Annotated in this window: 69 protein-coding genes, 1 pseudogene and 2 other annotated features; of the genes and pseudogenes, 1 reads left to right on the top strand and 69 read right to left on the bottom strand. The window is 41.1% G+C overall.

Annotated features, from left to right (window positions below; translation table 11 throughout):
- Positions 1-178 precede the first annotated feature (178 nt).
- Together ACSR9O_RS25130 and ACSR9O_RS25125 are read right to left on the bottom strand one after the other, a co-directional pair.
- Complete coding sequence (locus tag ACSR9O_RS25130; RefSeq protein ID WP_101225881.1) at positions 179-709, bottom strand: ECF transporter S component; 531 nt, start codon at positions 707-709, stop codon at positions 179-181.
- Positions 710-916: 207 nt separating this feature from the next.
- Positions 917-1,465 (bottom strand): TetR/AcrR family transcriptional regulator, encoded by a 549-nt coding sequence (locus tag ACSR9O_RS25125; RefSeq protein WP_101225880.1) that lies wholly within the window; start codon positions 1,463-1,465, stop codon positions 917-919.
- Positions 1,466-1,620: 155 nt separating this feature from the next.
- Between ACSR9O_RS25125 and ACSR9O_RS25120 the strand changes: the two genes are divergently transcribed.
- Entirely contained in the window at positions 1,621-3,090 is a 1,470-nt protein-coding gene (locus ACSR9O_RS25120) for a DHA2 family efflux MFS transporter permease subunit (RefSeq protein WP_260359322.1), read from the top strand.
- Positions 3,091-3,232: 142 nt separating this feature from the next.
- Here ACSR9O_RS25120 and rpsI read toward each other — a convergent pair whose 3' ends face one another.
- From rpsI to ACSR9O_RS24785, 67 genes and pseudogenes are all read right to left on the bottom strand, one after another.
- Complete coding sequence (rpsI, locus tag ACSR9O_RS25115; RefSeq protein ID WP_034304957.1) at positions 3,233-3,625, bottom strand: 30S ribosomal protein S9; 393 nt, start codon at positions 3,623-3,625, stop codon at positions 3,233-3,235.
- 20 nt (positions 3,626-3,645) lie between these two features.
- Positions 3,646-4,083, bottom strand: coding sequence for a 50S ribosomal protein L13 (gene rplM, locus ACSR9O_RS25110; protein WP_034304960.1), 438 nt, complete (start codon positions 4,081-4,083; stop codon positions 3,646-3,648).
- Positions 4,084-4,350: 267 nt separating this feature from the next.
- The gene (gene truA, locus ACSR9O_RS25105) at positions 4,351-5,091 is read right to left on the bottom strand and encodes a tRNA pseudouridine(38-40) synthase TruA (protein ID WP_230178747.1); all 741 of its coding nucleotides are present in this window, start codon (positions 5,089-5,091) and stop codon (positions 4,351-4,353) included.
- A 14-nt stretch (positions 5,092-5,105) separates the two neighbouring features.
- Positions 5,106-5,903 carry an energy-coupling factor transporter transmembrane component T family protein gene (locus tag ACSR9O_RS25100; RefSeq protein ID WP_101225877.1) on the bottom strand — a complete coding sequence of 266 codons (798 nt, stop codon included), beginning with the start codon at positions 5,901-5,903 and terminating at the stop codon, positions 5,106-5,108.
- A complete protein-coding gene (locus ACSR9O_RS25095; protein WP_053537046.1) occupies positions 5,903-6,769 on the bottom strand; it encodes an energy-coupling factor ABC transporter ATP-binding protein in 867 nt (288 codons plus the stop codon). The genes ACSR9O_RS25100 and ACSR9O_RS25095 overlap by 1 nt, the downstream gene beginning before the upstream one ends.
- Positions 6,745-7,584: an energy-coupling factor ABC transporter ATP-binding protein gene (locus ACSR9O_RS25090; protein WP_101225875.1), complete on the bottom strand. Its 840-nt coding sequence runs from the start codon at positions 7,582-7,584 to the stop codon at positions 6,745-6,747. Before ACSR9O_RS25090 ends, ACSR9O_RS25095 begins: the two co-directional genes overlap by 25 nt.
- Before the next feature lie 366 nt (positions 7,585-7,950).
- Positions 7,951-8,313, bottom strand: coding sequence for a 50S ribosomal protein L17 (gene rplQ / locus ACSR9O_RS25085; RefSeq protein WP_034304973.1), 363 nt, complete (start codon positions 8,311-8,313; stop codon positions 7,951-7,953).
- 83 nt (positions 8,314-8,396) lie between these two features.
- Entirely contained in the window at positions 8,397-9,341 is a 945-nt protein-coding gene (locus ACSR9O_RS25080) for a DNA-directed RNA polymerase subunit alpha (protein WP_034304976.1), read from the bottom strand.
- Between the two features lie 177 nt (positions 9,342-9,518).
- The gene (gene rpsK, locus ACSR9O_RS25075; RefSeq protein ID WP_028390438.1) at positions 9,519-9,908 is read right to left on the bottom strand and encodes a 30S ribosomal protein S11; all 390 of its coding nucleotides are present in this window, start codon (positions 9,906-9,908) and stop codon (positions 9,519-9,521) included.
- Positions 9,909-9,930: 22 nt separating this feature from the next.
- The gene (gene rpsM, locus ACSR9O_RS25070) at positions 9,931-10,296 is read right to left on the bottom strand and encodes a 30S ribosomal protein S13 (RefSeq protein ID WP_034304978.1); all 366 of its coding nucleotides are present in this window, start codon (positions 10,294-10,296) and stop codon (positions 9,931-9,933) included.
- A 22-nt stretch (positions 10,297-10,318) separates the two neighbouring features.
- A complete protein-coding gene (gene rpmJ / locus ACSR9O_RS25065; protein WP_003156543.1) occupies positions 10,319-10,432 on the bottom strand; it encodes a 50S ribosomal protein L36 in 114 nt (37 codons plus the stop codon).
- 40 nt (positions 10,433-10,472) lie between these two features.
- The gene (infA, locus tag ACSR9O_RS25060; protein WP_028390440.1) at positions 10,473-10,691 is read right to left on the bottom strand and encodes a translation initiation factor IF-1; all 219 of its coding nucleotides are present in this window, start codon (positions 10,689-10,691) and stop codon (positions 10,473-10,475) included.
- Positions 10,692-10,733: 42 nt separating this feature from the next.
- A pseudogene (locus ACSR9O_RS25055) lies at positions 10,734-11,086 on the bottom strand (M24 family metallopeptidase); the annotation flags it as partial.
- A 170-nt stretch (positions 11,087-11,256) separates the two neighbouring features.
- Entirely contained in the window at positions 11,257-11,910 is a 654-nt protein-coding gene (locus ACSR9O_RS25050) for an adenylate kinase (RefSeq protein ID WP_101225874.1), read from the bottom strand.
- Between the two features lie 58 nt (positions 11,911-11,968).
- Positions 11,969-13,264, bottom strand: a complete 1,296-nt coding sequence (gene secY / locus ACSR9O_RS25045; RefSeq protein ID WP_034304981.1) for a preprotein translocase subunit SecY — start codon at positions 13,262-13,264, stop codon at positions 11,969-11,971.
- Positions 13,264-13,704, bottom strand: a complete 441-nt coding sequence (gene rplO / locus ACSR9O_RS25040) for a 50S ribosomal protein L15 (RefSeq protein ID WP_034304982.1) — start codon at positions 13,702-13,704, stop codon at positions 13,264-13,266. Before rplO ends, secY begins: the two co-directional genes overlap by 1 nt.
- A 32-nt stretch (positions 13,705-13,736) precedes the next feature.
- Positions 13,737-13,919, bottom strand: a complete 183-nt coding sequence (gene rpmD, locus ACSR9O_RS25035; RefSeq protein WP_034304984.1) for a 50S ribosomal protein L30 — start codon at positions 13,917-13,919, stop codon at positions 13,737-13,739.
- A gap of 16 nt (positions 13,920-13,935) precedes the next feature.
- A complete protein-coding gene (rpsE, locus tag ACSR9O_RS25030; RefSeq protein ID WP_034304987.1) occupies positions 13,936-14,436 on the bottom strand; it encodes a 30S ribosomal protein S5 in 501 nt (166 codons plus the stop codon).
- Positions 14,437-14,458: 22 nt separating this feature from the next.
- On the bottom strand, positions 14,459-14,821 hold the full coding sequence (rplR, locus tag ACSR9O_RS25025; RefSeq protein WP_101225873.1) for a 50S ribosomal protein L18: 363 nt from the start codon (positions 14,819-14,821) through the stop codon (positions 14,459-14,461).
- 32 nt (positions 14,822-14,853) lie between these two features.
- Complete coding sequence (gene rplF / locus ACSR9O_RS25020; protein WP_137016892.1) at positions 14,854-15,390, bottom strand: 50S ribosomal protein L6; 537 nt, start codon at positions 15,388-15,390, stop codon at positions 14,854-14,856.
- A 30-nt stretch (positions 15,391-15,420) separates the two neighbouring features.
- Entirely contained in the window at positions 15,421-15,819 is a 399-nt protein-coding gene (rpsH, locus tag ACSR9O_RS25015; RefSeq protein WP_034304995.1) for a 30S ribosomal protein S8, read from the bottom strand.
- A gap of 30 nt (positions 15,820-15,849) precedes the next feature.
- Positions 15,850-16,035, bottom strand: a complete 186-nt coding sequence (locus tag ACSR9O_RS25010; protein WP_034304998.1) for a type Z 30S ribosomal protein S14 — start codon at positions 16,033-16,035, stop codon at positions 15,850-15,852.
- A gap of 25 nt (positions 16,036-16,060) precedes the next feature.
- Positions 16,061-16,600, bottom strand: coding sequence for a 50S ribosomal protein L5 (rplE, locus tag ACSR9O_RS25005; RefSeq protein WP_034305000.1), 540 nt, complete (start codon positions 16,598-16,600; stop codon positions 16,061-16,063).
- A gap of 29 nt (positions 16,601-16,629) precedes the next feature.
- On the bottom strand, positions 16,630-16,941 hold the full coding sequence (gene rplX / locus ACSR9O_RS25000) for a 50S ribosomal protein L24 (RefSeq protein WP_034305002.1): 312 nt from the start codon (positions 16,939-16,941) through the stop codon (positions 16,630-16,632).
- 43 nt (positions 16,942-16,984) lie between these two features.
- Entirely contained in the window at positions 16,985-17,353 is a 369-nt protein-coding gene (gene rplN, locus ACSR9O_RS24995; protein WP_034305005.1) for a 50S ribosomal protein L14, read from the bottom strand.
- Between the two features lie 41 nt (positions 17,354-17,394).
- Entirely contained in the window at positions 17,395-17,658 is a 264-nt protein-coding gene (rpsQ, locus tag ACSR9O_RS24990) for a 30S ribosomal protein S17 (protein WP_034305007.1), read from the bottom strand.
- Between the two features lie 18 nt (positions 17,659-17,676).
- The gene (rpmC, locus tag ACSR9O_RS24985) at positions 17,677-17,880 is read right to left on the bottom strand and encodes a 50S ribosomal protein L29 (protein WP_034305010.1); all 204 of its coding nucleotides are present in this window, start codon (positions 17,878-17,880) and stop codon (positions 17,677-17,679) included.
- Positions 17,870-18,304: a 50S ribosomal protein L16 gene (rplP, locus tag ACSR9O_RS24980; protein WP_034305012.1), complete on the bottom strand. Its 435-nt coding sequence runs from the start codon at positions 18,302-18,304 to the stop codon at positions 17,870-17,872. The genes rpmC and rplP overlap by 11 nt, the downstream gene beginning before the upstream one ends.
- A 1-nt stretch (position 18,305) precedes the next feature.
- Positions 18,306-18,962, bottom strand: coding sequence for a 30S ribosomal protein S3 (rpsC, locus tag ACSR9O_RS24975; RefSeq protein WP_034305014.1), 657 nt, complete (start codon positions 18,960-18,962; stop codon positions 18,306-18,308).
- A gap of 3 nt (positions 18,963-18,965) precedes the next feature.
- The gene (gene rplV, locus ACSR9O_RS24970) at positions 18,966-19,307 is read right to left on the bottom strand and encodes a 50S ribosomal protein L22 (RefSeq protein WP_034305017.1); all 342 of its coding nucleotides are present in this window, start codon (positions 19,305-19,307) and stop codon (positions 18,966-18,968) included.
- Between the two features lie 17 nt (positions 19,308-19,324).
- Positions 19,325-19,603, bottom strand: coding sequence for a 30S ribosomal protein S19 (gene rpsS, locus ACSR9O_RS24965; RefSeq protein WP_034305018.1), 279 nt, complete (start codon positions 19,601-19,603; stop codon positions 19,325-19,327).
- A gap of 60 nt (positions 19,604-19,663) precedes the next feature.
- On the bottom strand, positions 19,664-20,494 hold the full coding sequence (rplB, locus tag ACSR9O_RS24960; protein ID WP_034305021.1) for a 50S ribosomal protein L2: 831 nt from the start codon (positions 20,492-20,494) through the stop codon (positions 19,664-19,666).
- Between the two features lie 26 nt (positions 20,495-20,520).
- On the bottom strand, positions 20,521-20,805 hold the full coding sequence (gene rplW / locus ACSR9O_RS24955) for a 50S ribosomal protein L23 (RefSeq protein WP_057915217.1): 285 nt from the start codon (positions 20,803-20,805) through the stop codon (positions 20,521-20,523).
- On the bottom strand, positions 20,805-21,428 hold the full coding sequence (gene rplD, locus ACSR9O_RS24950) for a 50S ribosomal protein L4 (RefSeq protein WP_034305025.1): 624 nt from the start codon (positions 21,426-21,428) through the stop codon (positions 20,805-20,807). The genes rplW and rplD overlap by 1 nt, the downstream gene beginning before the upstream one ends.
- A gap of 25 nt (positions 21,429-21,453) precedes the next feature.
- Entirely contained in the window at positions 21,454-22,083 is a 630-nt protein-coding gene (gene rplC, locus ACSR9O_RS24945; protein ID WP_034305028.1) for a 50S ribosomal protein L3, read from the bottom strand.
- A gap of 40 nt (positions 22,084-22,123) precedes the next feature.
- On the bottom strand, positions 22,124-22,432 hold the full coding sequence (gene rpsJ / locus ACSR9O_RS24940) for a 30S ribosomal protein S10 (protein ID WP_019244375.1): 309 nt from the start codon (positions 22,430-22,432) through the stop codon (positions 22,124-22,126).
- A 417-nt stretch (positions 22,433-22,849) separates the two neighbouring features.
- The gene (gene tuf / locus ACSR9O_RS24935; RefSeq protein ID WP_054398381.1) at positions 22,850-24,037 is read right to left on the bottom strand and encodes an elongation factor Tu; all 1,188 of its coding nucleotides are present in this window, start codon (positions 24,035-24,037) and stop codon (positions 22,850-22,852) included.
- A 121-nt stretch (positions 24,038-24,158) separates the two neighbouring features.
- Entirely contained in the window at positions 24,159-26,237 is a 2,079-nt protein-coding gene (fusA, locus tag ACSR9O_RS24930) for an elongation factor G (RefSeq protein ID WP_034305032.1), read from the bottom strand.
- 44 nt (positions 26,238-26,281) lie between these two features.
- Positions 26,282-26,752, bottom strand: a complete 471-nt coding sequence (rpsG, locus tag ACSR9O_RS24925; RefSeq protein ID WP_034305035.1) for a 30S ribosomal protein S7 — start codon at positions 26,750-26,752, stop codon at positions 26,282-26,284.
- Between the two features lie 41 nt (positions 26,753-26,793).
- A complete protein-coding gene (rpsL, locus tag ACSR9O_RS24920; protein WP_034305038.1) occupies positions 26,794-27,216 on the bottom strand; it encodes a 30S ribosomal protein S12 in 423 nt (140 codons plus the stop codon).
- Positions 27,217-27,320: 104 nt separating this feature from the next.
- Complete coding sequence (locus ACSR9O_RS24915) at positions 27,321-27,569, bottom strand: 50S ribosomal protein L7ae-like protein (RefSeq protein WP_034305040.1); 249 nt, start codon at positions 27,567-27,569, stop codon at positions 27,321-27,323.
- 295 nt (positions 27,570-27,864) lie between these two features.
- A complete protein-coding gene (gene rpoC / locus ACSR9O_RS24910; RefSeq protein WP_491725286.1) occupies positions 27,865-31,461 on the bottom strand; it encodes a DNA-directed RNA polymerase subunit beta' in 3,597 nt (1,198 codons plus the stop codon).
- A gap of 180 nt (positions 31,462-31,641) precedes the next feature.
- Positions 31,642-35,211: a DNA-directed RNA polymerase subunit beta gene (gene rpoB, locus ACSR9O_RS24905; protein ID WP_475723825.1), complete on the bottom strand. Its 3,570-nt coding sequence runs from the start codon at positions 35,209-35,211 to the stop codon at positions 31,642-31,644.
- Between the two features lie 238 nt (positions 35,212-35,449).
- Positions 35,450-36,055: a class I SAM-dependent methyltransferase gene (locus tag ACSR9O_RS24900; protein WP_491725509.1), complete on the bottom strand. Its 606-nt coding sequence runs from the start codon at positions 36,053-36,055 to the stop codon at positions 35,450-35,452.
- 197 nt (positions 36,056-36,252) lie between these two features.
- Complete coding sequence (rplL, locus tag ACSR9O_RS24895; RefSeq protein ID WP_053349071.1) at positions 36,253-36,612, bottom strand: 50S ribosomal protein L7/L12; 360 nt, start codon at positions 36,610-36,612, stop codon at positions 36,253-36,255.
- 63 nt (positions 36,613-36,675) lie between these two features.
- Entirely contained in the window at positions 36,676-37,176 is a 501-nt protein-coding gene (gene rplJ / locus ACSR9O_RS24890; protein WP_063235792.1) for a 50S ribosomal protein L10, read from the bottom strand.
- 39 nt (positions 37,177-37,215) lie between these two features.
- Positions 37,216-37,366, bottom strand: a sequence feature (ribosomal protein L10 leader region).
- Positions 37,367-37,412: 46 nt separating this feature from the next.
- Positions 37,413-38,108 carry a 50S ribosomal protein L1 gene (rplA, locus tag ACSR9O_RS24885; protein WP_057276474.1) on the bottom strand — a complete coding sequence of 232 codons (696 nt, stop codon included), beginning with the start codon at positions 38,106-38,108 and terminating at the stop codon, positions 37,413-37,415.
- 104 nt (positions 38,109-38,212) lie between these two features.
- Positions 38,213-38,638 (bottom strand): 50S ribosomal protein L11, encoded by a 426-nt coding sequence (rplK, locus tag ACSR9O_RS24880; protein ID WP_034305057.1) that lies wholly within the window; start codon positions 38,636-38,638, stop codon positions 38,213-38,215.
- 174 nt (positions 38,639-38,812) lie between these two features.
- Complete coding sequence (gene nusG / locus ACSR9O_RS24875) at positions 38,813-39,346, bottom strand: transcription termination/antitermination protein NusG (RefSeq protein ID WP_048677866.1); 534 nt, start codon at positions 39,344-39,346, stop codon at positions 38,813-38,815.
- 247 nt (positions 39,347-39,593) lie between these two features.
- The gene (secE, locus tag ACSR9O_RS24870; RefSeq protein WP_034305062.1) at positions 39,594-39,776 is read right to left on the bottom strand and encodes a preprotein translocase subunit SecE; all 183 of its coding nucleotides are present in this window, start codon (positions 39,774-39,776) and stop codon (positions 39,594-39,596) included.
- Between the two features lie 50 nt (positions 39,777-39,826).
- Entirely contained in the window at positions 39,827-39,976 is a 150-nt protein-coding gene (gene rpmG / locus ACSR9O_RS24865; RefSeq protein ID WP_101225867.1) for a 50S ribosomal protein L33, read from the bottom strand.
- A gap of 201 nt (positions 39,977-40,177) precedes the next feature.
- Positions 40,178-40,810, bottom strand: a complete 633-nt coding sequence (gene sigH / locus ACSR9O_RS24860; protein ID WP_094246690.1) for an RNA polymerase sporulation sigma factor SigH — start codon at positions 40,808-40,810, stop codon at positions 40,178-40,180.
- 85 nt (positions 40,811-40,895) lie between these two features.
- On the bottom strand, positions 40,896-41,405 hold the full coding sequence (locus tag ACSR9O_RS24855; protein ID WP_034305067.1) for an NYN domain-containing protein: 510 nt from the start codon (positions 41,403-41,405) through the stop codon (positions 40,896-40,898).
- 4 nt (positions 41,406-41,409) lie between these two features.
- Positions 41,410-42,153, bottom strand: a complete 744-nt coding sequence (gene rlmB / locus ACSR9O_RS24850) for a 23S rRNA (guanosine(2251)-2'-O)-methyltransferase RlmB (protein WP_491725285.1) — start codon at positions 42,151-42,153, stop codon at positions 41,410-41,412.
- Entirely contained in the window at positions 42,150-42,572 is a 423-nt protein-coding gene (locus ACSR9O_RS24845) for a Mini-ribonuclease 3 (RefSeq protein ID WP_034305071.1), read from the bottom strand. Before ACSR9O_RS24845 ends, rlmB begins: the two co-directional genes overlap by 4 nt.
- Before the next feature lie 2 nt (positions 42,573-42,574).
- Entirely contained in the window at positions 42,575-43,972 is a 1,398-nt protein-coding gene (cysS, locus tag ACSR9O_RS24840) for a cysteine--tRNA ligase (protein ID WP_491725284.1), read from the bottom strand.
- Position 43,973: 1 nt separating this feature from the next.
- Positions 43,974-44,624 (bottom strand): serine O-acetyltransferase, encoded by a 651-nt coding sequence (gene cysE, locus ACSR9O_RS24835; RefSeq protein WP_491725283.1) that lies wholly within the window; start codon positions 44,622-44,624, stop codon positions 43,974-43,976.
- Between the two features lie 85 nt (positions 44,625-44,709).
- Positions 44,710-44,958, bottom strand: a binding site (T-box leader).
- Between the two features lie 42 nt (positions 44,959-45,000).
- Positions 45,001-46,458: a glutamate--tRNA ligase gene (gene gltX / locus ACSR9O_RS24830; RefSeq protein ID WP_230178744.1), complete on the bottom strand. Its 1,458-nt coding sequence runs from the start codon at positions 46,456-46,458 to the stop codon at positions 45,001-45,003.
- A 90-nt stretch (positions 46,459-46,548) separates the two neighbouring features.
- Positions 46,549-47,028 (bottom strand): 2-C-methyl-D-erythritol 2,4-cyclodiphosphate synthase, encoded by a 480-nt coding sequence (gene ispF, locus ACSR9O_RS24825; protein WP_101225862.1) that lies wholly within the window; start codon positions 47,026-47,028, stop codon positions 46,549-46,551.
- A gap of 14 nt (positions 47,029-47,042) precedes the next feature.
- Positions 47,043-47,732, bottom strand: coding sequence for a 2-C-methyl-D-erythritol 4-phosphate cytidylyltransferase (gene ispD / locus ACSR9O_RS24820; RefSeq protein WP_101225861.1), 690 nt, complete (start codon positions 47,730-47,732; stop codon positions 47,043-47,045).
- 21 nt (positions 47,733-47,753) lie between these two features.
- The gene (locus ACSR9O_RS24815) at positions 47,754-48,851 is read right to left on the bottom strand and encodes a PIN/TRAM domain-containing protein (RefSeq protein WP_101225860.1); all 1,098 of its coding nucleotides are present in this window, start codon (positions 48,849-48,851) and stop codon (positions 47,754-47,756) included.
- A 227-nt stretch (positions 48,852-49,078) separates the two neighbouring features.
- Positions 49,079-50,152 (bottom strand): DNA integrity scanning diadenylate cyclase DisA, encoded by a 1,074-nt coding sequence (gene disA / locus ACSR9O_RS24810; protein WP_063595517.1) that lies wholly within the window; start codon positions 50,150-50,152, stop codon positions 49,079-49,081.
- Positions 50,153-50,154: 2 nt separating this feature from the next.
- Complete coding sequence (radA, locus tag ACSR9O_RS24805) at positions 50,155-51,543, bottom strand: DNA repair protein RadA (protein WP_101225859.1); 1,389 nt, start codon at positions 51,541-51,543, stop codon at positions 50,155-50,157.
- 198 nt (positions 51,544-51,741) lie between these two features.
- Positions 51,742-54,183: an ATP-dependent protease ATP-binding subunit ClpC gene (gene clpC / locus ACSR9O_RS24800; RefSeq protein ID WP_101225858.1), complete on the bottom strand. Its 2,442-nt coding sequence runs from the start codon at positions 54,181-54,183 to the stop codon at positions 51,742-51,744.
- Positions 54,184-54,312: 129 nt separating this feature from the next.
- Positions 54,313-55,389: a protein-arginine kinase McsB gene (gene mcsB / locus ACSR9O_RS24795; protein ID WP_101225857.1), complete on the bottom strand. Its 1,077-nt coding sequence runs from the start codon at positions 55,387-55,389 to the stop codon at positions 54,313-54,315.
- Positions 55,386-55,937: a protein-arginine kinase activator protein McsA gene (gene mcsA / locus ACSR9O_RS24790; protein ID WP_101225856.1), complete on the bottom strand. Its 552-nt coding sequence runs from the start codon at positions 55,935-55,937 to the stop codon at positions 55,386-55,388. The genes mcsB and mcsA overlap by 4 nt, the downstream gene beginning before the upstream one ends.
- Before the next feature lie 21 nt (positions 55,938-55,958).
- Positions 55,959-56,420, bottom strand: coding sequence for a CtsR family transcriptional regulator (locus tag ACSR9O_RS24785; protein WP_101225855.1), 462 nt, complete (start codon positions 56,418-56,420; stop codon positions 55,959-55,961).
- Between the last annotated feature and the right edge of the window lie 345 nt (positions 56,421-56,765).

Below are 56,765 nucleotides of genomic sequence, written 5' to 3'. Positions count from 1 at the left end.
TCGACTTGGGTCGCTCACTGCGTGTGTCTCTTTGAACCTTGATCAATACTATTTGAGATCTATTAAGATAAAAGGACATCCATGGTAAACGGATGTCCTTTGATATAACTTTTAAACTGTCCTAAATTCAATCGGTGGCGCCTACACAATGTTTTGAAATGGTTTCCCATGTTTTACTTTATATCTGTCCAGCTCTTTTCTTTAATCTACCAGCAAGCGGCACTACAATTATACCGGCTATTACGACCTGCATCACGTTTCCGGGGATGGAGCCAAATGGCTGTATCCAGTTACCATAAAGAATAACTTCGACAAAATAGTAGCCGACGATTTTTATAACCAATGCAACGGCAACGGCCATAGTGTATACCCATTCTCTTTTGCCTGGTACCTTTTCGGATATAAGGCCGGCTAGAAAGCCCATTGTACCTACGATGACGAATGTAAACGGTGCCCACGCTGCCCAACCAGAGAAAAGGTCGAAGAAGGCCATACCGAAGGCGCCTGCTATCGCTCCTGTTTTTTTGCCATATACCAAGGCTGCTATAAAAAGGGGAACGTTACCAAGATGGATCAGGCCGCCGTTACCCATTATTGGAAGCTTGATGTTGATGAACATTGTCGCTACAAGAGTTAATGCAATGAATAGCGCATTGATGACCAAGGCTTTTGTTTTAGTTGTTTCAATTGGTGAGTATGTTGAATTCATATGAAGTCCTCTTTCTTTTTTAAGTATTATCATACTCCTAAACAGGAACTTAATAAATATGGATTTTACAAAAAATTCTGTATTACATAAATAAACTCAAGTGTAAACAAATGGAACACACCCGTCACCAACGCCGCCGCGGCCCTTTACTTGGATCTGATGCTGAAAATGAACAAATCTTTTTCCGGACAAAGAACACCCCCAACATCATTGCACCTTGTACATTAAATATATTTGATTGGCAATATAATCTGAACTAAAATGAAGCCCCTTTCTTAACCACCATATTATAATGCCTACCAATGAGGCTGTTTTAATGTCAATGTCAACATATTCAGCAGGTAGATCCTTTTTGGTATTCTTCCTTCTAATTTCTACTAATTGCTTTAACAATGAAAACAACTGGTCCTCAAACTGATTCGTTTTAAATAAAATAAGTAAATAATCCCGATGAATATATAAATAATCAAGCAATTGTGTTAGCTGTTGTTTTTCTGATAAATCTTTTGCATGTATTAAAGCAAAAATTTTATCGGAAAGCTCATTTAAAATCTCATCGGTGATTTGCGTTAGTAAATCTTGAATATCCTGATAATGCAGGTAAAATGTTGTCCGATTTAATCCTGCTTTGTCTGCGATTTTCTGAACCGTTAAATTTGAAATTATGGGGTCCTCGCGTAAGAGAGCAATGACAGCGTCCTTAAACATTTCCCTTGACCGAATTGTACGAGGATCTTCTTTTTTTGGTATAGACATTTTTAACTCCTTTATAGTTTTTTCCCTGACTTTCTCAACAGCATATATTTCTATGTCGATTAGTGAACATTTTCAAGAAAACTGTTCATGGTAAGCAACATATTTTTTTGTTACCATCGATTTTATCGACACGGTGTTGAGAATGCAAGTCAAAAATGAAGGGGTTGTCGACAGAAGTGGACATAACGGAAGGAAATAAAAAAGTTTTATTAATTGTATTGATCGCTGGGTGTTTTTTATCAACATTAAATCAGACACTATTAAATGTTGCATTGAGTGGTTTAATGGATGTATTTCATGTAACGGCCGCAACTGTACAATGGCTATCAACAGGATTTATGCTAGTGAATGGTGTGTTAGTGCCGATTACTGCCTTTTTAATGAAACGGTTTACAACAAGGCAGCTATTTATTAGCTCGATGTTCTTTTTGCTCATCGGATCTTTACTTTGTGCATGTGCAGGGAATTTTGGTGTGCTGTTAACGGGAAGAATGATTCAGGCAATTGGTGCCGGGATTATTATGCCTCTAATGATGACAGTTATTTTATATTTATATCCTAGCGAAAAGCGTGGAAGCATTATGGGGACAATTGGCTTTGCGATGATTTTCGCTCCAGCCATAGCCCCTACATTATCTGGTTTTATCATTGAATATGTTTCATGGAGATGGCTATTTATTGGGTTAATGCCATTTATATTAATCGTCATAGTTCTAGCGTTCAAATATTTAATGAATGTTGCCGAGACAACAAAAGCAAAATTGGATATCATAAGTGTCACTTTATCGACGATTGGTTTTGGCTGTGTATTATTTGGATTTAGTAGCGCAGGAAGCAAGGGATGGGATGATCCCGTTGTCATTACTGCAATACTCGTCGGAATGATCGTGTCGACTCTATTCTGTTTACGACAAATGAAATCCAGCGATCCATTATTAAATTTATCTGTATTCAATTATAAAATTTTCACTCTCACATCTTTCATCAATGTACTAATTACGATGATCATGTATGCTGATTTAATTCTTTTACCCATTTACTTGCAAAACGGAAGAGGTTTTACAGCATTTGAAGCAGGTTTACTGTTATTACCTGGAGCTGTGATTAATGCCTTCTTATCCCCTGTCACAGGTAAAATGTATGATAAATATGGTGCTAAACCGCTCTTTATTACAGGTTTGGTATTTATCATTGTTTCGATGTGGGGAGTCATAGATATAAACGAATCCACAACCTATAGCTATTTAATGGTTCGTACCATTATATTACGAATTGGCTTGAGCTTTATTACCATGCCATTAAATACAGCAGGGTTGAATGCTTTACCAAGAGAATTGGGTTCCCATGGTTCAGCTGTAAATAATACCATTCGCCAATTGTCAGGTGCTATTGGAACGGCAGTTGTCATCACAGTGTATACAATGCAGGCAACTTCGCATGCCTCTGAGCTATCAATGAAAAATGAAAATATTTCAGCTATTCAACTAAAGGCATTAGCTTCCATCTTTGGCTCAAGTGATGCCTATGTTTTCATGTTAATCTTATCTTTTGTGGCATTAATTTTTGCATGCTTCATGCCGGGAAAGGCCGTAATCAAAAAAAGCCAAGGTGAATCTCATAACTAAAATTATTAAATGGAGTATTTAAAATAAAGCATATCCGGGAGATCCCAGATATGCTTTTTAATATTTCCAGTGACACACTTTTCCGGGCATAAAAAAAGACTCCCAACCGAAATGGTTGAGAGTCTTTGAAACGGTAATAGAATTAACGTTTTGAGAACTGAGGTGCACGACGTGCGCCTTTAAGACCGTATTTTTTACGCTCTTTCATACGTGGGTCACGAGTTAGTAAACCAGCAGTTTTAAGAGATGGACGGTATTCTGGATCAACTTGAAGCAATGCACGAGCGATACCGTGACGGATTGCTCCAGCTTGACCAGTGTATCCACCACCGCTAACGTTTACTAGAACGTCGTAATTTCCAGTAGTTTCTGTTGCAACTAGTGGTTGGTTTACAACTTCACGTAATGCTGCGAAAGGAATATATTCATTGATGTCACGACCGTTAATAACGATGCGACCTTCGCCTGGTACTAAACGTACACGAGCTACTGAGCTCTTACGGCGACCAGTACCATAATATTGAACTTGTGCCAAGATAGTAACCTCCTTAGTAATTATCCGCGTAATTCGTATACTTCTGGTTGTTGAGCAGCGTGTGGGTGCTCAGCTCCAGCGTATACGTGTAATTTTTTGTAGATTTGACGACCAAGAGAATTCTTTGGAAGCATACCTTTGATAGCAAGTTCAAGCATTCTCTCAGGGTAGTTTGTACGCATTTCAAGAGCAGTTCTAGTTTTAAGACCGCCTGGATGCATAGTGTGACGGTAATAAATTTTGTCAGTCAATTTTTTACCAGTCAAGTGGATTTTTTCAACATTGATTAGAATTACATGATCACCAGTGTCAATGTTCGGTGTAAAAGTTGGTTTATGTTTACCACGTAAGATGGATGCTACTTCAGTAGAAAGGCGACCCAAAGTTTTGCCTTCAGCGTCAATCACATACCATTTACGTTCTACTTCATTAGCTTTCGCCATAAATGTCGTACGCATGGTTAACCTCCTAAAAAACTTTTTAATTTTTTATATTTATTTTCAATCACAATAAACTTCCGGGGCTTATCGTGGGATTAAAATACATACCATATTATATTAACTTCTCCCAGATTCATTGTCAAGGGAATGTTACACTAGGATAAGTTGTCTATAAAACACTCTCTGCAACTCCATAAAAAGGTCAGTGTAGCGTCAAACCGCTCCATTACTGAGTTCATCTCGTTTCCCAGTTGTAAAAAAACTGGTATCACTTCGAAAATAATTTTATTTGTAAAAAACTTTCCATAAATATAAGCCTTGGGCTGGTGCTGTTTTCCCTGCAAAACTGCGGTCCTTTTTGGCCAAAATCCCGCTCATATCATGGGGTGACATCTTGCCGCTGCCGACATCCAGGAGCGTCCCAACCAAGATACGCACCATGTTATACAAAAAACCTTCGCCAACGAAGCGGAAAACCATGTAACCATCGCTCTCTTCAAAATCCATCACTTGTATCGTTCGAACTTTATCGACCACTTCCGTTTTAGCCGAACAAAAACTTGTAAAGTCATGTGTCCCGATCAAGTAGGAGATTGCTTCCCTCATCGCCTCCCCATCTAATGGGTAGGGATAATGATAAGCGTAATTTCGCTGGAACGGATCCCGCAGTTTAGAGCGGGCTATGATATAACGGTACTCTTTCCCAGTTGTATGGAACCTTGCATGAAAATCGTCAGGCACGATGTCGACTTCCAGAACGATGATATCCGTCGGAAGAAGGGCGCTGAACGCCTTTACCCAATTTTCCGTAGGGAATGTAAGGGGCGATTCAAAGTGAAGTACCTGCCCCTTTGCATGGACCCCTGAATCTGTCCTGCCAGAAGCAGTCACTTTTATGATTGTGCCTTTATGCATTTGGGCCAAGACTGCCTCGAATTCACTTTGTATGGTGCGCTTCTCAGGCTGCACCTGATAACCAGCAAAATCCGTGCCGTCATAAGCGATCACACATTTATATTTTGGCATAGTTCTCTTCCTTATTATGAACGTAATAAAAATAACATGACCGTAAGAACACCGATTGAGACCATCAAAAGACTATCACTCATCTTCCAGTTCAATTGGCGATATTTCGTGCGGCCTTCCCCGCCACGGTATCCTCTTGATTCCATGGCAGTTGCCAATTCCTCAGCCCGTTTGAACGAACTAACAAATAAAGGAACAAGCAGCGGTACAATCGATTTAACCCTGTCCTTTATCGGGCCAGATGAAAAGTCAACGCCCCTTGCAGTTTGAGCCTTCATGATTTTTTCCGTTTCCTCCATTAGCGTTGGAATGAAACGAAGGGCAATGGACATCATCAATGCCAGTTCATGTACAGGCATCTTCCACTTTTTCAAGGGCCCCAACAGCTCTTCCATCCCATCTGTAATGGATATCGGGGATGTCGTCAAAGTTAAAAGTGACGTAACAAGGATTAATAAAGTAAATCTTACTGATATGAAAAAACCTTGAATCAGACCGCCTTCATAGATTTCAAACCAACCGTATTCAAAAAGCAAATCCCCTTCTTTCGTAAAAAATATATGGAGAAGGAATGTAAATACGATCAAGAAAAAGATTGGTTTTAACCCATTGTAAAGATAACGAAGCGGTATTTTGGAAAGAATGATCAATAGGATGGTGAATACAGCAAGCAAACCGTAAGAAACGACATTATTCGCCAAAAAGACGACACAAACAAACAGGAACACGAGGAGCAATTTAGCCCTTGGATCCATCTTGTGAATCAGTGAATTTGCAGGGACATAACGCCCGATAATCATTTTATCCAGCATCAGCGGTTCCCCCGTTTCATGGCTTTATCTATTTCTATCGCCAAATCACCGATATTAAGACATGGGTGATCAAATCGAACACCAAGTTCCTTCTGGAGCTTTAGTTGAAAACGGACCGTATCAGGAACATCCAGACCAAGCTCCATTAATTGTTCCGGCTCCGAGAAAATTTCCTGGGGGGTTCCTTTTTTGAACACCGTACCCTTATGCATGATAATGATGTCATCCGCGTACTTGGCTGCATCCTCCATGCTATGAGTCACCAGAATCGTTGAAATGCCTCTTGCTTTATGCAGATCATAAAACATATCCATGATTTCTTTACGTCCTCGCGGATCCAGACCCGCTGTAGGCTCGTCAAGCACCAATACTTCCGGCTCCATGGCAAGGACCCCAGCGATGGCCACCCGTCGCATTTGTCCGCCGGATAAGTCGAATGGAGATTTCTCAAGAACTTCCTCATTCAAACCGACTTGCGCGATGGCTTTCCTGGCCAGTTTCTTCGCATCAATTTCAGAAACGCCAAAGTTCATAGGACCGAAACATATATCCTTTTCAACCGTTTCATCAAATAACTGATGTTCCGGAAACTGAAAAACAATTCCGACCTTTTGTCTTATTGGCCGCAAAGCCTTTTCTTTTCGTCCGGCTTCAATCGTCCGATCCCCAATGAAAACCCGACCCTTCGTCGGTTTTAAAAGAGCATTTAAATGCTGCAGTAGCGTGGATTTCCCGGACCCAGTATGCCCGATGATTGCGGTATAGGTTCCCGGCTCCATTGAAATATTGACATCATGCAGGGCTAGATGTTCAAAAGGAGTATTCACCTGATAGCGGTATTCTACATCATCGAGTGTAATTCGCATAAATCCTTCACCAACTCTTCCTCTGTCAAATGCCCATCAACTACACGAACACCATTTTTTTGTAACTCCTTGGTTAGTTTCACTGAAAAGGGAATATCCAGACCAAGAGCAATCAATTCTTCCTCTAATTCAAAAATATCCTGAGGCGATCCTTCACGATATAGCCGACCTTGGTTCATGACTATCATTCGATCAGCTTTCGCAGCTTCCTCAAGATCATGGGTTATTGATATGACAGTAATATCGTTTTCCTGCTTTAATTCCCTAACTGTTTCAAGCACTTCTTCACGGCCTCTTGGGTCAAGCATGGAGGTTGCTTCATCTAAGATGATTATGTCTGGCTGCAGGGCTATTACACCTGCTATTGCCACTCTTTGCTTTTGACCGCCGGATAGATGGTGCGGCTCTTGATTAAGAAAGGCATTCATTTTAACCTTATTTAACGCACCATGAACACGCTCCACCATAACCTGCTGAGAAACACCGGCGTTTTCTAAACCAAAAGCCACATCATCCTGAACTGTAGTGCCTACAAATTGATTATCTGGGTTTTGAAAAACCATGCCAATTTTCTGGCGTACATCCCAAACTGATTCTTCTGTCAAAAGTTGATCATTAATCGTAATGGTACCTGAGTTAGCGAACTGAAGACCATTCAGTAGCTTCGCTAATGTCGACTTGCCAGAGCCATTATGTCCGACAATCGCAAGCCACTCCCCCTGATGAATATCAAAAGAAACATCATCCAAGGCGTTTCGAGACTGACCCTCATATTTAAAAACAATATTATTTAAAGAAACCAGCTTCTTCACCATGTGGCCCTCCTCATTCTCGACTGCACTCGTCTAAACTAAACTCTGCTCACTCAATATAAATATAGTAATTTTCCTTCTGAAAATATAAAAAAACGCTGCACCCCTTCCACCGAAAGAATTTTCGGTAAATTAAGAGCAGCTAATAGCGGGCCTGTTACGAAAAACAGGTTATCTTATAATCGCTTATCAAAAGCGGGAAGGGATGCTTGAGCTAGACGTGAAGGCTCCCTGCATGATACAGGTTCCGCCAGCCATCGTAACACTCAATGCGAATTTCTAAAGTACAGAATTTCTATTTTAAAAAAAGAAAAAGGGCATAGAACAAGTGAGTATATTCATTTGTCCCGCCCTTTTTCATCGTTGTTATTAAACTAATTCAATAACCACGACTGGTGCACCGTCACCGCGGCGTGGACCAACTTTCATGATACGAGTGTATCCACCTTGACGTTCTTCATAACGTGGAGCCACGTCACTGAATAGTTTTTGAAGGGCATCTGTGCCATTCTCAGCGTCAGCGATTTCGTTACGGATGAAAGATGCAGCTTGACGGCGTGCATGCAAGTCACCACGTTTACCAAGAGTGATCATTTTATCTACTACAGAACGTAATTCCTTTGCACGTGCTTCAGTAGTTTCAATGCGCTCATGGATAATAAGATCCGTAGCTAAATCACGAAGTAATGCTTTACGTTGTGCGCTAGTGCGTCCTAACTTTCTGTAACCCATTAGAGATTCCCTCCTTTGTTGAAGTTCTATATTGTGTGTCTATAACAAGGCTCACAACATAATGGATTGATTCCGCCATGTTATCAGTCGTCTTTACGAAGACCTAAGCCTAATTCTTCTAGTTTCGCTTTCACTTCTTCAAGTGATTTACGTCCTAGATTACGTACTTTCATCATATCTTCTTCCGTTTTATGAGCTAGCTCTTGAACGGTATTGATTCCAGCACGTTTCAAGCAGTTGTAAGAACGAACAGAAAGGTCTAATTCTTCGATCGTCATCTCAAGAACTTTTTCTTTTTGATCTTCTTCTTTTTCAACCATGATTTCAGCATTTTGAGCTTCATCGGTTAAACCAACAAAGATATTTAAATGCTCTGTTAAAATCTTAGCTCCAAGTGCTACCGCTTCTTGCGGACCAGTACTGCCATCAGTCCAAACATCGAACGTTAACTTGTCAAAGTTAGACAACTGTCCAACACGTGTATTTTCAACTTGGAAAGATACGCGTGAAACTGGAGTGTAAAGAGCATCGATTGGAATTACACCAATTGGCTGGTCTTCTCTCTTGTTTTGAACAGCAGGAGTGTAGCCGCGGCCGCGACGTGCAGATAAACGCATACGCATATGACCGTTTTTACCAATTGTAGCAATATATAAATCCGGATTAAGAATTTCTACATCACTATCATGAGTGATATCAGCAGCCGTGATGACTCCGTCACCTTGAACGTCAATTTCCAGCGTCTTCTCTTCATCAGAGTAAATCTTAAGAGCTAGTTTTTTCACATTAAGAATGATAGATGTTACATCTTCCACGACGCCTTCAATTGTTGAGAACTCATGTAGCACTCCATCAATTTGTATAGCTGTGACAGCAGCACCTGGGAGTGAGGATAAAAGGATACGACGTAAGGAGTTACCCAATGTAGTACCATACCCACGCTCTAGTGGCTCTACGACGAATTTACCGTATTTGGTATCGTCGTTGATTTCAACCGTTTCGATTTTTGGTTTTTCTATTTCGATCATCAATAAACCCTCCTTCAAAACGTCAAAACCCCGGCAAGTAAACGAATTCACTTAAACCGAAATTCCCCATGTATACGTTCCCGCTGTGCGCAACAACTGAAAATTAATCCTCTGTAAGAACGCAAACTCAGTATTATATCCCATTATTGACAGGAATACAAAATCTATACAGAAAAATTAAACACGGCGACGTTTTGGTGGACGGCATCCGTTATGTGGAACTGGAGTTACATCTTTAATTGCAGTTACTTCTAGGCCAGCAGCTTGAAGTGCACGAATAGCAGCCTCACGTCCAGCACCAGGTCCTTTAACTGTAACTTCAAGAGTTTTCATACCATGTTCAATTGATGTTTTAGCAGCTGTTTCAGCAGCCATTTGTGCAGCGAACGGAGTGGATTTACGAGATCCACGGAATCCTAGAGCTCCAGCACTTGACCAAGAAATAGCATTACCATGAGAGTCAGTGATCGTAACGATAGTGTTATTGAATGTTGAACGAATATGTGCAATACCAGTTTCTATATTCTTTTTCACACGACGTTTACGTGTATTAGTTTTACGTGCCATGAAAAGTAACCTCCTTTACTAATTATTTTTTCTTGTTAGCTACAGTACGACGAGGTCCTTTACGCGTACGAGCATTGTTTTTTGTATTTTGACCGCGGACAGGAAGACCACGACGGTGACGTAAACCACGGTAAGAACCGATTTCCATTAAACGTTTGATGTTTAGGGAGATTTCACGACGAAGGTCGCCTTCTACTTTAAGCTTGTCAATGATATCACGAATTTTGTTCAATTCGTCTTCCGTTAAGTCACGAACGCGAGTTTCTTCAGAAACGCCTGCTTCTGCAAGAATCTTGATCGCTGTTTGTTTTCCAATACCATATATATATGTTAATGAGATAACAATACGTTTGTCACGGGGAATATCTACTCCAGCAATACGTGCCATGCTTGAGTGCACCTCCTTCTATTTAGCCTTGTTTTTGTTTATGTTTAGGGTTTTCGCAAATAACCATAACTTTACCTTTTCTGCGGATAACTTTACACTTTTCGCAGATTGGTTTGACTGATGGTCTGACTTTCATTGCTATCTAACCTCCTTATACAGATCGGAGCGAAACCGGATTATTTGAACCGGTATGTGATTCTGCCGCGAGTTAGATCATACGGGGAAAGCTCAACCGTAACTTTATCTCCAGGCAAAATGCGAATAAAGTGCATACGAATTTTACCGGATACATGAGCTAAAACAGTATGACCATTTTCTAATTCTACCTTAAACATTGCATTTGGCAAAGTCTCTTGTACTGTGCCTTCTACTTCAATTACATCATCTTTCGCCATTAAAGTGATTCTCCCTTCTCTATGCGTGAACCTATTAAAGGTACACATCTTTCCGTCAACATTACTACAGTCCAATCATCCTCATAAGTCTTACAATTCTGCATCAAGTATTCACCATTTTGTAGAACCAGGCTTTAACTGAGGACCTTTATCAGTTGGACCGAAATGAGGATTTTATGGGTCCTCATGTAAGTCTTGACCGATTCCGTGACCGACATACTCTCGAAATAGAGAAGCAATTAGTCTCGACATAGGTTTGAATAGCATGGGAGATGTTTGAAAGGCGCACGCCTGACATAGCTTCTTTCAACCCTCTATATCACGACTCTTTAGGAATCCCAATAGAGTCACTGCATTTCTTCATCAATTTTGCCGACCGGATATGTCCATGAAGATCACTTAAAAAGTAATCGCCCAATTCAGGGAATACCAAGTACAAGAACCTGATTAATAAATGTGCGAATGCTCTCGCGAAATCCATTATACCCTTTGTATTATAGGAATGCACCAAGTTTAACTAGTAAGTTAGAAAAATGGTATGAATTTCATAAATCAATACGAATGATTAATTTTGTAAAGCACCAAGCAACACATCGATATCTTCAAATACCTTATTAATATCTTGCTGTCCGTTAATGTTCACCAAGTATCCTTTATCTCCGTAGAAATCAAGAAGTGGCTTGGTTTGTTTCAAATTCACATCTAAGCGATTTTGAACCGTTTCTGCATTATCGTCGGCACGTTGATATAATTCTCCGCCGCAACGGTCGCATACATCATCTTTAGCAGGAGGATTGAATACAAGATGGTATGTCGAACCACAAGATTTGCAAATACGACGTCCTGTCAATCTTTCCATTAAGATGCTTTTATCAACATCGATATTAATGACAAAATTCATTTTGCGATCTAAATCAGTAAGAATGCCCTCAAGTGCTTCTGCCTGTGCCACAGTACGTGGAAATCCATCAAGCAAAAATCCTTTGAGACAGTCTTCCTTGCTTAACCGTTCGCGTACGATGCCAATGGTAACTTCATCAGGTACCAATTCGCCTTTGTCCATGAATGATTTCGCCTTTAGACCTAATTCTGTTCCATCTTTGATAGCTGTTCGGAACATATCTCCAGTAGAGATATGAGGGATATTATATTTTTCTACGATTTGTTCAGCTTGAGTGCCCTTACCAGCACCCGGCAGACCCATTAACACTAGATTCAATTTTCTTCCCCCTCAAACTCTATAATGGGTAAAGGGAACAAGCCGTTCCCAAAACTCATTACTTTATAAAGCCTTTATAGTGTCTCTTCACAAGTTGTGATTCCAGCTGCTTCATCGTATCAAGGGCAACCCCCACTACGATCAGCAAACTGGTTCCACCAATCTGTGCAGATTGAGGAAGATCAGCAAGCTTAATGAAAAATACCGGTAAAACGGCAATGATGGCTAAAAATATAGAGCCTACAAACGTCAGACGGTATAAAACACGTGTTAAATATTCTTGTGTACTCTTACCTGGACGAATCCCCGGCACATAGCCACCTTGCTTTTTCAAATTCTCAGCCATTTGTTCAGGGTTAACCTGAATGAATGCATAAAAATACGCAAAAGCAATGATAAGAGCAACATATATGATCATACCAATTGGCTTGGTGTAATCAAGATTTGTTGATATCCAACTAGTCACGCTGTTCTTTCCAAAGAAAGAAGCGATTGTAGTGGGAGTAATGATAAATGCCATTGCAAAGATTACCGGAATAACCCCCGCAGCATTTACTTTCAATGGTAAATGAGTAGACTGGCCACCCATTTGTGTACGACCTACCGCAGCACGTTTCGCATACTGAATAGGAATTTTACGTAATGCCTGCTGAATGAAGATAACAGCAACCACGATTGCTAATACTGCTAAAACAATGAGGATAATCGTTATGATTCGTAAGAATAATTGATCACCGGCATTTTCAAATTGTTGGGCGTAAATCTGATTTGCCGTAGTTGGCAAACTAGCTACGATACCAGCAAAGATAATGATGGAGATCCCATTACCCACACCCTTAGCAGTGATCAGCTCCCCTAACCACAGAAGAAAAGCTGTTCCTGCCGTTAAGACAGTCGCAATAAGCAAGTATGTTGCAATTCCAGGATTTTCAATCAACTGTCCACCTGACATATTATTGAACCCATAAGACATACCAACTGCTTGGATAAATCCTAGGATAATAGTGAAGTAACGAGTGAATTGTGCTAATTTACGGCGCCCTGCTTCCCCTTGTTTAGACCATTCAGTGAACTTAGGAACAACATCCATCTGTAACAGCTGAACGATGATGGATGCCGTGATGTAAGGCATGATACCCATCGCTAAAATCGAAAAGTTTTGCAGTGCTCCGCCGCCAAAGGTATTTAAAAGACCGATGACGCTCAGCTGGTCCTGTTCAGCGAGAAAATCGGCATTCACATGCGGTACAGGTATAAATGTACCGATGCGATAGACGATTAACATTAGAAGGGTAAAAATAATCTTATTCCTTATTTCACCAACGCGCATAAAATTGGAGATCGTGCGAAACATTAGATCACCTCTGTATTACCGCCAGCAGCTTCGATAGCTTCTTTAGCAGTAGACGAGAATTTGTGAGCTTTAACAGTAAGCTTTTTCTCAATGCTTCCTTTGGCAAGAATTTTGATTCCTGCTTTTTCTTTACTTACAACCCCAGTCTCAAGTAAAAGAGCTGGTGTTACTTCAGTACCGTCTTCGAAAAGATTTAACGTATCAAGATTCACGATAGCATAGTCTTTACGGTTGATGTTGGTAAATCCACGTTTAGGTAAACGTCTGAATAGAGGAGTTTGACCCCCTTCAAATCCAAGACGCACACCGCCGCCGGAGCGAGCGTTTTGTCCTTTGTGTCCTTTACCTGCTGTTTTACCGTTACCAGATCCAATACCGCGACCTTTACGTTTACGTTCTTTACGAGAACCTTCTGCAGCTTTTAACTCATGAAGTTTCATGTTGGCACCTCCTTGTTAAGTTAAAAATTATTTTATTGTTCTTTTACAGTAACAAGATGAGCAACTTTGGTAATCATACCGCGAATCGCAGGGTTATCTTCTTGAACAACCGTTTGATGCATTTTGCGTAAACCCAAAGTGTTAACTGTAACACGTTGATCTTCAGGACGACCAATCAAGCTGCGAGTGAGGGTGATTTCTAATTTATTAGCCATAATTCGATTTCCCTCCTTATCCTAACAGTTCTTGTACTGATTTTCCACGTAACTTAGCTACGTCTTCAGCACGTTTCAATTGCTTCAATCCTTCAATTGTTGCGCGAACCATATTAATAGGTGTATTAGTACCTAGTGATTTAGACAAGATATCGCTAACTCCGCCTAATTCAAGTACCGCACGAACAGGACCACCAGCAATTACTCCTGTACCTTCAGAAGCTGGTTTCAATAGAATGTGACCTGCGCCATAGCGACCGTTCACAAGGTGAGGAATAGTAGTACCAACCATCGGTACAGTAATTAGATTTTTCTTAGCATCCTCAATAGCTTTACGGATAGCATCCGGAACTTCTTGAGCTTTACCAGTACCAAATCCAACATGACCATTTTTATCACCAACTACAACTAGTGCAGTGAAACGGAAACGACGTCCGCCTTTAACAACTTTAGCTACACGATTAACTGTAACTACGCGTTCTTCAAGTTCTAATTTATTAGGATCAATGCTACGCATCTGTTATGTCCCTCCTTATCCATTAAAATTCTAAGCCGTTTTCACGAGCAGCGTCAGCCAATGCTTTTACACGACCATGGAAGAGGTAACCACCGCGGTCAAATACCACAGCTTTGAAACCTTTTTCAACAGCACGTTTCGCAATAAGTTCGCCAACTTTTTGAGCTGCTTCAGCATTGCTACCTGCTTCGATATTGATCTCTTTATCAAGAGTTGAAGCACTTGCCAATGTTACGCCTTTTGCATCGTCAATTAATTGTGCGTAAATGTGTTTGTTTGAACGAAACACATTTAAACGAGGACGAGCTTCTGTTCCAGAAAGCTTAGCACGTACACGCGCATGTCTTTTCTGACGAGTAGCATTTTTATCAAGCTTCGTAATCATTTACGTCACTCCTTTCGTTTACTTATGCGGCATTACTTACCAGTTTTACCTTCTTTACGACGAACGAATTCGCCTTCGTAACGGATACCTTTACCTTTATACGGTTCAGGCGGGCGAACATCACGGATATTAGCTGCTAGAGCTCCTACACGTTCTTTGCTTGCACCTTTTACGATTACTTTTGTATTAGAAGGAACTTCGACTTCAACGCCAGCTTCTGGCTCTATTTCTACAGGGTGGGAATATCCTACGTTAAGGACAAGCTTGTTACCTTGCTTTTGTGCACGGTACCCAACCCCAATAAGTTCAAGTGATTTTACGAAACCTGTTGATACACCTTCAACCATGTTAGAGATAAGTGCGCGAGTAGTACCGTGTAAAGAACGGTGAGTCTTCTCGTCAGACGGACGTGTAACAGTTAACACGTTCTCTTCAACAACGATTGAAAGGTCAGGACTGAATGATCTAGTTAATTCACCTTTAGGACCTTTAACAGTTACTTCACTTCCAGTAACAGTAACTGTTACGCCTGCAGGGATTTCAATAGGTTTTTTACCTATACGAGACATAATGTGCACCTCCATTCTTGTGAAAATGTATTACCAAACGTATGCTAAAACTTCTCCGCCAACTTGTTTAGAGCGAGCTTCCTTGTCTGTTAAAACTCCGTGAGAAGTAGAAACAATTGCGATACCTAAACCGTTAAGAACGCGTGGTACCTCTCCAGTTTTTGCATATACACGCAAACCAGGTTTGCTGATACGTTTTAGACCAGTGATAACACGTTCGTTGTTTGCACCGTATTTTAAGAAGATACGGATGATACCTTGTTTGTTGTCTTCGATTAATTCAAAGTCACGTACGAAGCCTTCACTTTTTAAGATCTCAGCAATTTCCTTTTTGATCTTTGAAGCAGGAACTTCCAGTTTTTCGTGACGAACCATATTCGCATTACGGATGCGAGTAAGCATATCTGCAATAGGATCTGTCATGACCATTATATTTTACCTCCTTCCCAAACTCGGGTTTTACCAGCTAGCTTTTTTAACGCCAGGAATTTGTCCTTTATATGCAAGTTCGCGGAAACAAATACGACAAAGTTTAAATTTACGTAGTACTGAATGTGGACGTCCGCAACGTTCGCAACGTGTATATTCTTGTACTTTAAACTTCTGTTCGCGTTTTTGCTTTACGATCATAGACTTTTTAGCCACGATTTCGCCTCCCTTTATTTAGAGATTACTTTTGGAACGGCATTCCAACTTGAGTAAGTAGTTCACGAGCTTCTTCGTCAGTGTTGGCAGTCGTTACGATAACGATGTCCATACCACGAACTTTGCTCACTTTATCGTAATCAATCTCAGGGAAGATAAGTTGTTCTTTAACGCCTAATGTATAGTTCCCACGTCCGTCAAAGGATTTCTTTGAAACGCCGCGGAAATCACGTACACGCGGTAAAGATACAGATACTAGCTTATCAAGGAATTGATACATACGCTCTCCACGTAATGTAACTTTCGCTCCGATAGGCATACCTTCACGCAAACGGAAACCTGCGATTGATTTTTTTGCTTTTGTTATAACTGGTTTTTGACCAGTGATCAATGTAAGTTCTTCAACAGCTGTATCTAAAGCTTTCGAGTTAGAAACTGCGTCACCCACACCCATGTTAATAACGATTTTCTCAATGTTTGGTACTTGCATTACTGATTGATAGTTGAATTTACCCATCAATGACGGTGTAATTTCACTTCTGAATTTTTCTTTAAGGCGGCTCATTGCTTAGTGTACCTCCCTTCATTTATGACTTATTTATCTAAAGATTCACCTGATATTTTAGCTACGCGTACTTTTTTACCATTTTCGATCTTATATCCAACACGAGTCGGTTTACCTGATTTAGGATCAAGTGGCATTACATTGGATACGTGAATAGCAGCTTCTTTGCTTATAATTCCACCTTGTGGATTAAGTTGAGATGGCTTGGAATGCTTTTTCACGATGTTAATTCCTTCAACAAGCACACGATTTTGTTTCGGATATGCAGAAAGAATTGTTCCTTGTTTGCCTTTGTCCTTACCAGAGATGACTACGACTTTGTCACCTTTTTTAACATGCATTAGCTTGGCACCTCCTTGAAAGGCTTTATACAAATTTTACATATTATAGAACTTCTGGAGCAAGAGAAACGATCTTCATGAAGCTATTGTCACGTAATTCACGAGCAACAGGTCCAAAAATACGTGTTCCACGTGGGCTCTTATCGTCACGGATAATTACACATGCGTTTTCATCGAAACGAATGTAAGAACCGTCAGGACGACGCATACCACGTTTTGTACGGACAACAACAGCCTTAACGACTTCACCTTTTTTAACAACGCCTCCTGGTGTTGCCTGTTTAACTGTACAAACGATGATATCACCGATGTTTGCAGTTTTACGGCCAGAACCACCTAGGACTTTAATTGTTAGCACTTCACGAGCACCTGAATTGTCAGCGACTTTTAAACGAGATTCTTGTTGAATCATGTACGGTACCTCCCTTCGGAATTAGCTTAATCCGAACTATATTAAATGATTACTGCTTTTTCTACTACTTCTACAAGACGGAAGCGTTTTGTAGCTGAAAGTGGACGAGTTTCCATGATACGTACTACGTCGCCTGCTTTAGCTTCGTTTAGCTCGTCATGAGCTTTTAACTTTTTAGAGTATTTAACGCGTTTACCGTATAAAGAATGCTTTTTATAGGTTTCTACAACAACTGTAACTGTTTTATCCATTTTGTCGGATACTACGCGTCCAGTGTAGATTTTGCGTTGGTTGCGTTCGCTCATTCTGCAAACCTCCATTCATTATCGATTAGTGACACCGATCTCTCTTTGACGAACAACTGTTTTCATACGAGCAATCGATTTGCGAACTTCACGGATGCGAGCTGTATTTTCAAGTTGTCCAGTAGCTAACTGGAAACGAAGATTAAATAGTTCTTCTTTAAGAGATTTTAGTTTTTGTTCAATTTCAGCAGTGGTTAGATCTTTGATTTCATTAGCTTTCATTTGTTTCACCACCAATTTCCTCTCTTTTTACAAACTTGCATTTGATTGGAAGTTTGTGTGCTGCAAGGCGCAATGCTTCTCTTGCCACCTCTTCAGATACACCAGAGATTTCAAACATAACTTTGCCCGGTTTAACTACTGCTACCCAACCTTCAGGAGCACCTTTACCGGAACCCATCCGTACTTCAAGCGGCTTAGCTGTGTAAGGTTTGCTTGGGAAGATTTTGATCCAAACTTTCCCTCCACGTTTCATATAACGAGTCATCGCTATACGAGCTGCTTCGATTTGACGGTTCGTGATCCAGGAAGCTTCTTGAGCTTGAAGTCCAAATTCTCCGAAATGAACTTCAGTGCCGCCTTTAGCCATCCCTCTCATCTTACCGCGGTGTTCACGACGGTATTTTACGCGTTTTGGCAATAACATATTATTTTCCTCCTTCCTCAGATTTCTTCTTAGTAGGAAGAACTTCTCCACGGTAGATCCAAACTTTCACGCCTAGCTTACCGTAAGTAGTATCTGCTTCAGCATGAGCATAATCTATGTCTGCACGAAGTGTGTGAAGTGGAACTGTTCCTTCGCTGTAATGTTCAGCACGAGCAATATCAGCACCGCCAAGACGACCAGAAACTTGAGTTTTGATTCCTTTTGCTCCAGAACGCATAGTACGTTGGATAGCTTGCTTTTGAGCGCGACGGAATGAAACACGGTTTTCTAATTGACGAGCGATGTTTTCTGCAACCAATTTTGCATCAAGATCTGCTCTTTTAATTTCGATGATATTGATATGAACTCTTTTGCCAGTCAACTGGTTCAAAGCTTTACGAAGTGCTTCGACCTCAGTACCGCCTTTACCGATAACCATTCCTGGTTTAGCAGTGTGGACAGATACATTGATACGGTTAGCTGCACGCTCGATTTCAACTTTTGAAACAGAAGCATCATTTAGACGTTTCGCGATATATTCACGAACTTTGATGTCTTCATGCAAAAGAACTGCGTAGTCTTTATCAGCGTACCATTTGGATTCCCAGTCACGGATTATCCCGATACGCATACCGATTGGATTTACCTTTTGACCCACAGATTACCCCTCCTTCTTTTCTGATACAACGATTGTAATATGACTAGTACGTTTGTTAATTGCACTCGCACGACCTTGAGCGCGAGGACGGAAACGTTTTAATGTTGGTCCTTCGTTAACGTATGCCTCTGAAACGACTAGGTTATTAATATCCATTTCGTAGTTATGTTCTGCATTTGCGATAGCAGATTTCAGAATTTTTTCTACGACTGGAGAAGCAGATTTTGGTGTTAAGCGAAGAATCGCTACTGCTTCACCTACTTGTTTTCCTCGAATTAAATCTGCGACTAAACGCACTTTACGAGGAGCAATACGAACTGTTTTAGCGACAGCTTTAGCTTGCATGAGATGCCCTCCTCTCATTAACGTCTTGTTTTCTTGTCATCACTTGCGTGACCTTTATAAGTGCGTGTAGGCGCGAATTCGCCTAGTTTGTGACCTACCATATCTTCTGTTACATAAACCGGCACATGCTTACGACCGTCATAAACGGCGATTGTGTGTCCGATGAATTGCGGGAAGATTGTTGAGCGACGAGACCAAGTTTTTACTACCTGTTTCTTGTCAGCTTCATTTAATTTTTCAACTTTTACCAATAAATGATCATCAACAAAAGGCCCTTTTTTTAAGCTACGACCCATGCGAGTACCTCCCTTCGTGACTGTTCTACGGTTCTATATATGAACCGTAGCTCAATCCCGTTATTTTTTACGACGACGTACGATAAATTTATCGGATTTGTTTTTCTTCTTACGAGTTTTGAATCCAAGAGTAGGTTTACCCCATGGAGACATTGGTGATTTACGTCCGATTGGCGCTTTACCTTCACCACCACCGTGTGGGTGATCATTCGGGTTCATTACAGATCCACGAACTGTTGGGCGTTTACCTAACCAACGGTTACGGCCAGCTTTACCAATGTTGATAAGTTCATGTTGTTCATTACCAACTTGACCGATTGAAGCACGGCAAGTAGCAAGAATCATACGAACCTCACCTGAGTTTAAACGTACAAGTACATAACGACCTTCTTTACCAAGTACTTGAGCAGATGTTCCTGCTGAACGGACTAATTGTCCACCTTTTCCTGGTTTAAGTTCGATGTTATGAATTACTGTACCAACTGGGATGTTAATAAGAGGAAGTGCGTTACCCACTTTAATGTCAGCTTCTGGACCTGACATAACTTCCAAACCTACTTCTAGGTTTTTCGGAGCTAGGATATAACGTTTTTCTCCATCAACGTAATTAATTAATGCAATGTTTGCAGAACGATTTGGATCGTACTCAATAGTAGCAACGCGTCCTGGTATACCATCTTTATTCCGTTTGAAATCGATGATACGGTATTGACGCTTGTGGCCGCCACCTTGATGACGAACTGTTAACTTACCTTGGTTATTACGGCCGCCTTTGCTGTGTAAAGGAGCAAGTAATGATTTTTCCGGTTTGTCTGTAGTGATCTCAGCAAAATCGGAAGTTGTCATATTACGTCGACCGTTAGAGGTAGGTTTATACTTCTTAATCGCCATTTGTATTTCCCTCCTTCTCTAATGAATTAAGCCTCGAATAGCTCGATTTCTTTGCTGTCAGCAGTTAATTTAACAATAGCTTTACGGCGCTTGTTAGTATAGCCTGCATGTTTGCCCATGCGTTTGAATTTACCTTTGTAGTTCATGATGTTTACTTTCTCAACTTTAACGCCGAAAATTTCTTGAACAGCATCTTTAACTTGAGTTTTATTAGCTCTAACATCAACTTCAAAAGTATATTTCTTTTCAGCCATTACGTCTGAAGAGCGTTCAGTGATTACGGGGCGCTTAATGATATCGCGTGCATCCATTATGCAAGCACCTCCTCTACTTTTTCGACAGCTGATTTAGTCAAGATCAATTTGTTGTGCGAAACAACATCAAGAACGTTAAGACCATCAGCTTCAACTACAGTAACACCAGGGATGTTACGTGCAGAAAGAGCAACTTTCTCGTCTAAACCGTCAGTAACGACTAACGTTTTAGTATCAACAGAAAGGTTTTTAAGTACCGCTACAAACTCTTTTGTTTTTGGAGCTTCGAAAGACAAGCTTTCAAGTACCAAAATGTTCTCTTCCAATGCCTTTGCAGACAATGCAGATTTAATAGCTAAACGACGTACCTTTTTAGGTAGCTTGTAAGCGTAAGATCTTGGAGTAGGTCCAAAAACAACGCCACCGCCACGCCATTGTGGAGAACGGATAGAACCTTGACGCGCACGTCCAGTTCCTTTTTGTTTCCAAGGTTTACGTCCACCGCCTGCAACTTCAGAACGGTTTTTAACTTTATGAGTTCCTTGACGTAAGGAAGCTCGTTGCATGATGATTGCTTCAAATAATACATGATTATTAGGTTCGATACCAAAGATGGATTCATTTAGTTCGATGTCGCCAACTTGTGAACCTGTTTGGTTGAACAATGTAACTTTTGGCATTCTATTGCTCCTCCTTTCTCAGAAATTACTTTGCTTTAACAGCAGTTTTAACTTTGATCAATGCTTTTCTAGCACCAGGTACATTACCTTTAATCAATAGTAGGTTGCGTTCAACATCAACTTTAACGATAGCTAAGTTTTGAACAGTAATTTGTTCTCCACCCATACGTCCTGGTAATAGTTTACCTTTGAATACGCGGTTTGGAGCTACAGGACCCATTGAACCTGGGCGACGGTGGTAACGAGAACCATGAGACATAGGTCCGCGAGATTGTCCATGACGCTTGATAGAGCCTTGGAAACCTTTACCTTTTGAAATTCCTGATACATCTACTAAATCGCCTTCAGCGAAAATACTAACATTGACTTCTTGACCGATCTCATATTCAGTAAGATCCGTTCCGCGGAATTCGCGAATGAAGCGCTTAGGAGTAGTATTTGCTTTTTCAACATGGCCCTTTTCAGGTTTGTTAGAAAGCTTTTCGCGTTTGTTTTCAAAACCAACTTGAACTGCTTCATAGCCATCAGTTTCAACAGTTTTCTTTTGAAGAACCACGTTATTAGCAGCTTCGATAACTGTTACCGGAATAAGTTCACCGTTTTCAGCAAAAACTTGAGTCATACCGATTTTTCTTCCTAAGATTCCTTTGGTCATAAGTCACACCTCCTAGAGTAATTGTTCATATTTATATGAATTATAATTTGATTTCAATGTCAACGCCTGATGGTAAATCTAAACGCATCAATGAATCAACTGTTTGTGGAGTTGGATTAACGATGTCGATTAGACGTTTATGCGTACGCATTTCGAATTGTTCACGAGAATCTTTGTATTTATGAACCGCACGTAGGATCGTATATACCGATCTTTCAGTAGGTAATGGAATTGGACCAGATACAGCCGCACCAGAACGTTTTGCAGTTTCAACAATTTTCTCAGCAGATTGATCAAGAATTCTGTGATCATATGCTTTTAAACGGATACGAATTTTTTGTTTTGCCATAATTTTCCCTCCTTTTCGCCTATTTTAAAATAGACCTTCTCAATGGAAATTTCCCACACACTCGCCATGGCAAAGCGGCCGGGTGTGTCAGCAACCTTCCATATCATCGCAGTCAAAGACCAACATTGTCTATTATACATAATGCACAAGTGAAATGCAAGTTAAACTTGAATATTTCTTGTGCAGCACACTTTTATTATTATACATACTATCACAAGTATTTACAAGTACATTCTATGAGGTCTTTCATATCCATTTTCTTCAATTCAATAATCCTCATGATACCCATTAAATACACTTCATTTTTTACAGATATTATAGAAGAAAGATTCAATATTAATTAAAAAAAAAGAAGCAGATGGCGTCCCATCTGCTTCTCCCGGAAGGCGTCCCTTCCAATATTGTTTTATCAATCAATTATTCTTGGATTGTAGCAACTACGCCAGCGCCTACAGTACGTCCACCCTCACGGATAGAGAATTTAGTACCTTCTTCGATAGCGATTGGAGCGATAAGTTCTACAGTCATTTCGATGTTGTCTCCAGGCATAACCATTTCTACGCCTTCAGGAAGGTTACAAATACCAGTTACGTCAGTTGTACGGAAGTAGAACTGAGGACGGTAGTTTGTAAAGAATGGAGTGTGACGTCCACCTTCTTCTTTAGAAAGAACATAAACTTCAGCTTTGAACTTTGTGTGTGGAGTGATTGTGCTTGGTTTAGCAAGAACTTGTCCACGTTGGATATCTTCACGGGATACACCACGAAGAAGTGCTCCGATGTTGTCACCAGCTTCAGCATAGTCAAGAAGTTTACGGAACATTTCAACACCAGTTACAGTTGTTGGTTTAGACTCTTCGTTGAAACCGATGATGTCAACAACGTCACCGACTTTAACTTGTCCACGCTCAACACGACCAGTAGCAACTGTTCCACGACCAGTGATTGAGAATACATCCTCAACTGGCATCATGAATGGTTTGTCAGTGTCACGAGTTGGTTCTGGGATGTACTCGTCAACAGCTGTCATTAATTCATGGATTTTTTCTTCCCAAGCAGCTTCTCCTTGAAGAGCTTTTAAAGCAGATCCTTTGATAACAGGAATGTCATCGCCAGGGAATTCGTATTCAGATAAAAGATCACGGATTTCCATTTCTACTAATTCAAGAAGTTCTTCGTCATCTACCATGTCGCATTTGTTCATGAATACTACTAGGTATGGTACACCAACTTGACGAGAAAGAAGGATGTGCTCACGAGTTTGTGGCATTGGGCCATCAGCAGCAGATACTACTAGGATTCCGCCGTCCATTTGTGCAGCACCAGTGATCATGTTTTTAACATAGTCAGCATGTCCTGGGCAGTCAACGTGTGCATAGTGACGAGTAGCTGTTTCATACTCAACGTGTGCAGTAGAGATTGTGATACCACGTTCTCTTTCTTCTGGAGCACCATCGATTTGGTCATAAGCGCGAGCTTCTGCGCCACCAGATTTAGCAAGTACAGTTGTGATTGCAGCAGTTAGAGTTGTTTTACCATGGTCAACGTGACCAATTGTTCCAACGTTAACGTGCGGTTTTGAACGATCAAATTTAGCTTTTCCCATTAGGAATTCCTCCTTAAAATTATAAATAAAAGATTAAGTATATAGGGGCTGTGAAAGAAGACTAATTCTTCCATCACAGCTTACATAAGATAGTTATACTTTAATAAGAGATGAAAATCAATTATTCACCTTTATTTTTTTTGATGATTTCTTCAGAAATGCTCTTAGGTACTTCTTCATAATGATCGAAGTGCATAGAGAATGTTCCGCGTCCTTGAGTGTTAGAACGTAAAGATGTAGCATATCCGAACATTTCAGATAGTGGAACCATCGCTTTAACCATTTGCGTGTTACCGCGAGCTTCCATACCTTCTACGCGACCACGACGAGATGTGATATCTCCCATGATGTCGCCTAGGTAATCTTCTGGAATAACTACTTCCACTTTCATGATCGGTTCAAGGATTACAGGCTTACATTTTGATGCTGCATTTTTAAGTGCCATCGATGCAGCAATTTTAAATGCCATTTCGTTGGAGTCAACGTCATGGTAAGATCCGTCAAATAATTTTGCTTTGATGTCGACTAGCGGGTAACCAGCAAGTACACCACGGTCAAGTGAATCAACTAATCCAGCTTGTACAGCAGGGATATATTCACGTGGTACTACACCACCGACGATAGCATTTTCAAATTCGAATCCTTTACCTTCTTCGTTTGGACCAAATTCGATCCATACGTGTCCGAATTGTCCACGACCACCAGATTGGCGAACAAATTTACCTTCAACTTTAGCTGAACCACGGAAAGTTTCACGGTATGCTACTTGAGGAGCACCAACGTTAGCTTCCACTTTGAATTCGCGACGCATACGGTCAACAAGGATGTCCAAGTGAAGTTCACCCATACCAGCGATAATTGTTTGACCAGTTTCTTGGTCAGTATGCGCACGGAATGTTGGATCTTCATCTTGAAGCTTTTGTAAAGCTTGAGACATTTTGTCTTGGTCTGCTTTTGATTTCGGTTCAACTGAAAGTGAAATAACCGGCTCTGGGAATACCATGGACTCAAGAATTACTTGATTCTTGTCATCACATAAAGTATCTCCAGTTGTAGTATCTTTCAATCCGACTGCAGCTGCGATATCCCCTGCATATACAGTAGATATTTCTTCACGGCTGTTTGCGTGCATTTGAAGGATACGTCCAATACGTTCACGTTTTCCTTTAGTTGAGTTGATTACATAAGATCCTGATTCTAATGTACCTGAGTACACACGGAAGAATGTAAGTTTACCAACGTAAGGGTCAGTCATAACTTTAAACGCTAAAGCTGAGAACGGTTCAGAGTCATCTGAATGACGTTCTACTTCTTCTTCTGAATCCGGTAATGTACCTTTGATAGCTGGTACATCCAATGGAGATGGAAGGAAGTCGATAACGTTATCAAGCATTAATTGAACACCTTTGTTTTTGAAAGCTGATCCGCAAATAACAGGGAAGAATTCAACATTAACGGTTGCTGTACGGATAGCAGCTTTTAATTCAGCAATGCTGATTTCTTCGCCACCAAGGTATTTTTCCATTAAGTCTTCATTAACTTCTGCTACTGCTTCAATTAACTTTTCACGGTACTCTTCAGCTAATTCGCGATGTTCTTCAGGAATTTCACCAACAGATATATCAGTTCCTAGGTCATTACCGTAGAAATGAGCTTTCATTTCAATAAGGTCGATGATTGCAGAGAATTGATCTTCTGCTCCGATTGGTAACTGAACTGGGTGAGCGTTAGCTTGTAAACGATCGTGGATTGTTCCAACTGAATACAAGAAATCTGCACCGATTTTGTCCATTTTATTTACGAATACGACACGTGGTACACCGTAAGTTGTAGCTTGGCGCCAAACTGTTTCAGTTTGAGGCTCAACACCTGATTGGGCATCAAGTACTGCTACAGCTCCATCAAGTACACGCAATGAACGTTCAACTTCAACTGTGAAGTCTACGTGTCCTGGCGTATCGATGATGTTTACACGGTGACCTTTCCACTGTGCAGTTGTTGCAGCGGAAGTGATCGTGATTCCGCGTTCTTGTTCCTGTTCCATCCAGTCCATTTGTGAAGCACCTTCGTGCGTTTCACCAATTTTATGGATTTTACCAGTGTAATATAGAACACGTTCTGTTGTTGTCGTTTTACCAGCATCGATGTGAGCCATGATACCGATATTACGAGTGTTTGCTAAGGAGAACTCTCTTGCCATTTGTCTTTCTCCTTCCTTTTATAAGGATTTTATAGTGATTAATCTTACCAGCGATAATGAGCGAATGCTTTATTAGCTTCAGCCATTTTGTGTGTATCTTCACGTTTCTTAACAGCTGCTCCAGTATTGTTAGCAGCATCCATGATTTCATAAGCTAAACGCTCTTCCATCGTTTTTTCTCCACGAAGACGAGAGTATTTCACTAACCAACGAAGTCCTAGAGTTGATTTGCGGTCTGGACGCACCTCAACTGGTACTTGGTAGTTAGCTCCACCTACACGGCGTGCTTTTACTTCTAATACAGGCATGATGTTTTTAAGTGCTTGATCGAAAACTTCGATTGACTCATTGCCAGTACGTTCTTTGATTAAATCAAATGCAGAGTAAAGAATTTTTTGTGATTTACCTCTTTGTCCATCAACCATTAATTTGTTGATTAAGCGAGTCACAAGTTTTGAATTATAAATTGGATCTGGTAATACGTCTCTTTTCGTTACAGGTCCTTTACGAGGCATTATATTTCCTCCTTTCAAGAAAGTTCAATTTTGGTTTAAGATTATTTTTTAGCTGCTTTCGGACGCTTAGTACCGTATTTAGAACGGCCTTGCATACGATTGTTAACTCCAGCAGTATCAAGAGCACCACGTACGATATGGTAACGTACCCCTGGTAAATCCTTTACACGACCGCCACGGATAAGAACCACGCTGTGTTCTTGTAGGTTGTGACCGATACCTGGGATATAAGCTGTTACCTCGATACCGTTTGTTAAACGTACACGCGCATATTTACGTAACGCGGAGTTTGGTTTTTTCGGTGTCATAGTACCCACACGAGTGCAAACACCACGTTTTTGCGGAGATGATACGTTAGTTTGTGCTTTTTTAAAGCTGTTGTAGCCTTTGTTAAGTGCTGGAGATTTTGAATTAACCTCTTTAGACTCGCGTCCTTTACGCACTAATTGATTAATAGTAGGCATTACATTTTTCCTCCCTTCACGTTTTCATTTCTAGTACCACACATCCAGGTGGTTCATAAATGGGTAAAAACAAAGTCTTTGCAAATATAATTGCAAAAACATTTTTACTTTTTAATGGCAACAGTTGCTGCTCCGACATCAATACCACATGCTTTGCCAAGCATTCTCATCGAATCAACATATGTGATAGGAACATCCAATTCTTTGGCGGTCTCAACGACACGCCCAGTCAAGTATATATCTGCATCATCAGCGATGATAACTTCTTGAATTAAATTGTTTTTAAGAGCTCTAACTGCTTGTTTCGTCCCTATAATCACTGACTTTGCCTGTATTACTTTTTCATAAGACATGGTCCATATCCTCCAAAGTTACAGGGTAACATAGGAGCACCTTTGCTATAGTATCATTATAAGTCGGATACTGTCAACTTCTTTCAAAAAAATAATTCAAGCAAAAGGTTTTCCTTACATAATTCTATTAAGATTTTCAATTTGCCCAAACGGAAATTATCAAATTCTCATAGGCTTTTCAGTTGGCCATGAGTAATAAGAGAGACCAACTCAATAAATTCTGATCCTTCATCTCCTCCAATAGGAAACGGGAGTGTGGTTTTCAGTTTAAATTATTGAGCTGGTCCTTTTTCCATTAATCCACTGTTACTGTATCAGCACTTTCGTCAACAACGACAGGGTTTGCTTTTCTGTATCTAAGCATTCCTGTTCCTGCAGGGACAAGTTTACCGATGATGACATTTTCTTTAAGCCCAAGCAATTCATCACGTTTTCCTTTTATTGCTGCATCAGTCAAGACCCTAGTTGTTTCTTGGAATGACGCGGCGGACAAGAAGGAATCCGTTTCTAGAGATGCTTTTGTGATACCTAGCAATACAGGACGGCCTGTAGCTGGTAATTTGTTAGTCAGCAATGCATCTGTGTTTGCAGTAGTGAACTGGTTAACATCCAATAATGTTCCTGGAAGCACTTCAGTTTCGCCTGCATCAAGCACACGGACTTTACGCATCATTTGTCTAACCATTACCTCGATATGTTTATCACCGATCTCAACACCTTGCATCCGGTATACTTTTTGAACTTCATGAAGCAGGTATTCCTGAACAGTAAGCACGTCTGTAACCTTAAGCAATTCTTTCGGATCGATGGAACCCTCTGTTAACTCTTCACCACGACGGACATGAGTATCAACAGTTACTCTTAAACGTGCTGTGTACGGCGCAGTATATGTGCGTGATTCAACTGCACCTTGAACAACGATTTCCTGTTGTTTATCCCGAATTTCATTGATCGAAACAATCGTTCCTTCGATTTCGGAAATGACAGCTTGACCTTTAGGATTTCTCGCTTCAAATATTTCTTGGATACGAGGAAGACCTTGAGTGATATCGTCCCCAGCAACCCCACCAGTATGGAATGTACGCATCGTTAACTGTGTACCAGGTTCTCCGATTGATTGAGCTGCAATGATACCGACTGCTTCGCCCACTTCAACTTCTTGACCGGTAGCCAGGTTGCGTCCATAACATTTTTTACATACACCATGGCTGGTGTTACATGTAAAGGCAGAACGGATCCATGCTGTTTCAATTCCAAGTGATTCAATATAATCAGCAAGATCTTCAGTAATAAGATCGTTTTCAGCCACGATTACTTCATTTGTTTCTGGATGTCTGATCGCTTTTCTTGCATAACGGCCCACTAGGCGCTCTTCAAGATGCTCGATTATTTCAGTACCTTCTCTTAAGGCTGAAATTTTCAAGCCGCGGTCCGTTCCACAATCGTCATCACGGATGATGACATCTTGGGCAACGTCAACAAGTCGACGGGTAAGGTAACCGGAATCGGCTGTTTTAAGGGCTGTATCGGCAAGACCTTTACGCGCACCATGTGTAGAGATGAAGTACTCCAACACTGTTAAACCTTCACGGAAACTTGATTTGATCGGTAACTCAATGATTCGTCCAGCCGGGTTGGCCATCAAACCACGCATACCCGCAAGCTGCGTAAAGTTGGAAGCATTACCACGGGCACCGGAGTCACTCATCATGAAGATCGGGTTGCGTCGGTCCAGTGAGTCCATAAGTTTGGACTGGATGGTATCCTTGGCAGCACTCCAGATGGAAATGACGCGATCATAACGCTCATCCTCTGTAATTAGACCACGTCTGAACTGTTTCAAGACGTTATCTACTTTGGTTTGAGCCTCAGTAATGATTTCTTGTTTTTCTTTTAAAACGACAATATCAGCCACACCAACGGTAATACCGGCTTTTGTCGAATATTTGAATCCAAGATCTTTCATCCGGTCAAGCATTTTAGATGTTTCGGTAATTTTAAAGCGTTTAAAGACTTCTGCGATGATATTTCCAAGAATTTTTTTCTTGAAAGGATCGATAGCAGGTTGAGCCTTAATCAATTCAGGGATATTAGCGCCTTTTACCACAAAATATTTCTCTGGAGTTTTGGTTTCCAAATTATATCGTGTCGGCTCGTTAATATACGGGAATGATTTTGGTAAAATTTCATTGAAAATCAATTTACCGACAGTGGTAATAAGCAGCTGGCGGTTTTGTTCTTCAGTGAATGTTTCATTATTCAGTGATGATGCATGTACGGCACAACGGGAATGTAAGTGTACATATCCGTTTTGGTATGCAAGCAATGCTTCACTTGTATCTTTAAAGATCATACCTTCGCCGATAGCGCCTTCTCTTTCCAATGTTAAGTAATAGTTACCTAATACCATATCTTGAGAAGGTGTAACGACAGGTTTACCATCTTTAGGGTTCAAAATGTTCTGTGCTGCAAGCATAAGCATGCGAGCTTCGGCTTGGGCTTCAGAAGATAGAGGAACGTGGACCGCCATTTGGTCACCGTCAAAGTCAGCGTTGTAAGCTGTACATACGAGCGGATGCAAACGAATTGCGCGACCTTCAACCAACGTTGGTTCAAACGCCTGGATACCAAGTCTATGAAGAGTCGGTGCACGGTTCAATAGTACTGGGTGTTCTCTAATAACTTCTTCAAGCACATCCCATATTTCAGGAGATAAACGTTCAATTTTGCGCTTAGCGGATTTGATGTTATGCGCTAGGCCTCTTTGAACAAGCTCCTTCATAACGAATGGTTTGAATAATTCAATCGCCATTTCTTTAGGAAGACCACATTGGTACATCTTTAAGTTTGGTCCTACTACGATAACGGAACGGCCAGAGTAATCAACACGTTTACCAAGAAGGTTTTGACGGAAACGACCTTGTTTACCTTTTAACATGTGAGATAAAGATTTTAACGGACGGTTACCAGGTCCAGTTACCGGACGGCCGCGACGGCCATTATCGATAAGAGCATCGACAGCTTCTTGCAGCATACGCTTCTCATTTTGAACGATAATGCTTGGTGCTCCAAGATCCAGTAATCTTTTCAAACGATTATTACGGTTGATAACACGGCGATATAAATCATTTAGATCAGATGTGGCAAAACGTCCTCCATCAAGTTGAACCATAGGACGAAGTTCCGGTGGAATGACCGGAAGCACGTCAAGGATCATCCATGAAGGCTCATTTCCGGAGTTACGGAATGCTTCAAGCACTTCCAAGCGTTTGATTGCACGGGTTCTGCGTTGTCCTTGAGCTGTTTTAAGCTCCTCTTTCAACGACTCTACTTCCTTTTCCGTATCAATATCTTGTAAAAGTTTTTTAATAGCTTCCGCACCCATGGCAGCTTGGAATTTCTTACCGTATTTTTCACGGTATGTACGATATTCTTTTTCAGAAAGAAGCTGTTTCTTTTCTAAAGTTGTATCGCCCGTTTCAGTTACGACGTAAGATGCAAAGTAAATAACTTCTTCCAAAGCCCGTGGAGACATGTCAAGTACAAGTCCCATACGGCTAGGAATTCCTTTAAAATACCATATGTGTGAAACTGGAGCTGCCAGCTCAATATGACCCATACGCTCACGACGCACCTTAGCACGAGTGACTTCAACGCCACAACGGTCACAGACTACGCCTTTATAACGAACACGTTTATATTTTCCGCAATGACATTCCCAGTCCTTTTGAGGTCCAAAAATTCTCTCACAGAATAAACCGTCTTTTTCTGGCTTTAGCGTACGATAGTTGATTGTTTCTGGTTTTTTAACTTCTCCATGTGACCAAGAACGAATCTTGTCTGGTGAAGCAAGACCAATTTTCATATACTCAAAATTATTAACGTCTAACAAGGGGCCTACCTCCCTTTTAATCTCCAGGTTTAACCCTTGATTGCCGTCAAATATCAGGCAATCTTACACCGGATGATGGTTGATTGAATCAATAAGGCTCTAACAAGGCAGCATGATCTTCAAAGGAACATCTTGCTGCCAGTCAGAGCGGGTAATATATAACTAGATATGTTTATAATTTTATTCTTTGACAGGTGCCCCTACTTCGGAAGCAACCATATCTTTAGTTTCTGAATCAAGGCTTAATTTGTCTGCTTGGTTGGCTTCTTCTTCATCTTCCAAATCACGCATTTCGATTTCACGATCTTCAGCATTAAGAATTTTAACATCCAATCCTAAACTTTGAAGCTCCTTAATCAATACTTTGAAGGACTCAGGAACGCCTGGCTCAGGGACATTTTCGCCTTTGACAATCGCTTCGTAAGTTTTAACACGACCTACGACATCATCTGATTTAACGGTTAGGATTTCTTGTAATGTATAAGCAGCACCATAAGCTTCAAGTGCCCATACTTCCATCTCACCGAAACGCTGTCCACCAAATTGCGCTTTACCACCAAGTGGCTGTTGCGTAACAAGGGAGTAAGGTCCAGTTGAACGTGCATGAAGTTTATCATCGACCATATGTGCCAGTTTGATCATATACATGACACCAACTGATACACGGTTATCGAATGCTTCACCTGAACGGCCATCATAAAGGACAGTTTTTGCATCACGGGACATTCCGGCTTCTTCAATCGTACCCCAAACATCTTCCTCAGTGGCACCATCGAATACAGGAGATGCTACATGAATGCCAAGTGCGCGTGCAGCCATACCTAAGTGAAGCTCCAACACCTGACCGATGTTCATACGTGAAGGTACCCCCAATGGGTTTAACATGATGTCGACTGGAGTGCCATCTGGTAAATAAGGCATATCTTCTTCAGGAAGGATCCTAGAGATTACCCCTTTGTTACCATGTCGTCCAGCCATTTTATCGCCTTCATGGATTTTACGTTTTTGAACGATATATACACGTGCTAATTGGTTTACACCAGGAGGCAGTTCATCGCCGTCTTCTCTGTTGAATACTTTAACATCAAGAACGATTCCGCCGCCGCCGTGAGGTACACGAAGTGATGTATCCCTTACTTCACGTGCTTTTTCACCGAAGATTGCATGTAATAGACGTTCCTCAGCAGTCAGTTCCGTTACACCTTTTGGCGTGACTTTACCAACGAGAAGGTCTCCGTCTTTCACTTCAGCACCCACACGGATTATTCCGCGCTCGTCAAGATTACGAAGCGCATCTTCCCCTACGTTAGGGATATCACGTGTGATTTCTTCAGGTCCTAATTTTGTATCGCGTGATTCAGATTCATATTCTTCAATATGAATGGAAGTGTACACATCATCTTTAACCAATCGTTCACTCATGATGATGGCATCTTCATAGTTATATCCATCCCATGTCATGAAGGCAACCAATACGTTACGTCCAAGTGCCAACTCACCTTTTTCCATTGAAGGACCATCAGCAAGAATTTCACCTTTTACGACGTTGTCGCCAACACTTACGATAGGGCGTTGATTATAGCACGTTCCTTGGTTGGAACGAATGAATTTTAATAGACGGTATTTATCAAGGTTTCCTTTTACTTGCTGTCCGTCAACTTCACTTACCCTACGTACCCATACTTCACGTGATTCAACGTGTTCTACGATACCAGGGTGTTTACAAATGACAGCAGCACCGGAGTCTTTCGCTGAAACATACTCCATACCCGTTCCAACTCGAGGGGCTTCCGGTTGCAGCAAAGGCACCGCTTGACGTTGCATGTTCGCTCCCATAAGGGCACGGTTGGAGTCATCATTCTCCAAGAAAGGAATACATGCTGTCGCAGCAGATACAACCTGTTTAGGAGATACATCCATGTAATCGACGCGGTCACGCGGAACAACGGTATTTTCACCGCGGAAACGTGCAACAACATCATTATCAAGGAATGATCCGTCATCTGATAGACGTACATTCGCTTGGGCAACTACATAATTATCTTCCTCATCAGCTGTTAAGTAATCGATTTGGCTTGTAATTTTGCCTGTTTCAGGGTCCACACGGCGATATGGTGTTTCAATGAAGCCATATGGGTTAACCTTTGCAAAACTGGATAATGAGTTAATCAAACCAATATTCGGTCCCTCAGGCGTTTCAATTGGACACATGCGGCCATAGTGGGAGTAATGAACGTCACGTACTTCAAAGCCAGCACGCTCACGTGTCAGACCACCAGGTCCCAATGCAGATAGACGACGTTTATGCGTCAATTCAGCCAACGGGTTCGTTTGATCCATGAATTGAGAAAGCTGTGAGCTTCCAAAGAATTCTTTAATAGATGCAATAACTGGACGAATGTTAATTAGTTGCTGCGGAGTGATTGTATTCGTATCCTGAATGGACATTCTTTCACGAACAACACGCTCCATACGGGATAAACCAATTCTAAATTGGTTTTGCAGCAATTCACCAACAGAACGCAGACGACGGTTTCCTAAATGGTCAATATCATCTGTGATTCCTACACCATGCAATAAGTTAAAGAAATAACTGATGGAAGAAATGATATCAGCCGGTGTAATGTTTTTAACCTGGTCGGTCACGTAAGCATTACCGATGATATTGATCACTTTTTCGCCTTCAGCATCGTTTGGTGCAAACACTTTAATAGGTTGAAGAAGAGTTTCCTCCTCCACTACACCGCCTGATGGATGGAATGTCTTGAAGCCGATTCCAGCTTCGATATGAGGCAGAATCCTATCAAGGGTCCGACGATCAAGCATTGTACCTTTTTCAACGATGATTTCACCTGTTTCAGGATCAATCAAAGTCTCTGCAATACGTTGTCCGAATAAACGGTTCTTGATATGCAGTTTTTTGTTTATTTTATAACGGCCTACATTAGCTAAATCATAACGTTTTGGATCAAAAAAGCGTGATACTAAAAGACTTTTCGCGTTTTCGACAGTAGGCGGTTCACCTGGGCGTAGACGCTCATAGATTTCCAGTAATGCTTTTTCCACACTCTCGGTGTTATCCTTTTCAAGAGTGTTGCGTAGGTATTCGTTGTCTCCGATCAAATCGATGATTTCTTGATCTGTTCCGAATCCAAGGGCACGCATCAATACCGTGATCGGTAATTTCCTGGTGCGGTCGATTCGAACATACACAACATCCTTGGCGTCTGTTTCATATTCGAGCCATGCGCCACGGTTAGGAATAACGGTCGCAGAGAATCCAAGCTTACCGTTTTTATCCATTTTCCCATTGTAGTAAACACTCGGTGAGCGCACTAATTGGGATACAATTACCCGTTCAGCACCATTGATGACGAATGTACCTGTTTCAGTCATCAGCGGGAAGTCACCCATAAATACATCCTGGTCTTTCACTTCCCCTGTTTCTTTGTTAACAAGGCGCACTTTCACACGAAGTGGTGCAGAATACGTAACATCGCGTTCTTTTGTTTCTTCCACAGAATACTTCGGCTCAGCTAAGCTGTAATCGATGAATTCTAACGATAAATTACCTGTAAAATCCTCAATAGGAGAAATATCCTGGAACATTTCCTTTAAACCTACATCTAGAAACCATTGATAAGAAGCTGTTTGAATTTCAATCAGATTCGGAAGGTCCAAAACCTCACTGATTCTTGCATAACTTCTACGTTGGCGGTGTCGTCCATACTGAACAAGTTGACCTGTCAACTGATTCACCCCTTAAATCAAGCGTTATAAGGATCCATTTGCCTCGGAAAAGGAATCATTTCCATAGACAAAAAGAAAATGGTTTTTATTTTAAAAACCACTATTTCTCATAAAACGAACTATTATTTATATATTTTTCCCATATTATCCATTGATTATACACCAATGGTATAAAAATTGCATAGTTACGGAATTATATATATGCATTTTATAATACTAACATAGCGAAAATTTAGAGTCAAACCTTTTTGGATAATAGTATATAGTATCCCTTTTTCTTAACGGGCACTTCAACATTTCCAAATAATTGCTCCATTTTATCCATTGCGGATGGAGCTCCTTGTTTTTTTTGAATGACAACCCATAATTCTCCACCAGCTACCAAACTGCGATAGCCTTCTTCTAAAATTTCGTGGACTACACTTTTACCTGCGCGAATGGGAGGGTTCGTAAGAATCGCCGCGAATTGATTGGAGGCAACTTTGTCAAAACTATCACTTTCGTATATCTTCACATTTGCGATCCCATTAGAAGCCGCATTCTCTTTTGACAATTCAACTGCCCGGCTATTTATATCAATCATTTCTATCGTTCTTTCGGGATAAGCTGCCGCAATCGATATTCCGATTGGTCCATATCCGCAACCAACATCGAGAATATCTCCTTTTACAGCTTCATCAAGGTTAAAACTCTCAACCAAAAGACGCGATCCGAAATCAACTTCCTTTTTCGAAAAAACACCATTATCACTTTTGAAGCGAAATGTACGTCCCTTTAATGTGAAATCCCAAAATTTCGGATTGCTTACGACATCCGGTTTATGTGAGTAGTAATGCTCTGTCAGAGTCATCTCCCCCTATCAGAAAGGAATATTGAAGATTTAATGAGAGAAGAGAATTGAAGAATGGATGCTTGCACGCCGGAATGTTCGAATAACGAAATCCTCTCGTTACCAAACCATTAACGGCTATTTTCCGTCATTTCTTTAAAAATGAAGAAAAAAAGCCCGCCAGTGATAGCGAGCTTTTTGTTTATGCAAGATTACTTAACTTCAACGCCAGCTCCAACTTCTTCAAGTTTAGCTTTAACTTCTTCAGCTTCTTCTTTAGAAGCGCCTTCTTTGATTGCTTTTGGAGTGTTGTCAACAAGTTCTTTTGCTTCTTTAAGTCCAAGACCTGTTACTTCACGTACAGCTTTGATAACTTTGATTTTTTGATCTCCAGCAGATGTAAGGATTACATCAAACTCAGTTTGCTCTTCAGCAGCAGCGCCACCAGCAGCAGCTACAGCTACAGGTGCAGCAGCAGTTACGCCAAATTCTTCTTCGATTGCTTTTACAAGGTCGTTTAATTCTAAAACAGTCATGTTTTTAACTGCTTCTAAGATTTGATCTTTAGTCATTTTTATTTCCTCCTCGAAATGGTTGGTTTTTTTTTGAATCAATAGGCTAAATAAGCGGTTAGCTTACGCGCCTTGTTCTTCTTTTTGATCTGCAACTGCTTTTGTAGCAAGAGCAAGTCCGCGCATAGGTGCTTGTAGCACGCTGAGTAGCATTGAAAGTAGGCCTTCGCGTGAAGGTAGTTCTGCAAGAGCTTTAATTTCTTCAGCAGTTGCAACATTTCCTTCGATAACTCCAGCTTTGATTTCTAAAGCTTCATGTTTTTTCGCAAAATCGTTAAGGATTTTTGCTGGCGCAATAACATCTTCAGTTGAGAATGCAATTGCGTTTGGTCCTGTTAATGATTCGTTCAAAGCACTAAGTTCAGCACTTTCCGCAGCACGACGAGTCATAGAGTTTTTGTAAACTTTAAACTCAACGCCAGCTTCACGAAGTTGCTTACGAAGTTCTGTTAATTCAGCAACAGTCAATCCACGGTAGTCAACAACTACTGTTGATTGGCTTGCAGTTAATTTATCAGTAATCTCAGCAACGATTTTTTGCTTTTGTTCAATAATTGCGTTCATCCTTACACCTCCTGTAGATTTGCTTGAAAACATTTATACCGTTTCAAAGAAAAAGCCTTCATCTCTATTGCAGACATGAAGGCAGTAATTTCAAAAGTCATAGTCAAGGACTATTATTATCGAATTACCTCGGCAGGGAATTAAGCTCGTAACGAGCACCTACTGTCTACGGTACAAATGATATTCATTTATTCACAACAAAACTTATTATAACAATAATAGTTTTGGATTGTCAATTATTTATTGAAAGTAGAAGGATCAACTTTCACGCCAGGGCCCATTGTAGTTGTTACAGAAACGTTCTTCATGTAAGTTCCTTTAGCAGCCGCAGGTTTAACTTTCATTAATGTATCATATATAGTAGTGAAGTTTTCCACTAGTTTAGCATCTTCGAAAGATACTTTACCGATTGGAGCATGGATGTTACCAGCTTTATCTACGCGGTATTCAACTTTACCAGCTTTGATTTCATTAACAGCTTTTGTTACGTCGAATGTTACTGTGCCAGTTTTAGGGTTAGGCATTAATCCTTTAGGTCCTAATACACGGCCAAGTTTACCAACTTCACCCATCATGTCTGGAGTCGCAACGATTACATCGAATTCGAACCATCCTTGTTGGATTTTGTTGATGTAGTCAGATTCGCCAACGTAGTCAGCACCAGCAGCTTCCGCTTCTTTTGCCTTTTCGCCTTTTGCGAATACTAATACGCGTTGAGTTTTACCAGTACCATTCGGAAGAACAACTGCTCCACGAATTTGTTGGTCAGCTTTCTTAGGGTCTACGCCTAAACGGAAAGCAACTTCAACAGTCGCATCGAATTTTGCGAAGTTTGCTTTTTTAGCAACTTCGATTGCTTCAGTTACAGCATAAGCCTTAGAAACTTCTACAAGCTTAGCTGCTTCAAGATACTTTTTACCTTTTTTCGCCATGATATAAATCCTCCTAAATTGTGGTTTTAACGGAATGACCTCCCACGAATAAAGGTTGCGAGTATCAATCGCAACCCCGTAGAAACAAATAGCAATTACATGGATTAGTCTTCGATGACAATACCCATGCTGCGAGCAGTACCTTCAACCATACGCATTGCAGCTTCAACGCTTGCAGCGTTTAGGTCAGGCATTTTAGTTTCAGCAATCTCGCGCACTTGATCACGCTTGACTGTAGCAACTTTATTACGGTTAGGTTCACCAGAACCAGACTCGATACCAGCTACTTTCTTAAGCAATACTGCAGCCGGCGGAGTTTTTGTAATGAATGTAAATGAACGGTCTTCAAATACCGTGATTTCAACAGGAATAATTAGACCAGCTTGATCTGCTGTACGAGCGTTGAACTCCTTACAGAATCCCATGATGTTTACACCAGCTTGACCTAATGCAGGACCGACCGGCGGTGCAGGATTCGCTTTACCAGCAGGAATTTGCAATTTAACCATTTTAATTACTTTTTTAGCCACGAGACACACCTCCTTATAAGTCCGTGATGTGGTAATAGGGTAATACCCTCCCACTCATCTTGAATTCTTTATATATTAATAAAGAATGCTTGTATCGTTGAGGCCTAAAAATTGAAACATACTGACCTTTGAAATTTTACCACTTTCAAAAGGCAATTTCAAGTTTTTTTCCGTTTATAATTTTTCCACTTGATTAAAATCAAGTTCAACCGGTGTATCACGGCCGAACATATTGACTAGAACCCTTACTTTACCTTTATCTTTATCAAGTTCTTCAATAGGTCCTGCAAATGTTGCAAATGGTCCTTCCTTAACTTGAACCGTATCACCGATTTCAAAATCAACCTCGATTTTGCTTTCATCTACGCCCATTCGCTTAAGAACGACTTCAATTTCTTCCGGCAGCAATGCAGTCGGTTTTGACCCAGCTCCAGATGAACCTACGAAACCTGTTACTCCAGGCGTATTCCGGACAACATACCATGAATCATCAGTCATGATGATCTCAACCAATACATATCCTGGGAACACTTTCTTTTTGGTCACTTTCTTTTTGCCATCTTTCACTTCTGTTTCTTCTTCTTCTGGAACTACTACGCGAAAGATCTTGTCTTCCATCCCCATAGTTTCAACACGTTTTTCCAAGTTAGCCTTAACTTTGTTCTCATAACCTGAATAGGTGTGAACTACATACCAATTCTTTTCCATGTGTTAGGACTTTAACGTCCTTCCCTCCCTGCAATCAATCATTTTCTTTATTAATCTTTATCTTTGAACGTTTTAGCCAAAAAACCATACGGCGTCATTCCGACTTAACTAGAATATATTGTGATGAACATATTACAGCAGTGCTCGATTTTGAACTTACTAAAAAAGACAAATTAAAAAACCCGTTTCCGGGCTTTTCTGCTGACACATATTATTCTATCACTATTATACCTTATTTTCGAATCTCTTATTCAATAACTAAGCGAATTAATTCGGAAATGCCCAAATCCACCACTGTAAAGAATAAAGCCATAAATACTACAGTGGTTACCACCACGATTGTATATTTGGTAAGCTCCTTGCGTTTCGGCCAGCTTACCTTTTGCATTTCGCGAGCGACTCCGCTGAAAAATTCGGTAAAACGTTTCATGAATGTACCTCCAAGCATTAGAAGCTTCTGTCAATCTATTTATAAAACGGTTATTTCGTTTCTTTATGAATCGAGTGTGAGTTGCACGTACTGCAAAATTTCTTGATTTCCAGTCGTTCGCCGCTTGTCGATTGTTTGCTCTCATAACTATAATTCCTTGTACCGCAATCAGTGCAGGCAAGAACTATTTTTTTTCGCATTAGATACACCTATCCTATCTACTATATCCATAAAACCTTATCACGGCTGTTTTTTATTGTCAATATCAAAGCAGGTTTCGACGATTATGGACACCGGAAATCAGAATATCGGTTTACTTGCCAACCATTAAAAATCTTTGTGAATAATAAACTTCCATGTGGAGAAGGGACAGATGAAATTAAGCGGAAAAAGCGGAGGGATTATAAACTGATTTCCCTTACTTCCAGATAGCGCTCGAGCTTTCTTTTCACCCGCTGAAGGGCGTTGTCGATTGACTTAACATGCCGGTTCAACTCTTCCGAAATTTCTTGGTAGGTTTGTCCATCCAGGTAAAGAGCTAACACTTTTCTCTCAAGATCACTCAGGAGCTCGGCCATCTTTAATTCGATATCGTCAAACTCTTCTTGGTTGATGATCAGTTCTTCCGGGTCCAAAACTTTCGTACCCGATATAATATCCATTAGAGTTCGATCCGATTCCTCATCGTAAATGGGCTTGTCCAGGGAAACATAGGAATTGAGCGGAATATGTTTTTGACGTGTTGCTGTTTTGATAGCTGTAATGATCTGCCTTGTAATGCATAGTTCTGCAAATGCTTTAAAAGAAGATAACTTATCCCCTTTAAAATCACGGACGGCTTTATATAAACCAATCATACCTTCTTGCACGATGTCTTCCTTATCGGCACCAATCAAGAAATAAGTCCTTGCCTTAGCTCTTACAAAATTACGATACTTTTGGATCAAATAATCCAGCGCTTCACTGTCTCCAGTGTGCACCAACCCTATCAATTCATCATCCTCAAACTGCAGATACTTTTCGTTCAGCTTCATTCCGAATTTGAGACCCACATTATATCCCCCTGACCTGACTCAGATAGAAATATTATACAGCAGGTAAAATTTACCCGTCAATGGTTCATATTTTACCCCGGCGCCATTTTTCGAAAATTTCTGCCACTTCTTCACTTAAAGGAATTTTAGCCACGGGTCTTATCGTCGTTGTTTTTCTTACATCTTTCTTGATTTCGCCTTGAATTTCTTCCATTTCAATAAGCAGTTCACGAGCGGATTTCCTTAGGGCCCCTTGGCCGAAGATCACCCACTGTTCCGTGAAGTCCGAGGTTGCCACTTGAATTTGTGTTTTGACATTATTCAGTTCAATGGCCATCTTTTCAATTCTTTCATCCGCAGTTTCATTTTCTTTTGTAAAAATTACGTCAACTTTGTGATTTTTGAATATACGGGCAATTCCCTGAACATATTGAGCGTCAAATACGACAATTACACGGTATCCGGTAAATGCTTGATATTCCGCCATCATTTCTATCAACCGGTCCCTTGCAGCTGCAAGATCCCGTTCCTTTAATTCTCTCAGTTCCGGCCAAGCTCCAATAATGTTATAACCGTCCACCAACAGAATATTCATTTCATCATTGCCCTAGGGGATTTCTTTTTCTATAAACCTCATACATCAATAAACCGGCTGCTACCGATGCATTTAACGAAGTTACTTGACCTGCCATAGGGAGACGGATGAGAAAATCACATTTATCCTTCATTAATCGTGCCATGCCTTTTCCTTCGCTGCCGATAACAAGTCCGATAGGCATCTTTCCATCCATGTTACGGTAATCATCGCTGCCTTTCGCATCGGTACCGACTATCCATACCCCGCGCTCTTTCAACTCTTCCACCGCTCTCGCCAAATTTGTAACGCGAGCTACCGGAATATATTCAATTGCACCCGTCGAGGCTTTTGCCACTGTTGCCGTCAAGCCCACAGCTCTCCTTTTTGGAATGATGATTCCATGGGCACCGACAGCATCAGCCGTCCTCATGATCGACCCTAAATTATGCGGATCTTCAACTTCATCAAGAATCATGAAAAAAGGTGCTTCGTCCCGTTCAGCCGCTTTTGCGAATAAATCATCCAGTTCCACATATTCATATGCAGCCACTTGTGCGATAACGCCTTGATGGATACCTTCAGCCATTTGGTCAATTTTTTTCTTCGGTACGATCTGCACGAATACCTTCTTTTCCTTCGCCAGACCGATGAGTGGCTGCATCGAGCCTTTTTGCGAGCCCTCGGCTATCCAAATTTTATTAACTTCCCGTTCGGAGCGAAGTGCTTCCAATACGGGGTTTCTGCCAATGATATATTCTTCGCTCATGGGTTACTCCCCTTTTCTTCTTCAATGTATTCAATGGATTTTTTGATGAGTTCTTCCATTCTTTCTATTCGACCGGATAAATACAAAAATCCCATAAGAGCCTCGAAGGCTGTACTGTAGCGATACGTTTGCACATCTGTATTCTTCGGTACCGTACCGGATTTCGCATTTCGGCCGCGCCGAACGACAGCAGATTCCTCTTCCGATAGCCAATCTGACTCCAGAAAGAAGTGGATGATTTTATTTTGCGCTTTAGCAGCTACAAAAGATGTAGCTTTTTTATGAAGTAGATTGGGCTTGACCGCCCCCTTTTGAATGAGGTGATGCCGTATATACGTTTCGTATACAGCATCACCTATATATGCTAAAGCAAGACTGTTCAGCATTTTTGCATCTACCTTACTATCGTAATGAAGCATAATTACCCTCTTTTCCATCTTGTACCTTGAGGGGTATCCTCTAATATGATATTCATGTTTTTCAAGCGATCGCGAATTTCATCAGATAAGCCAAAATTGCGGTCTTTCCGCGCTTGAATCCTTTGCTGTATCAACCCTTCAATTTCTTCATCCAGAAGCCCCTCTTCTTCAAGGGATAAACCGAGGACAGAAAATAAGGTGTTGAATTTATCAAGGAAAGCATTAATCACTTCCGTGTCTGTGTTTTTCTCCATCAAGTAATAATTTGCCTGTTTGGAAAGTTCAAAGAGCATGGATATTGCATTAGCTGTGTTGAAATCATCGTCCATTTCCTTAATGAATTGTTCATGTAATTCATTAAGCTTCTCCAACCAAACATCATTATTCTCAGTCAATCCATCACTTACTTGAAGGCGATGCTTTAAGTTTTGATAAGATGTCCTTAAGCGTTCTAGGGACGCTTTTACATTTTCAAGCACTTCTTCGCTATAATTGATGGGATGACGGTAATGTACAGATAACATGAAGAAGCGTAACACTTGTGGATCATGCTTCTGTATGATGTCATGCACAAGGACGAAATTGCCTAAGGACTTAGACATTTTTTCATTCTCAATATTTATATACCCATTATGCATCCAATAATTCGCAAAGGTCTTACCCGTCAATGCTTCGGATTGTGCAATTTCATTTTCATGATGCGGAAAAGCCAGATCTTGACCCCCTGCATGAATATCGATCGTATCGCCCAAATACTTTTTGACCATTGCGGAGCATTCGATATGCCAGCCAGGACGCCCCTTACCCCATGGGCTCTCCCAAGATATTTCATCATCCTTGGCCGTTTTCCAAAGGGCAAAATCAAGGGCATCTTGTTTTTTCTCCCCTATTTCAATACGGGCCCCCACTCGCAGCTCATCGATGGACTGATGTGAAAGCTTTCCATATCCCTCAAACTTACGAGTGCGGTAATACACATCCCCTTCAGATTCATAAGCGAATCCTTTCTCAATTAATGCCGAAATGAATTCAATGATTGCATCCATGTTCTCCATTACGGTTGGGTGAGCATCCGCTTTTTTGCAGCCCAATGCCGATACGTCTTCAAAATAAGCCTTGATGAAACGCTCTGAGATGGTCGGGACATCTTCACCCAATTCTTTTGCCGCGCGAATCAGCTTATCATCCACATCGGTAAAGTTCGAAACGAATTGCACATCATATCCACGGTAATCCAAATACCTACGAACGGTATCAAATACGATTGCCGGTCTTGCATTACCTATATGAATGTAATTATAGACAGTGGGCCCGCATACATACATCTTCACCTTTCCCTCTTCAATCGGGACGAAGGTTTCCTTTTTTCTTGTTGCTGTGTTATATATTTTAATCGCCATATTATAGACTCCTTTCTTCCTGCTTCTGTTCAGCCATCTTCTCTCTTAAGGCCCTGAGTTCACTATCCAATTCCTTAAAGCGATCAGCGATTGGATCAGGAAGATCACAATGATTTAGGTCTTTGTTTATTTTGATACCATCTTGAATGACCACTTTACCTGGAATGCCCACCACTGTAGAATTAGGTGGCACTTCCTTTAAAACAACCGATCCTGCACCGATTTTTGAGTTTTCCCCAACAGTGATGGAACCAAGCACTTTTGCTCCTGTAGCAATCAGGACATTATCCTTTATCGTAGGATGACGTTTTCCCTTTTCCTTTCCTGTTCCCCCAAGGGTTACACCTTGAAAGACAGATACATTGTCGCCAATTTCACAAGTTTCGCCAATGACGATCCCCATTCCATGGTCAATGAAGAAACGACGGCCAATCGTAGCCCCTGGATGAATTTCAATTCCGGTAAAAAACCGACTGATTTGAGATATACTTCTTGCCAGGAAAAAGAATTTCTTCTTGAATAGTGCGTGAGCCATCCTATGACTCCAAATTGCATGTAAACCCGCATACGTCAATATGACTTCCAAATAGCTGCGCGCAGCAGGATCTTGATCAAAAACCACTTCGATATCCTCTTTAAACATCTTTAACAAAATGATTCCCCCCTATGTTCCGTCCTTTTCCAACATCCCCTTTTGAAGCTTTTAAAGCATATAAAAAAGCGTCTCTGTCCAAATAGACAGAGACGCTTGAAGCGCGGTTCCACTCTGTTTGGAATGTAAAAACCAGATAAAGCTTCTTCCTGTTTTTTCATCCCCAACTTTAATCCCTGTAACGGAGGAAATTCCGCCTGTGCCTACTATAAGTTAGTTCAGCAAAGGACTCAAGGGTGCATTTCAGAAAACGAGAGGCTTGAACCACTTTCAGCAGGTTATGGTTCTCTCTAAAAAGCTTCGTTTACTTACTTCTCCCCATCTACGCGTTCTTTTGTAAGATTATTAAATACTATATTACATTTTCGACAAATTGTTAATATAAAATACTCTGAATACGCTGTTTAATTTTTTCCTTGCCCAGTAATGAAATCGCCTTAGGCAAGTCAGGACCATGTGTTTGACCCGTGACGGCAGCCCTTATCGGCATGAATAATTTTTTCCCTTTATGACCTGTGCCTTTTTGTACGGCTTTAATCGACTTCTTGATTTCATCCGCGTTAAATTCTTCAAGCCCTTCAATCTCCTGAAGGAAAGCTTTCATGACTTCCGGTACCTGTTCTTCAGCCAGCACTTCCTTAGCTTCTTCCTCGAACACGACCTCATCCTTGAAGAACAGTTCAGATAGCTCGACTATTTCCGCTCCATAGCTCATCTGCTCTTGAAAAAGGGAAACTAGCCCATGTACCCACTCTTCTTCTTCGGCGGTCAGTGTCTCTGAAACCTTCCCGGCTTTAATTAAGTGAGGCATTGACAATTCCACTGCACGATTGAGGTCCAATTGCTTAACATATTGGTTATTCATCCATGTAAGCTTTTGTTTATCGAAAAGTGCAGGTGACTTAGAAAGACGGTCAGCATCGAAAATATTAATGAATTCTTCCTTCGTGAAAATCTCTTCCTCCCCGACCGGAGACCACCCTAGTAATGTAATGAAATTGAATAACGCTTCAGGTACATAACCAAGCTCTTCATATTGCTCAATGAATTGAATGATCGACTCATCACGTTTACTCAGTTTCTTCCTGCTTTCGTTTACAATCAGCGTCATATGTCCGAATACCGGCGGTTCCCAGCCGAAAGCTTCATAAATCATCAATTGTTTTGGAGTATTGGAGATATGATCATCACCGCGAAGGACATGGGAAATCTTCATCAAATGATCATCGACGGCCACTGCAAAGTTATAGGTTGGAATGCCATCTTTTTTAACGATAACAAAATCACCAAAGCCATCTGTTTCAAACGAAACCTCATCCTTGACCATATCTTTGAAAGTAAGGACCTTCCCAGCCGGAACGGCAAAGCGAATGCTCGGTTTTCTTCCTTGAGCCAATAGTTCCGCTTGCTCTTCCTCAGTTAAATGCTTGCACTTCCCTGAATATTTTGGCGTTTCATTGCGTTCGACCTGTCCTTCACGCTCTGCTTCAAGCTCTTCTTCCGTACAATAGCATTTATATGCCAAACCCTTATCTAAAAGCTCTTGATACAATTCCTGATAAAGGTCGTTCCTTTCGGATTGACGATATGGCCCGTATTCACCGCCAACATCAACACCTTCATCCCAATCCATACCAAGCCATTTTAAATATTTAAGCTGACTATCCTCTCCACCTTCAATATTTCTCTTTTGGTCGGTATCTTCAATACGAATGATGAATTTCCCACCTTTATTTCGTGCATATAAATAATTAAATAAAGCAGTCCGTGCATTACCAATATGTAAATGTCCAGTCGGACTCGGTGCATAGCGAACTCGAATATCACTGCTCATGATATATATAGACCTCCCAGTCGTTCTATTCTATTGTATATATTATCATTTAAATACATTGGGATAAAGGCATCCACCCTAAAAATGAATTTAGTTTGATTTAACCAATAAGACTACAGCCTGTGCCGCGATTCCTTCGCTCCTGCCTGTAAATCCAAGTTTCTCGGTAGTGGTCGCCTTTACATTAATTCTGTCTATCGACGTATCTAAAAGTTCAGCAATCCTGCCTCGCATCTCCTCAATATACGGTGCCATTTTCGGGCTTTGTGCAATGATTGTACAGTCCGCATTGCCCAGGGAATATCCTTCTTTTTTTACAATTGCCCAAATATACTGCAGCAGTTTTGCCGAATCGGCATCTTTAAATTCAGGATCGGTATCCGGAAAATGCTTACCGATATCCCCTGCACCAATTGCACCCAAGCAGGCATCAGCAACAGTATGCAGAAGGACATCCGCATCAGAATGCCCTAGCAAACCTTTCTCATACGGAATCGTAATCCCGCCAATAATCAAAGGTCTGCCCTCTACAAGCTGATGAACATCATATCCTTGTCCTATTCTAAACATATCATTCTCCCCAATCATCTTTTTCCATGTTGTTGTTTATGTAAAATCGCTTCTGCAAAATAAAGGTCTTCCTGAGTCGTAATTTTAATATTATCATAATTGCCCTCAATAATAACTACCTGTTCATTGATCCGCTCTAGCAAACTTGCATCATCCGTCCCTAAAAACGCTTCAGCTTCTGCCTGTTCATACGCACTTTTTAATATGGATACACGAAAAGCTTGTGGAGTTTGCACCGCCCACAAGCTTGATCGTTCCACTGTTTCCACTACCTCTTTGTTTGCCGCTTTTTTAATCGTATCCTTAACGGGCACTGCAATTACGGCACCTCCATGCAGGGAGGCGGCAGCAGTCAATTCACTGATTTGCCCAAGATTGATAAAAGGGCGGGCACCGTCATGGACCAAGATGATGTCTTCTTCTGCATGTTGCAGTCCATTATACACGCTTTGTTGGCGCTCCTTGCCACCCATGACCAGTTTCTTGACCTTTTTAAGCCCATACGCTGCTATCAATTGATTGAAATAATCCTTTTCTGCCGGGTTTATCGAAAGGATAATCCCCCGACAGTCAGGATCTTCTTCGAAGACACGCAGTGTATAAACAATGATCGGGATACCCGATAGTTCAATAAAAAGTTTATTCTTGCCCGCCTTCATTCTTTTGCCTTGTCCAGCTGCAGGTATCACTACTTCATAAAACATAACGGTTTCTCCTACTCTTCTTTATAATGCTTTTTCTAATAGTTTCGGTTTAGCGAATATCATCCGGCCTGCAGAGGTCTGCAATACACTTGTGACAAGTACATCGATTCGTTTCCCGATATGATCACGGCCACCCTCGACTACGATCATGGTACCGTCATCCAAATAAGCGATGCCCTGGTTCTGCTCTTTCCCATCCTTGATGACTTGAACATTCATCTCTTCCCCAGGAAGTACAACAGGTTTAACGGCATTGGCCAGATCATTGATATTAAGGACCGCCACGTTTTGAAACTCGCATACTTTGTTTAAATTGAAATCATTGGTAACGACCATTCCGCCCGATATTTTGGCAAGCTTCACCAGTTTACTGTCCACTTCCTGAATGTCTTCAAAATCACCCTCGTACATCTCCACTTTAATCGGCAGGTCTTTTTGAATTCGATTCAAGATATCCAAACCGCGTCTTCCGCGATTCCTTTTCAATGCATCAGATGAATCGGCAATGTGCTGCAGTTCGTTTAAAACGAATTGAGGAATGACTATGGTACCCTCCAGAAAGCCCGTCTGACAGATATCCGCAATTCTACCATCAATGATGACGCTAGTATCGAGAATCTTAAGCCGCTTGCTATACCCCTCTTCATCCTCTTCGTTCGCTTCACCATCAGTATTCTTTTTCTTATTGCTTTTCATGAATAAACTCAATAGCTCATCACGTTTTTTAAAGCCCACCTGAAAACCAAGATAACCAAATAAAAGCGTAAGGATGATAGGTACCACTGTATTTAAAATAGGAACCTTGATGGCACTGAAGGCGGAGCCAACCAAGAACGCCGCAAGCAGTCCCACTAAAAGGCCGACGCTGCCAAAAATTATATCCGTAATCGGTATCTTAACAAGCTGTTCCTCCAGCCACTTCATAAAATAGATCACATGATCTACTGCCCAAAAAGTTATAAGATAAAAGATAATGGCACCCAACAGTACACTTACATAAGGATTGTTTAATAAAGCAATATCGTCTGCATGTAAAACAATTAATAATTCAGGAATTAGTAACATACCAAGTGTTCCGCCGACTATTAAGAAGCATGCTTGTATAATGCGTTTTAACATCCCTTTCACCTCCCTCTACTCATTATTGACCAATAAAATAAAATGAAACCTTCGAAAATTCGTTTTAATTATATACGTTAAATTCACTTAAGGAATTAGTGGATTTACAAATACGACTTCTTCTCTTTTTCGTAATATTAGCCTAGCACCCTGAGTTTTGAGTGTCAAAAATAAACACCAACCAATTTCAAGCTGGTTCAGGTGAATGTTAAAAGGCCAGCTGCTCCTTACATCCTTCTATTTGTGACCAGCTGATTTTTTAAAATGCGGAGTCCTTCTTTGATTTTATTGGCGCGGACTTCGCCTATACCCTCCACATCGTCAAGGTTTTCAACCGTAGCTTTATTGACTTCACTAAAGCTTCCGAACTGTTTCACTAAATTCTCGATGATCAAACCCGGCAGGCGTGGGATTTTATGAAGAATACGGTAACCACGGGGATGTACTGACTCATCAAGATGTATGTATCCATGATAGCCCAGCACCTTCAGAAGAATGCTTTCATCCAGTTTTTCCTGCATGGCCAACTCTTGAAGCCTAAAAATGATTTCCTCGGGATTTTCATCATTACTGGAGGTATAATCCTTGATAAGCCATTTTCCTTCCGTTTCAATATCTGCCAGGATTTCATTCATTTGCAAACGGATCAATCTTCCTTCCGTACCAAGCTCATTAAGGTACGTTAGTAGCTCGGCCTTGATTCTGAGCACCATTACATAACGATGAAATACCTGCAAAAGGTCGGCATAGGTCACGATTTCCTCAAACTCGAGCGCTCCTAAAACCGATATGCTCTGCTGCAGGACCACCTTGTATTTTTCCAGGGTCTGGATGGCCAAATTAGCTTTAGCAAGTATGACTCCTATATCTTTAAGGGCATAACGGAAATTGCCCTGATATAAAGTGATGACATTCCGACGTTGTGAGATTGCGATGACCAACGACTTGGTCTCCCTTGCCACACGTTCCGCTGTCCTATGCCGCATTCCCGTTTCAGTGGAAGGTGTGCTATTGTCCGGCACTAATTGGGCATTTGCGAAAATGATCTTATCGGCCGTTTCATTTAAAATGATGGCCCCGTCCATCTTCGCCAACTCATATAATGTGCTGGGGGTACAGCTGCAGTTGATTTCGAAGCCGCCATCCACGATCGTTCGCACCTTCTCGTTATATCCGACCACTATCAAACCACCTGTATTTGCCCTCAGGACATTTTCAATACCCTCACGAAGCGGGGTACCCGGTGCTACAATTTGCAGAATTTCCAATTTAGTTTTCTCATACCCTTTTTTATCTGTCATACTTAACCCCCTAACGATTGTTTAAGAGCCTCCGAAACCGATGAAACACCAACGATCTTAATACCTTTTGGCGCAGTCCATCCCCCTATATTATTAGCCGGTATGATAACCCGCTCAAACCCTAATTTCGCCGCTTCCTGCACCCTTTGTTCTATCCGTGACACCCTTCTCACTTCCCCAGTCAGCCCCACTTCACCAATGATGCAATCGGCAGGGTTTGTTGGTTTATCTCGGAAGCTTGATGCAATGCTTATTGCAACAGCGAGGTCAATTGCCGGTTCATCAAGCTTGACCCCACCAGCAACCTTTAAATACGCATCCTGGTTTTGGAGCAGCAAGCCCACTCTCTTTTCCAAAACAGCCATTAAAAGCGAAACTCGATTGTGGTCAATTCCCGTGGCCATTCGCCTTGGGTTTCCAAAACTCGTAGGTGAAATCAATGCTTGAATTTCGACAAGCACCGGCCTTGTGCCCTCCATGGATGCGACGACTGTGGAACCCGAAGCTCCTTGCGACCGTTCTTCAAGGAAAATTTCCGATGGATTCGCTACCTCTTCCAATCCATGTTCTTTCATTTCAAAAATACCCATCTCATTTGTCGAACCAAAGCGGTTTTTGACCGCACGTATAATTCGATATGTATGGTGTCTTTCTCCTTCAAAATATAAAACGGTGTCAACCATGTGCTCAAGCAGCCGCGGTCCCGCAATGGCCCCTTCCTTTGTAACGTGACCGACGATAAAAATTGCGATCCCGTTCGTTTTAGCTATTCGCATGAGTGAAGCTGTGCATTCCCTCACTTGTGAAACGCTTCCCGGGGCAGATGTAACCTCCGAATGATATACCGTTTGAATGGAGTCAATAATGACCAAATCCGGTTTTACCTCTGTAATGGCCTGTTGGATATAGTCCATATCGGTTTCAGCATAAACGAATAGATGTTCCGACATGGTCCCAAGCCGGTCTGCTCTCAATTTGGTCTGCTTGACTGATTCCTCACCTGATATATATAGCACTTTTTTCTGTTTATGCGCCAATTGGGATGATACCTGTAAAAGCAGGGTGGACTTGCCGATACCCGGGTCCCCTCCGATCAATACAAGTGACCCCTGTACGATCCCGCCCCCAAGAGCACGATTCAATTCCATTAAATCCGTCTTAATCCGTGGTTCTTTTTCTGATTGAATAGTCGTTATGGGTGCTGCCTTCTCCCGTTCCCCGGAACCTCTAACCTCCGAATGGGTAAACGCGCCCTTTCTAGCAGGCTTAACGATTTCGGTTTCCTCGACCATTTTGTTCCATTCACCGCAGCCTGGGCATTTCCCCATCCATTTCGCGGATTCATATCCACAAGACTGACACATAAATTTTGTTTTCTTTTTTACAGCCATAAATTACTCCTCTTCCTTTGGAAAAAATATCTATATTAAGGATATTATATCTCTGTTTTATTTAAACCTTCTTAAGGCTAAGTTTTTTTAAAAAAATATTCACTCTGCTTGTCCCGTTTATACTCATATCTACCTATAGATAAAAAACAGAGGTACACTGCAAAAGAATCTGCGTGTACCTCGAAGTTTAGGATCAGGTTATTCACTTACATTTACAGGCTCGCCTTGCCGGATTGCAAACTCATTATTCACGACATCCATTACGACCGTTTGCCCTTTTTTCACGTTGCCTTTAAGCAACTCTTCGGATAGATAATCTTCTACATGCTTCTGAAGTGCCCTGCGGATTGGACGTGCACCATATTCCGGATCAAAACCTTCGGTTGCAATTTTTTCTCTAGCCGCATCTGTCAGCTCCAAGTATATCTCCTGTTCTTTCAAACGGGTAGTAAGCTGATTTGACATTAATGTAACGATTTGTTTCAAATGATCCTTCTCTAATGAGTGGAACACGATGGTTTCATCAATACGATTCAGGAATTCCGGACGGAATGCACGTTTGAGTTCTTCCATCACTTTCCCTTTCATATTTTTATAGTCCTGGCCAGTATCCTGGATGTTAAAGCCGACATACTTATCGATTTTCAATGCCGACGCACCTACATTCGATGTCATGATCAGAATGGTATTCCTGAAATCGACAGTACGACCCTTGGAATCTGTCAGCCTTCCGTCTTCCAATACTTGAAGAAGGATATTGAAGACATCCGGATGAGCCTTTTCTATTTCATCAAGCAGAACGACAGAGTATGGTTTCCTCCGCACTTTTTCCGTTAACTGACCGCCTTCTTCGTATCCAACATATCCTGGAGGGGATCCAACAAGACGTGAAGTTGAATGTTTCTCCATATATTCGGACATATCGATGCGGATCATGGCATCTTCATCACCAAAAATTGATTCAGCCAAAGCACGTGCAAGCTCGGTTTTACCGACCCCTGTAGGTCCCAAGAAGATGAATGAACCAATTGGACGTTTAGGATCTTTCAAACCTGCCCTGGCACGTCGTACTGCTTTAGAAACCGCAATGACGGCCTCTTCCTGCCCAATTACACGATCATGGAGGATCGACTCCATATTAAGCAGTTTGTCTGACTCTGTTTGCGCCAGTTTAGTGACTGGCACTCCCGTCCAGCTGGACACGACATGTGCAATGTCATCCACAGTGACTTCACTGTTCTCCTGCCCTTGTTTTTCTTTCCAAGTTTTTTTCGTTTCTTCCAATTGTTCTCTTAAGCGTTGTTCCGTATCGCGAAGCGAAGCTGCTTTTTCAAATTCCTGACTCTGAACGGAAGCATCCTTTTCCTTGCGAACATCGTCTAGCTTCACTTCAAGTTCCTTTAAGTTAGGTGGCGTTGTGTATGAGCGCAGCCTGACCTTGGAGCCAGCTTCATCAATCAAGTCAATCGCTTTATCCGGTAAAAAGCGATCGGAAATATAACGGTCGGATAATTTGACTGCGGCATCAATCGCTTCGTCAGTAATCGATACGCGGTGATGTGCCTCATAACGGTCACGCAGCCCCTTGAGAATTTGGATGGATTCCTCAATAGTTGGCTCATCGACTTGGATTGGCTGGAAACGACGTTCAAGCGCAGCATCCTTTTCAATATACTTACGGTATTCATCCAATGTTGTAGCACCGATACATTGTAATTCACCACGTGCCAATGATGGTTTAAGGATATTGGAGGCATCGATGGCACCTTCTGCACCACCTGCACCAATCAATGTATGCAATTCATCGATGAATAGGATGATATTACCCGCCTGACGTATTTCATCCATAACTTTCTTCAACCGGTCCTCAAATTCACCACGGTATTTAGTACCAGCCACAACGGTACCCATATCAAGTGTCATTACGCGTTTATCGCGTAAAATTTCAGGTACCTCATTATTGATGATCTGTTGGGCAAGCCCTTCAGCAATGGCTGTTTTACCTACCCCAGGTTCACCGATCAATACTGGGTTATTTTTTGTACGGCGGCTTAATACCTCAATGACACGCTGTATTTCCTTACTTCTTCCGATAACGGGATCCAGGCTTCCTTCCCTGGCAATCGCCGTTAAATCACGGGCTAGGCCATCCAGTGTCGGTGTACTCGCATTTGAAGCGGCAGAACCTTGATGACCACCTGATTCATTGCTGCCCAAAAGCTGTAATACTTGTTGTCTGGCTTTATTTAAACTTACTCCAAGATTATTCAATACGCGGGCAGCTACACCTTCCCCTTCTCGTATAAGACCTAGAAGAACATGCTCTGTCCCAACATATGAGTGACCTAATTTTCTTGCCTCATCCATGGAAAGTTCAATGACTTTCTTGGCTCTTGGGGTATAATGTATCGTTTGAGCCGTATCCTGTCCACGGCCAATTAAATTTTCCACTTCTTTCTGAATCTTATCCGGACCCAATCCAAGAGCAAATAACGCCTTGGCTGCAATACCATCGCCTTCTCGGACAAGACCCAGTAAAATATGTTCCGTGCCAATATTATTATGACCTAAACGGATTGCCTCTTCTTGGGCTAATGCTAATACTTTCTGGGCTCTTTCAGTAAAACGACCAAACATCATAGGGAATTCCTCCTTAGAATTTTCGTTTTGAATAAAGTTGCTGGCAATTCTCTAAGTAATGGCAGAAGCTTATTCTTGCTCCATATCTATTACATGAAATTTGATACTCCCTAAAGAGGTCTATGACCTCTATGAGGAGGAAGATTCAGTGAAATTCAAGCGTTCCCGGATGAGTGCTGCTCTTCGAATATCCCTTTCATGGGGTCTTAAAGGGCCGCCTGCGTACTTTTGTAAAAATCCCGACTGCGTCAAAATCATCAACTCATTTAGAATGCTTTTGGAAATATTTTTTATATACCCAAGATCTATCCCTAACCTAACATCGGAGATACAGGTAGCTGCTTCCTTGGTCTCGATGATTCGAGCATTGGACAAAATCCCATATGAACGGAAAATTCTATCTTCTAATTGTATGTGGGAAGTCCTCGCTAATGCATCCCTCGCTGACCGTTCCTGGGCTATGATTTGTTGCACTACACTTGTTAGATCTTCAACGATATCCCTTTCCGACTTTCCAAGAGTAATTTGATTTGAGATTTGAAAAATATTCCCTAACGCTTGACTGCCCTCTCCATAAATCCCTCGAACCACCAACCCCAATTGGTTGATAGCCGGTATGATATTATTCATCTGCTGTGTAAGGACCAGGCCGGGAAGATGCATCATGACTGAAGCCCTTAATCCTGTTCCCACATTAGTCGGACAACTTGTTAGGTATCCTCTTTCTTCATCATATGCATAGTCTATGGATTCTTCAATCCAATCGTCAAGAACATTTGCAATCTTTAAGGTTTCCTTCAGCTGCAATCCCGACATTAAACATTGAATACGGAGGTGATCCTCTTCATTTATCATGATACTTATTTCTTCATTTTCCGAAAGGAGACATGCGCTTTTCGCTGAATCTTCAACTAAATGAGGACTGATTAAATGTTTTTCAACGAGAACGCGCTTTTCCAGTGGCTGCAATTGGTCAATCTCTAAAAGTTCCAGTTTCCCAATCTCTGGAGTCACTTCCTCTTCAATTCTTTTTTTGACCAATTCAATGATTTTTTTAGCTTCTTCGTTAGAAAAGGAGGTTGGGAAGGTAAAGTCTTTGAAATTCCTGGCCAGCCGAATCCGCGAACTCAATACAATATCGATTTCCGGCCCTTCGGCACTCATCCAGGAACTCAAAGCGTTTTCTACAAACTTTTCCAAGCTCATAATTCCTCGCCTCCCTCTTGGGCTTCATACCTTTTTTCAAGGGAACGTACCTTATCTCTTACCTCTGCCGCTTTCTCGAATTCCTCTTGATCAATGTGGGCCTTTAAAACTTCTTTCAAATCTGAAATTTGCTTTCGAAGATAGATGGTGCCACCGATCCTTTTTGGAATTTTCCCTATATGTGCTGTATTGCCGCTATGAACCCTCTTTAAAATGGGATTTAACTGTTCATTGAACGTTTTATAACATTCGGCACAGCCAAACTTACCAATATGGACAAATTCTTTATAAGATCGATGACAATGCGGGCAACGCCTCTCTTCCGTTTTAGGAAATGCATTTGCCTTCGTCTGTTGAATATTCGACTCGATATTCAACAATCCTGCTAATAAATTATTTATTGAAAAACCAGGTCCACCTGCATCCATGAATATTTCGCCTTTTTCCTGAGCACATATCTCACAAATCATGACTTCAGTCTTTTTTCCATTGATGATTTTGGTGAAGTGCAGGGTAGCAGGCCTTTGATGACATTCTTGGCAAATCAACGTTCATCACCTCTGCCAGTTTCATTTATATTTTAAAGTCGTAAGCATCGCAGTTAAAATTCTTGCCCTAAGTTCATCGCGGTCAGGTAGGTCGATATAAATCACCGATCTATCTATGACGCTCATCATAATCTTTGCTTCTCTTTCATTAATGACGTCTTCATTCATCAGCCGTGAAATTACTCCTTCAGCCATCGATTGAGATACCCTGGAACCAATAAGTGATAATAATTGGTTGATAAGTTGCACGGAATCCTGTGATTCCACCTTCATGATGCGTATATAACCTCCGCCCCCACGCTTACTCTCTACAACATAACCTCTCTCGATGGTAAACCTGGTATTGATTACGTAATTGATTTGAGAAGGAACACACTGAAATTTATCTGCTATTTCACTTCTTTTAATCTCCAAGATATCTTTTTGACTTATTTCAAGTACTTGCTTCAAATAAGTTTCGATAACATCAGATATGTTTCTCACTCAGCCTCCTCCATTCTGACTTTGACTATATTTGACTATTATTATACAAGGAATAATGCATTTTGCAACTTAAACGCACTTTCTTTCTGTAATATCCATTTTCTCCAAATTATATGTAGTTACATACCCCATTGAACATTAAAGTTAAAATATCTTACATAAATACCCTAAAAAGACAAAAGCAAAACCTGCTATTTTTTCTTCTCCTTAAGGTTTTACAATTTTAATACTGCCCAATTCTCAGCTCACCAAAAATACGGCCAGTCCATGCTGTCCCATAAATAAAAAACTTTTTTAATTACGAACATCAAAAAAGACCAGCCGGATGGCTGATCTTAATAAATG

It is taken from the genome of Peribacillus sp. B65 (assembly GCF_058513295.1).
Note: the sequence above shows the minus strand (reverse complement) of the source record. Positions and strands in the feature narration are given on the sequence as shown.

Coding starts and splice junctions, on each gene's coding strand:
- ACSR9O_RS25130 (WP_101225881.1), bottom strand. CDS start 709: ATGAATTCAACATACTCACCAATTGAAACAACTAAAACAAAAGCCTTG.
- ACSR9O_RS25125 (WP_101225880.1), bottom strand. CDS start 1,465: ATGTCTATACCAAAAAAAGAAGATCCTCGTACAATTCGGTCAAGGGAA.
- ACSR9O_RS25120 (WP_260359322.1), top strand. CDS start 1,621: ATGAAGGGGTTGTCGACAGAAGTGGACATAACGGAAGGAAATAAAAAA.
- rplM (WP_034304960.1), bottom strand. CDS start 4,083: ATGCGTACGACATTTATGGCGAAAGCTAATGAAGTAGAACGTAAATGG.
- truA (WP_230178747.1), bottom strand. CDS start 5,091: ATGCCAAAATATAAATGTGTGATCGCTTATGACGGCACGGATTTTGCT.
- ACSR9O_RS25100 (WP_101225877.1), bottom strand. CDS start 5,903: ATGCTGGATAAAATGATTATCGGGCGTTATGTCCCTGCAAATTCACTG.
- ACSR9O_RS25095 (WP_053537046.1), bottom strand. CDS start 6,769: ATGCGAATTACACTCGATGATGTAGAATACCGCTATCAGGTGAATACT.
- ACSR9O_RS25090 (WP_101225875.1), bottom strand. CDS start 7,584: ATGGTGAAGAAGCTGGTTTCTTTAAATAATATTGTTTTTAAATATGAG.
- rplQ (WP_034304973.1), bottom strand. CDS start 8,313: ATGGGTTACAGAAAGTTAGGACGCACTAGCGCACAACGTAAAGCATTA.
- ACSR9O_RS25080 (WP_034304976.1), bottom strand. CDS start 9,341: ATGATCGAAATAGAAAAACCAAAAATCGAAACGGTTGAAATCAACGAC.
- rpsK (WP_028390438.1), bottom strand. CDS start 9,908: ATGGCACGTAAAACTAATACACGTAAACGTCGTGTGAAAAAGAATATA.
- rpsM (WP_034304978.1), bottom strand. CDS start 10,296: ATGGCACGTATTGCTGGAGTAGATATTCCCCGTGACAAACGTATTGTT.
- rpmJ (WP_003156543.1), bottom strand. CDS start 10,432: ATGAAAGTCAGACCATCAGTCAAACCAATCTGCGAAAAGTGTAAAGTT.
- infA (WP_028390440.1), bottom strand. CDS start 10,691: ATGGCGAAAGATGATGTAATTGAAGTAGAAGGCACAGTACAAGAGACT.
- secY (WP_034304981.1), bottom strand. CDS start 13,264: ATGTTTCGCACGATCTCCAATTTTATGCGCGTTGGTGAAATAAGGAAT.
- rplO (WP_034304982.1), bottom strand. CDS start 13,704: ATGAAACTTCATGAGTTAAAAGCTGCAGAAGGTTCTCGTAAAGAACGT.
- rpmD (WP_034304984.1), bottom strand. CDS start 13,919: ATGGCTAATAAATTAGAAATCACCCTCACTCGCAGCTTGATTGGTCGT.
- rpsE (WP_034304987.1), bottom strand. CDS start 14,436: ATGCGTAGCATTGATCCTAATAAATTAGAACTTGAAGAACGCGTAGTT.
- rplR (WP_101225873.1), bottom strand. CDS start 14,821: ATGATTACGAAGCTTGATAAAAATGCTACTCGTCAGAAAAGACATGCG.
- rplF (WP_137016892.1), bottom strand. CDS start 15,390: ATGTCTCGTATAGGTAAAAAACCTATTGAAATCCCTGCAGGCGTAACA.
- rpsH (WP_034304995.1), bottom strand. CDS start 15,819: ATGGTCATGACAGATCCTATTGCAGATATGCTTACTCGCATCCGTAAT.
- rplE (WP_034305000.1), bottom strand. CDS start 16,600: ATGAGCCGCCTTAAAGAAAAATTCAGAAGTGAAATTACACCGTCATTG.
- rplX (WP_034305002.1), bottom strand. CDS start 16,941: ATGCATGTTAAAAAAGGTGACAAAGTCGTAGTCATCTCTGGTAAGGAC.
- rplN (WP_034305005.1), bottom strand. CDS start 17,353: ATGATTCAACAAGAATCTCGTTTAAAAGTCGCTGACAATTCAGGTGCT.
- rpsQ (WP_034305007.1), bottom strand. CDS start 17,658: ATGAGCGAACGCAACCAACGCAAAATCTACACTGGACGCGTAGTATCC.
- rpmC (WP_034305010.1), bottom strand. CDS start 17,880: ATGAAAGCTAATGAAATCAAAGATCTAACCACTGCTGAAATTGAACAA.
- rplP (WP_034305012.1), bottom strand. CDS start 18,304: ATGTTATTGCCAAAACGCGTAAAATACCGTCGTGAACACCGCGGTAAG.
- rplV (WP_034305017.1), bottom strand. CDS start 19,307: ATGCAAGCTAAAGCTGTCGCTAAAACAGTTCGTATTGCTCCTCGTAAA.
- rpsS (WP_034305018.1), bottom strand. CDS start 19,603: ATGGGTCGTAGCTTAAAAAAAGGGCCTTTTGTTGATGATCATTTATTG.
- rplB (WP_034305021.1), bottom strand. CDS start 20,494: ATGGCGATTAAGAAGTATAAACCTACCTCTAACGGTCGACGTAATATG.
- rplW (WP_057915217.1), bottom strand. CDS start 20,805: ATGGATGCACGCGATATCATTAAGCGCCCCGTAATCACTGAACGCTCT.
- rplD (WP_034305025.1), bottom strand. CDS start 21,428: ATGCCAAAAGTTACATTGTTCAACCAAACAGGTTCACAAGTTGGCGAC.
- rplC (WP_034305028.1), bottom strand. CDS start 22,083: ATGACCAAAGGAATCTTAGGAAGAAAAATCGGTATGACTCAAGTTTTT.
- rpsJ (WP_019244375.1), bottom strand. CDS start 22,432: ATGGCAAAACAAAAAATTCGTATCCGTTTAAAAGCATATGATCACAGA.
- tuf (WP_054398381.1), bottom strand. CDS start 24,037: ATGGGAAAAGCTAAATTTGATCGTTCAAAACCGCACGTTAACGTTGGA.
- fusA (WP_034305032.1), bottom strand. CDS start 26,237: ATGGCAAGAGAGTTCTCCTTAGCAAACACTCGTAATATCGGTATCATG.
- rpsG (WP_034305035.1), bottom strand. CDS start 26,752: ATGCCTCGTAAAGGACCTGTAACGAAAAGAGACGTATTACCAGATCCA.
- rpsL (WP_034305038.1), bottom strand. CDS start 27,216: ATGCCTACTATTAATCAATTAGTGCGTAAAGGACGCGAGTCTAAAGAG.
- ACSR9O_RS24915 (WP_034305040.1), bottom strand. CDS start 27,569: ATGTCTTATGAAAAAGTAATACAGGCAAAGTCAGTGATTATAGGGACG.
- rplL (WP_053349071.1), bottom strand. CDS start 36,612: ATGACTAAAGATCAAATCTTAGAAGCAGTTAAAAACATGACTGTTTTA.
- rplJ (WP_063235792.1), bottom strand. CDS start 37,176: ATGAACGCAATTATTGAACAAAAGCAAAAAATCGTTGCTGAGATTACT.
- rplA (WP_057276474.1), bottom strand. CDS start 38,108: ATGGCGAAAAAAGGTAAAAAGTATCTTGAAGCAGCTAAGCTTGTAGAA.
- nusG (WP_048677866.1), bottom strand. CDS start 39,346: ATGGAAAAGAATTGGTATGTAGTTCACACCTATTCAGGTTATGAGAAC.
- secE (WP_034305062.1), bottom strand. CDS start 39,776: ATGAAACGTTTTACCGAATTTTTCAGCGGAGTCGCTCGCGAAATGCAA.
- rpmG (WP_101225867.1), bottom strand. CDS start 39,976: ATGCGAAAAAAAATAGTTCTTGCCTGCACTGATTGCGGTACAAGGAAT.
- sigH (WP_094246690.1), bottom strand. CDS start 40,810: ATGAAGCTGAACGAAAAGTATCTGCAGTTTGAGGATGATGAATTGATA.
- ACSR9O_RS24855 (WP_034305067.1), bottom strand. CDS start 41,405: ATGAATATTCTGTTGGTGGACGGTTATAACATTATTGGAGCTTGGCCG.
- rlmB (WP_491725285.1), bottom strand. CDS start 42,153: ATGAGCGAAGAATATATCATTGGCAGAAACCCCGTATTGGAAGCACTT.
- ACSR9O_RS24845 (WP_034305071.1), bottom strand. CDS start 42,572: ATGCTTCATTACGATAGTAAGGTAGATGCAAAAATGCTGAACAGTCTT.
- cysS (WP_491725284.1), bottom strand. CDS start 43,972: ATGGCGATTAAAATATATAACACAGCAACAAGAAAAAAGGAAACCTTC.
- gltX (WP_230178744.1), bottom strand. CDS start 46,458: ATGAGCAGTGATATTCGAGTTCGCTATGCACCGAGTCCGACTGGACAT.
- ispF (WP_101225862.1), bottom strand. CDS start 47,028: ATGTTTAGAATAGGACAAGGATATGATGTTCATCAGCTTGTAGAGGGC.
- ispD (WP_101225861.1), bottom strand. CDS start 47,732: ATGTTTTATGAAGTAGTGATACCTGCAGCTGGACAAGGCAAAAGAATG.
- ACSR9O_RS24815 (WP_101225860.1), bottom strand. CDS start 48,851: ATGTTAAAACGCATTATACAAGCATGCTTCTTAATAGTCGGCGGAACA.
- disA (WP_063595517.1), bottom strand. CDS start 50,152: ATGACAGATAAAAAAGGGTATGAGAAAACTAAATTGGAAATTCTGCAA.
- radA (WP_101225859.1), bottom strand. CDS start 51,543: ATGGCTGTAAAAAAGAAAACAAAATTTATGTGTCAGTCTTGTGGATAT.
- clpC (WP_101225858.1), bottom strand. CDS start 54,183: ATGATGTTTGGTCGTTTTACTGAAAGAGCCCAGAAAGTATTAGCATTA.
- mcsB (WP_101225857.1), bottom strand. CDS start 55,389: ATGAGCTTGGAAAAGTTTGTAGAAAACGCTTTGAGTTCCTGGATGAGT.